Below are 57,671 nucleotides of genomic sequence, written 5' to 3'. Positions count from 1 at the left end.
GGATTTCTTTAACCAGAAATATGGGGAAATAGTGTACTAGTTTTAGTAAAATACCTTTCAACGGGAAGGGGCTGCCTCAAACATAGGAGACAGCTCCTTTTTGTTTGGGTACCTTTTTCGTTTGAGCAATTCTCAGGGCCTTCATTTTTGTTATGAGATCTTCCTTTTTTCCTTTTTGTAAATCCCGGTGTTAATCCCGCGCACCCATCTGCGAGATGATCTTATTCACTTCCACCTCTGTGGCGCGCAGCTTTCCCTGGCAGAAGGCGATCAGTTCCGACGCACGTTTTACTTTCTCCGCCAGTACGTCTACTGACACGGTTTCGTCTTCAATTTCTGCGGCGATGGCTTGCAGTTCTGCGTAGGCGGCTTCGTATGTTAAGGATGGTTCCATGTTTACGCTTCTTTTTTTGTTACGGTTGTTTTGTTCATGATAGTAGCATCCAGGCGGGCGCTGGCCAGTACTACCTGGATGGTGTCTCCCGGTTGCAGCTGATCCGCAGTCGCTACTACGCGGCCGTTATATTGCAGCATGGCAAAGCCCCTGCGCAGGATGGCTTCCGGCGATACCAGTTGTACTACGGATTCAAAATGCGCCAGTTCCGACTTGCGGTGCCGGAGGTAGCCCGTACTCCAGTAGGATAAATTATTGCGGATACTATTTAATGCCAGTGACCGTTGGGCCAGCACCAGGGCCGGCCGGGCCGCCAGGCGGGCGCCCATGCCCAGGATGGCGGACCGGCGGTGGAAGAGCAATTCACGTATATTCGTTACCGTTAGGTCGCGGTATTGCTGCAGGGCACTTTGCTGCTGGTGCAGGAAGTTCTTGCTATCACGCAGCAGCTTGTGCTGCAGGGTAAAAAGCGACTGCTGCTGTGCGGCAAACAGTTGTTGCGTTTTGATGAGGATATTTTGTTGCAGGGAAAGTAGCTGCGTTTCAAAGGCGCGGTTGTGCGCGATCATAAAAGCGGCGGCTTCCGTGGGTGTTTTGGTTTGCGTGTGGGCCATCAGGTCTGCAATGCTGGTATTGTGCTGGTGCCCGATGCCCGTGATGATGGGGATGGGAAAGCGGGCAATGGCCTGTCCTACCAGGTAGTTGTCAAACAACAGGAAATCTGTTTGTGCGCCCCCGCCACGAATGATGGCAATGGCATCGTAAGCAATGCCGGACCGGTAAATGTGGATCAGCGTATTGCGCAGGGCAAGTGCGTTGGCCTCACCCTGTACCTCCGTGTAATATTCATCCAGGGCAAAGCGGTAGCCCCAGGGATTATTGTCCAGTGTATGTTTAAAATCATTAAGACCGGCAGATGCCTTGGAAGAGATCACCGCCAGCTTTTGCAGCACGGGCGGCAGGGGCCGGCTTTTGTTGGGCGTGTGGTAGGTGTCGCCCACTTTACGGATGTCTTCATTTTCTGCCAGCAGCCTGGCCAGGGTTTGCTGGCGCTGCTTTTCAAGGAGGCCCAGGGTGTAGGAGGCTTCAATGTCATTGACCTGCAGCTGCAGGCCAAATTGCGGATGGTATTCTACAGACACATTTACCAGCACGTGGATATTGTTGGTAAACCGCTGCCCTGTGGCCGCCTCAAACGTTTCAATGGCGCGGCTGCCGGCGCCCCAGGCCCGGGCGGCAAACTTGGTAACAACGTGGTGGGAACCGTCTTCTTTTTCTACCAGCTCAAAATAATGATAGTTGGAAGCGGCCTTAAAAGTATGGCTGGTCACATCTGCGATCACCCAGAAGGAGGCGGCACCAAAAGCGCCCCGTATCACAGATTCCACGGCCTGCGCCAGTGCAGAGAGTCGGATAAAATTGTTGTTGGCCACCCCACAAAAGTACGGCATTCGCCCCGGAAATCCTTCCCGCATGCAGGAGCACCACAGCAGGTAAAATCAGGCAAAGACCGGTTAAAATCCAGATAGCAAAATTGCTGCTTCCTGGATAACTTCATGTTGTTCTGTTGGCTCCGTGCTGTATACGCAACCATTTCCATTTTAATCGCTACATATTTACCTCAACCAAACCCGTCACCTGCGCAAACGCAGCGTGGGTGAGCATTTCATGTCATCATTAAAACCAGCAACGTATGAAAAAAATACTACTAAGCTGCATCCTGCTGCTTACCGGTATGGCGGCACAGGCGGCCAAGACCGTCTTTATCCCCACGGAGTTCAGCACAGACCCGTACCTGTCCACCTGGTCGTATGCCCGCTCTTACCAGTCGGCCAATTTCGTAGTATTCTGGGGCAACGTGGTAGGCACTAATCCCGCCACGTATGCAGACCCTAACCTGGCCTTCAATCCCCAGGCCATTTGCGACACCCTGGAAAAGATCTATACCAGGTACATTGCAGACATCAAATTCTGCTCCGATGCCCCCACCAAGAACCTGGGCAAGTACAAGATCATCATTATCATGAACGACACCTGGGGCACGGGAGGGCCCTCTGGCTGGGCCTTTGGCGGCGCGTACGATAATACCATCGGCGCCATGTGGGTGCACCCTAACGCTACCCGCGATGGCGGCGTGATCAGCCATGAGCTTACCCACAGCCTGCAAGGCATGATCAGCATACAGGAAAATACCACGGGCGGCGGCTTCAACACCGACGCTACAGGCTTCTTCTGGGAATGCCACGCCAACTACATGCGCACACAGATGTACCCCCGCTTTGCCAGTGACGACCTGCCCCGCTGGCTGGGCACCAGCGCCTTTCACTGGAGCAGCACCCGTCATCACTACGACACGTTTAAGTTGCTGTTCTTAATACAGCAGCAGGACAGCATCGGGATGATCAATAATCTCTGGAAACTTTCTACCGCGGGTGAGCATCCCCTGGAAACCTACCGGCGCCTCAAAGGCTGGAACCAAAGCCAGCTCAATGATTTTGTGTACACCTACGCCGCGCACGAGGTTACGGAAGATTATACGGTCAATAACGTTGGCGCCATCATCCGCGCGGAGCGCGACCGCCTGAAGGCGCAGGAGCCGCATTATCTCTGGCGCCAGTATACATTACTGAGCCGCATTGATTCTGCCACAGGCCACTACGCGGTGCCCGATTATTCCGCACCCCAGGATTATGGTTACAACGTGATCCCTCTCTACCCCACCTGCAGCAGCAAAACGGTGACCATCAAGTTCCGGGGCCACACGGAGGTGAATAGCTATGCCGGCTGGCGCTATGGCTTTGTTACAGAGAAAGCCGATGGCACCATCAGCCGCTACAGCCCCACTTACTCCGCCAGCACGGGTGAAGTAAGCTTTACGATGAACAGTACGGAAAGCAGGATCTACTTCGTGGTGGCCGGTGCGCCCACCACACACACCAGCTATCCCTGGGAGCCGGGTTATCCCAAGGTGCGCCGCTTCCCGTATGAAGTGCGTATTGCCAATGCCCTCCCGGAAGGCTTTCAATCCACCTACCGCAGTGAGTACCGGGTAAACGGGCACGCGCATTCCAACGGTGGTGGATGGGTGGCCAATACCGCCACCGTGGCCGCTACCGCCTATGTAGGCCCTAAAGCCCTGGTGCTGGGCACTTCCAACATATCCGGCACGGCCCGCATTGATGGCAATGCCTGGGTAGAAAATGCCACCGTACAAAACACCGTGGTGATAAAGGACAATGCCAATGTGTGGGGCGGCACTTACAGCGGCAGTGAAACGATCGCTGAAAATGCCATCCTTAATCTTTGCACCATCACCGGCAATGGCAATTACAAAGGCAACTGCATGGAATGGGGCGTTACTTTTGGCAATAACCTCACCGTGGGCGGCGATGCGGAAATAGTAAGCTGCAGCACCGTGGGCACTTATCTCCAGGTGCCCCACCCCAACAATGGCCGCACCGACTGTGATGGTAAAGGCGCTTCCGATGCCTCTAACACGGACATCAATAGCAGTTACTCCAACTTCACTGCTTCCCAGATGGCCTGGATCACCACCCCCACGTGTACCACTTCACTCTTCGCGGAAGATGTAGTGACAGAAAAGGCCGTTGAAGGCCTGCAGGTCTATCCCAACCCCGCCAGCGGCACCTTTACCATTGCCCTCAAGGGCCTGGATGAAAACGCCCCCGGCGGCATTACCATCCGTATCTACGACATGAGCGGGAAAGGCATTTACCGCCAGCCGTGGAAAGGCGGCGCCAGCAAGAGCTTCAGCATCAGCAACCTTAAACTGAAGCCTGGTATTTACCTCATTAACGGCAGCGATAACAAGCACGCCTATACGCAAAAACTGGTAGTAACCCAGTAAATGCATGGACCTGGTTACTGATTACTCAAACCGCTTAGCGATCAGCCCCCGCGTTCACACGGGGGCTCTTTTGTTGCAGCAGATCATACGCATGGGCAGCCCGCTCCCCCCTGGCGCAGGCAACCAAATGCCCACGCATCCCTAAAACAGAAAGAGGCCGCATCACGATAGATGCAGCCTCTTTTTGCACTTGTTCTCTTTTAGCTAAAATTCCACGTTCATGAAATCATTTTGGTGATACCCGGCCAGGCACGTTGTACAATTTTATTGCCCATCCCACCACAGCCGGTCCGTCAGCTTCGCCGTTTGCTGCGGCTGTTTATTGTTGATGATCTCAGATTCGGGATACAACAGGCGGCGGGGTATTTCAGACAAAGCACCATCCACCTTGGTCAGTGCCGGGAAGCCGGTGCGGCGCCAGTCTGTCCAGGTTTCAGGGCTCAGGAAATTACCCACCGCTTTTTCTTCCATGATGCGTTGCAGTCCATTGGCAGCGGTAAGCGTACCACGCGTGCCCAGGTAAGCATTAATATTAGCCTGTGACACTCCCAGCTTCAGCATGTGCTGTGTAATGGCCTGCTGATACACCGGCTGAGCCGCGGCCGCGCCACTCTTGCGGAAAGTAGCTTCTGCCTTCAGGAAAATGGATTCAATATACGGTACGATGTAGTTATTGGCACCTACGCCTGCGTAGAAATCAGACGGATAAGAATACGCATTCAGGTCGCCAAGCGGGGTGCCAATTTTGCGGCCGGTATAAAGCCCGGTGGAAACGGCCTTCTTGGCCATGAACGGCAAGCGGGGGTCGTTCCTGGCTTTCAGGGAATCCACGAGGGTGGAGTTGAGCACAAACGTGCTTACCGCACCAAAGTTGAGGTACCAGCAGTTCTCAGAACCAGCCGCCCCCGCGTAGGGAAACTTCATGTCATCATCATCGCTGCTCATGCCTTTATCCAGCACGGCCAGCGCGGCATCTGCCTGGGTGGCGGCATTGTAGCCAGGTGCTTTTACCAGGTGCAGGTAGTAACGGGCTTTCAGCGTGTAAGCCAGGCGGGTCCACTTACCCATATCACCTCCATAAAAATAATCATCGCCGGCAGGTTTTTGTGCGTAGCCTTTGCCAATATCCGCAATACCCTCATCCAGCAGGGATTGCATGGTCTTGTAAATATCTTCCTGCGCATCGTAAGCCGGTGTCAGGTTGCTGATGCCGGCCAGGCCTTTGGAGTAGGGAATATCGCCCCACTGGTCGGTGGCCAGGCCCAGGGTGTAAGCGGTGAGGATCTTGGCAATGCCGGAATAATTGGTATTGCCATCCGTGGCGGCTTTGTCCGTCAGCTTCTTCAGGTTATTCAGGCACACGACGTAGGTGTAGTAAAAGTCGCCATCCATATCCACGTTGTACAACTGGTAGTTCCATACACCGGGGTTCAGCTGGTTAGGCGCAATGGTTTGCACGTATTCCTGGATAGCCCAGGCGCCGTTGCCTCCCATGCCACCGTACAGGTTATCAGAGATCGATTGCTCTACCGGTGCCAGGATGAGCGCCTCGTTCACATCGATCGGGTTGTTCGGATCCTTATTAACATCCAGGAACTTTTTGCAACCGCCACAAAGCAGTGCAGTAGCCAGGAATGTGAACATATATCTTTTCATGTCTTTCATTTTTAGAAGCCAAGTTTCACAGAGAAATTAACGGAACGGGTAGTGGGCGTGCCGAAGGAGTATATGCCCACGTTCCCATTGGCAGCGCCATAAGAAGATGCCTCCGGATCAGCCCCGGTAAAGTGTGGGCTGTAGATCCACAGGTTACGGCCGGTTACAGATACCACGGCAGATTTGAAGAAGGTATGCGGCAGCACTTTGGTCTTCAGGTCGTAGGAGAGCGTTACCGTACGCAGTTTCAGGTAGGTGCCATCCTGGATGGACGATTCATACTGGCGGCTCTGGTAGTAGGCCTGTGCATTCACGGCAACCTTGTTCACTTCGCCGGTGGTGGCATTCACGCCTTTCACTACCAGGGGATCACGGTTCTCCGTTACTTTGGCCGTGCCATAGAACATGCCCAGCGACTCTACATCGTTCTGTACATCGCCGCCTTTTTTGTAGTCAAAGAAGAAACCCAGGCTCAGTTGCTTGTAACGGAAGTTGTTGTTCAGGCCCGCCAGCCAGTCAGGGTTAGCGTTGCCCACAATACCCTGGTCAGGGTCTACTACCGGCATACCGTTATCATCTATCAGCAGCTGGCCTTTCGCATTGCGGGAGTAGCGGGCGCCGTAGAAGATGTTATAAGGCTGCCCTACGATCACGCGGCCCAGTTGCTTGGTATCGCCATACAGCTCCAGCACTTTGTTGCGGATGTGGGAAAAATTAAACGTAAAATCCCAGGAGAAATCTTTTGTACGCACTGGGTTCACATCCAGCAGCAGCTCTATGCCTTTGTTCTCAATACGCGCACTGTTCACGGTAGTGCCGCTGTAGCCGGTGGCATTGGAGATGGAAACACCGGGTATGAGACCATTCTTTGATTTACGGTCAAAGTAAGATCCCTCGAAGCCAATGCGGCCGTTGAAAAATTTCATTTCCAGGCCCGCTTCTGCTTCGTTCATGCGTTCGTTTTGCAGGTGCTCATTGCCCAGGGTGCTGCTGATAAGGAAGCCGCCCTGGCCCTGGTAGGGGTAAGCATAACCGTTGCGGTAAGCCAGTGTATAAGGTGTGAGCAGGGAGTAGGCGCCCACACCATCGTTACCCACAGATGCGTAAGAGAAACGCACCTTGCCAAAGTTCATCACCCGGCTTACTTCCTGTGAGAAGAATTTGGAGAAGATAAAGCCCGCGGCGGCAGAGCCGTAAGGATAGAAGGCCTTATCCGAGGCCAGCACGGAGCTGCCGTCATAACGGCCCGTGAGCGACAGTACCAGGAACTTATCATAGTCAAGGTTTGCCTGCGCATAGAAGCCCACCTTACGGGTCTGGTAATGCGCTTCCGTAGCGGTGATGGTGCCGGTGGCAGAAACGTTCTCAAAATCCTTCACATTCACGCCCACGCCGGTGATGTTGTGGTACTGCGTGTAGTTGGTCAGTACGTTGTTACCCAGCAGCAGGTCCACATCCAGCTTACCAAATTGTTTGTGGCCATCCACGATCAGGTCATGGTTAAACTGGCGGTAAACGTTTACCTGGTCTATGATCTTACCCGGCAGGCTGATGGCAGCACTGGGTGCTTCCAGGTATTTATCCTGCTCGGTGTACATATCCGCGCCCGCTCTTTCCGTTACCGTGAGCCAGGGCGTTGCCATATAATTTGCGGTGAACACCGGGATAAAGCGGTTCACCACGGAATTATTATTCTCATTCTCTACAGCCCACAGCGGCGCGTTGCGCGAGTTGCGGTACAGGCGCTGGCTGCCATCGGGGTTCAGGTAAGGATAAGGGTTCCAGGACACCGGCTGCACCAGCACTACGAACAGGGGGCCATTGCTCTGACCTTCCGGCAGGCGGTTCTGGTTAGTATTGCTATAAGCCACCTGCAAAGTGGTATTGATCTTACTGCCTATTTTGTTGCTGAACTTTGCGAACAGGGAGTTGCGCTTCAGTTCATTCTTTGGTACAATGCCGGTTTGATCCAGGTAAGAGTAGGAAAAGAAATAACTGGAGCTGCCCGTGCCTCCGCCTACGCTCACCGCGTTGTTATTGGTATGGCCGGTACGGAAAAAGTCGTACGGGTTATAGCGCGGGGCAGGCTTCCCGTTAATGGTAAGCGTGTCCATGCGCGGGCCCCAGGAAGTACTGGTCTTCTGGTCTGCCGCTTCCCCGTTCAGGAACTTGCCCTGGCTGCCCTGTGCCCAGCTGGTCTGGCGCTCAGGGAACAATCCTTTATCAATAGAATAATCAGATGAGACCGTGACCGTGGGACGCTTTTCAAGACTGCCGGCCTTCGTGGTGATCATCACCACGCCTTTGGCGCCGGAAGATCCATACAAGGCCGTGGCAGCGGCACCTTTCAGTACGTTGATGCTTTCAATGGTGTTAGGGTCGATGTCCACTACGCGGCTGCTACCGGCACCGGCGGCACCACCACTTACGGTGCTGGTCTCAGAGTTATCGATAGGTACACCATCCACTACGAAAAGCGCCTGGTTATCGCCTGTCACCGACATGTTGCCGCGTATCACGATGCGGGAAGATGCACCCGGCGTTCCGGAAGAACTGGTGATCTGCACACCGGATACTTTACCGGCCAATGCATTGATCACATTCGGTTCCTTCGCTTTCAACAGCTCCTCCCCTTTCACTTCCTGTGAGCTGAAGGTAAGATTGCGTTTCTCACGTTTAACGCCCAGGGCCGTTACCACCACTTCATTCAAACCGGTGGATGCCGTGGAAAGCTGCACTACCAGCGTATCTCCAGGCTTTGTAGCATTTACCAGCCGGGATTCAAAACCCATAGCCATTACCCGCAGGGGTGTACCTGCACCCACTTTAATATTGAAGATGCCTGCGCCATTACTCATGGCGGAATGTTCTCCACGGGCCGTGCTGATCACTGCGCCATCCACGGTGTTGCCGTTGTTATCAACGACCTTACCCACCACCGTAGTGGCAGGTTGTTGCGCATAGGCTGTTCCCAGTCCTGCTGAAAAGCAGCCGAGCAATACGGCACGCTGCAGCAGCCTGCGCACAGGCCCCTGGTAAAGGGTGTACTTGTTTGGTGCGACCATTTTCATAATATTTTTTACCGCTAATTAATTACAGGACAATACCTGGACCGGAGAACCGGTTATACGTATTTTAACGTTGTGAGACTACACAACTTCTTCCCCGCGTAAGCAGGAACATATCTTGTATTGGTGTACTGATTGGCATACCTTAAAATGATAACGTGGACATGCGACCGGTGAGCGTTGCCCGCGCCAGGAATACCACTACACGGGCATTTCCGGCGCAACGCTTATTCATTGGTTGATTACTGATCCCTGATTATAACCGCGATGCATGAGTGCGCCCGCAGTTACCGCTTGTTGAATTAAAAGTAGCACAATCCCTATCCGCCGGCTTCGCAGATTTTACGCATTTATTAACGGATTTTATCCCTTCATCTTAAAATAAGTGTCAAATAGACCTTTTTAAGTGTCAATTAAACCTTTATGCATAGACATACATCCAGGGATGACATAGAAAAAACACTTATTTGCCAGCTGCGCGGTGCAGGCGCAGCACGTTTATAGAATAAGGCGCCAGCTCCAGGTTGAAGTCTGCTGATGCATGCTGGATCTGGGAATGTTGTGGTGTATATGCAGTGGGATGTGCAAAGGAATTCTCCACCGTATCTGATGGTGTATGCAAACTGATCAAAGTGGCCGTGGGCAACACTTCCACGCCGGGTGTCTTAAAGTTGGTCCTACAGGGTGCAGCACCTGCATTTACCGCCTTGATAATGATATCACCGCTTTGTGCATCGGCTCCGGAGATCACGAAAACTTTAGGCGGCTCCCGGTAGGTCATGAGCAATTGATCATCCAGGTAGCAATCCACCTCATCCGCTTTTACTTCCAGGCGTATGTTATACCAGCGCCCTTTTTCAACAGGCGCCGGTAAAGGTTTGTGATCTGTTACACTGCTTACATCATACCCATGTGTTACGCTTTCAAACACACTGGTGGCATTTACATATGCACCGATGTGCGCGCGTAAATACGTATTGCTGTCCTGCACGGCAAAGGGAATAATAAATGCATTGGTACCCTCCTTTTTGCGCGCTTTCAGTGTAAGCGTGTAGGTATCAAAACTGCGCCCCTTCAACCAGGCAAATTGCTGGGCACCCTGGGCGGTTTGCGAAAATGCGCTGTCTTCCAGCTTCCAGGTGCCGCGCACAGGCTCCCAGGGACCGGCGCCTTGCGCAAAATTGCTTTGATACACCACCTGCCCGTTTTGCGTTACCGTGATGTCCTTGTATTCACTTTCGGTGTCCCAGGTGCCCAGGCCTATGCCGCCGGAGAAGGCCGGCAGTGGCTGCTCCGGTGCCAGGCGCTGTACCTGGGTGGCCAGGTTTACAGTGGGTTTATTTTCATTGAACAGCTGGATAGCATAATAAGAAATACGCGCAAAACTGTGGGCGGCGTCAAAATTAATAAGGTTCACCGGCCAGTCCACGTCATGCACATTCACCAGCAGGGGCGCGTAGCTGCACATCTTCACCAGGTCACTGTTCTTTTCCATGCTCATCATGTATACCGCATCACTCAGCGTAGCAGCCATGTTGCCGGCACCTACACCGGCATTGGTGGCGTATTCCCCCACATACATATCCCAGTTGCCCCGCTTGTATTTATCAAAATGATCATAGTGGTTCAGGCTCCAGAAAGCGCCTTTGTAAGCATGTTCATCCACGATATCAGTATGCTGCATGCTGTCCAGTGTATGCCGGTTCACATCGCCTATGCCCATGCTGGCAATGAGGTGAAGCTGCGGATAGTGCGCGTGGATGGCGTGGTAAAACACGTTGTAGCGTTTTGCATAGCGCGGCCCATGCTGTTCATTGCCGATCTCCACATATTTAAGTGGGAAAGGCGCCGGATGCCCGGCAGCGGCGCGTTTGGCGCCCCACTTACTGGTTACGGGCCCTATGGCATATTCAATGGCATCCAGGGCGTTTTGTATGGTAGCCTGCAAGCTATCGTCCGGCAGGTAGGTGCCGCTGCGGTATTCGCAGGATACACCTACATTCAACACATATAACGCCGCCGCGCCAATGTCTTCACAGTACTGCAGGTATTCATGATACCCAAACCCGTCGGACGACCAATAACCCCAGGGGCTATACGTACCGGGGCGCTGCTCCACGGGGCCCAGGGTGCGTTTCCAGTCTGGCGCACTCTGGATGTTGATACCTTCCACATAGCAACCGCCCGGCCAGCGGATGAAGGCAGGCTTCAGGTCTGCCAGGTATTGGGCCAGGTCTGCGCGCAACCCGTTGGGCCGGTGTTTGAAGGTGTTTTCCGGGAACAGGCTTACAAAATCCAGCCAAAGAGTGCCCTTGCCCCCAAAACTGATCACAAACTTTGCCGCCGGATCATTCCGTACGGGCGTAAGCGTAGTGGTATATTTTTGCCAGGTGTGCTTACCGGCAATGTTCATTTCCCGGCTGGCCAGCACCGTGCCATCCGCACTTTGCAGGGATACCGTGAAAGGGCCCTTGTAACTGCCATTGCGCACATAAAACTTCAGGTTGTACGCATGGCCCGCTACAGCGTTGATGCCCCAGAATCCTTCATTGGCAAGGCTTCCAGCGCCCGTGGCTTTTATTTCCAGGGAATGCGGGGTAGCGCTGTTAAGTGGCTGTTGCGTGGTGAGCGCCAGGGAGATGTTACCCTCACTGCTCCACGCGGGCCACTGGCTGTGCAGGGGCCATTCCATTTTCCAGTCGCTTGCTTCGCCTGGCTTCAGCATAAAATGCGGCGTGCGCTCCGGTACAATGAACCCATCTTCCAGGTGGGTACCCTGGGGCAGGTTCGCTTCTTCAAAACCCCGGTTCTGGATCAGCTCCGCATAGAGCCCGCCCTCACCGGCATGGCTGATCTCTTCAAAGAAGATCCCATGCAGCACCGGCGATACGGGAGCGCCTTTTTGCTGTGCATGGATCGTGACAACGGCTTTTTCCTGGGCCAGCATGGCCCTGGGGGCCAATGCGGCCCCCAGTAGCAGGATGGATAAAAACTTTTGCATGTGTTATTCAACTATCCATTCATGAATACCGGATGAATTATCCGCCGGCAGCTGCACTTCCATTCTCAGCGCCGTAGTGGTCACAGGCTCAAACCGTACTACATCGTACTTATCCTTGTCTGTAGGGTAAGGCGTAGTGTTCTTCACCGGCACCCATTGCCCGTCTTTCTGGTAGAACAGTTGCCACCTGGCAGGCACGCGGCAGCCGCCAAAGGGGCCATCGTCAAACCAGTATACTTTGGACGAGGATACGGTGTAGCTGCTGTCAAAATCATATTGCACCCATTCCTTGCTGTTCTTCTTGGGCCACCAATGAAAATACAGCGCGCTGTTGTCCTGGGAATCCTGGGGATCGTACTGGTCATTCAGGGCCATGAACATGCGCTTATTGTTCAGTGATGCACTCACCTTTGACCTGGAAGCGATAGTTGCAGCGGGTTTGGGGCGGGCAGCAGATGCTTCGTAAGGGATCCACACTTCCATTTCGGTAGCGCCCCGGTTGTTCCAGGCGTAATAGGGAATGGCCTTCACCGTTTCTTTAGTCATTACCAGTTCATCACTCTTAGGCTGGCGGGCGGAAGCTACGCCTTCTGTAGCCAGCACCGTTACGCCTTTCAGCAGGCCTGGCTCATAAGAACTTTCCACTGCGGCATTTTTATCCACCAGGATGTTCTGCACCGTAGAATCTTTATAGTCCGGGCCTTCCAGGCAATACACGATGGGGCCTTTCTGGAAGGCGAAACGGCCCTGGTCTGCCTTTACATTTTCATTGGCCAGTACTTTCTGTACCGGCATGGGCAGGTCCACTTCCACCTTATCTCCTTTCTTCCAGCTGCGTTTGATCACGGCATAGCCTTTTTCCATGGTGTAATCCAGGGATTGTCCATTCACGGTGATGGGTATCAGCACTTCTTTCTTGTCTGCAAACTGGTACAGGTCACTGGGCACAGCTTCTCCCCTGGCCCATCCCGGGATGCGCACATGCAGGCTGAAACCCGCGTCCTTGCCGGGGTCTACGCGGATGCTCACTTTACCATTCCAGGGATAATCTGTTTCCTCGCTCAGTTTTACGGTGCCACCTTTCAGTGTAATGCTGGCGTTGTTGCTCATGAAAAGATTCACAAAAAGATCATCGCCATCCTGTGCATACACGTATCCCGGCACAGATGGCAGGAAGCGTGTCATATTGGTAATGCAGCATGCACAGCTAAACCATGCGCTGCGGCTGTGCTGCCCCATGGAGGCCAGCGGGTTGGGATAGAAAAAGCGGTCGCCGCTGAGTGACATACCACTCAGCAGACCATTGTACAGCGTGCGCTCCAGCACATCAATGTATTTCGCATCCCCATGCAGGAGGAACATACGGTTATTCCAGTACACATTGCCAATGGCCGCGCAGGTTTCCGCATAGGCCGACATATTGGGCAGGTCATACGCGGGGCCAAACGCTTCCCCGTTGCCGGTAGCACCTATGCCGCCGGTAACGTAGAGTTTCTTGCTCACCACATCATTCCAGATCGCGTCAATAGCGCCGAGGTATGCACGGTCACCTTTCAGCGCCGCTACATCGGCAATGCCGGTGTACATGTAAGCCGCGCGCACTGCGTGGCCTTCTGCCTCGTGCTGGTCCACGATCTTTTTATCTGCCTGGTTGTACGCATCGCCTTTGGGGCCGCGGATGTCCAGGAAGAACTTGGCCAGCTCCAGGTATTGCTGGCGGCCGGTTACACGGTATAGTTTTACCAATCCTATTTCCACGATCTGGTGACCAGGGTATTCCGTCTCTTTGCCAGGGCCAAAATCTTTAACCAGCAGGTCTGCGTTTTTCAAGGCAATATTGAGCAGGCTTTTCTTACCGGTGGCCTGGTAATGGGCCACTGCGGCCTCGTACAGGTGACCGGAGTTATACAGCTCGTGGCTTAGTTCTTCTTCCTTTACCCAGCGCTTGTCGCCTATCCAGGGATGTGGGTGGCTGGAATGCACGGTGCGGAAAGTGTACAGGTATCCGTCCGGCTCCTGTGCCGCCGCAATGATACTGATCAGCGTATCCAGCTGTTTTTCCAGCTTGGGATCAGGCTTGGTTTGCAGGCTGTAGGAAGCGCCTTCGATCAGTTTGTACAGGTCTGTATCGTCAAACGGGTACTCCGTCATTTTATCACCGGGGATCTTGTGCGCTGCGCGCAGGAAGTTGTCAATGCGGCCCTGCTCCCGGCACTTCTGCAGGATGTAGGGAATGGTCACATTGGCATTCACTTCCAGTTTCGGTTCCCAGAAATGATCTGTTAAATGCACGTGGGTAAAGGCCACCGGCTGGATGGCATAGTCTTTTATCTGCTGTGCCTGCGCACCTGCCGCACATAGTGTGGCGGCCAGCGCCAGGTGAGTGGAAAATATCTTCATACGCATGTTTTTGCAATTTTAAATCCGTTAAGCAGTCACCAGTACCTGGCGGGCCTTCTTTCCCCAGGTGAGGTAGTACACCGGCACGCCGGCCAGTACCAGGCCCAGTCCTGGCCAGGTGAACATGGGCCGGTAGATGAGCAGCAACACACAGATGCAGGTGGCCGCGATAATATAAATGGCCGGCAGTACCGGGTAACCAAAGGCTTTGTAAGGCCGTTCCAGCTGGGGCTGTGTGCGGCGCAGGCGGAAAATGCCGATGATGGTAAGGATGTAAAACAGCAATACCACGAAGATCACGTACTCCAGCAACTCGCCGTAATGCCCGCTGGTACAGAGTATGCAGGCCCATACACCTTGCAGCCACAAGGCACGTCCGGGTACGCCATTCTTATTCAGCCGGCCTATCCCTTTAAAGAACAATCCATCCTTTGCCATCGTATAGCACACCCGGGCGCCGGAAAGGATGAGGCCATTGTTGCAGCCAAACGTAGAGATCATCAGCATCACCGCGATAATGTCTGTACCACTGCTGCCAAAAATATGCTGGCTCGCGGCCACGCCTACCCGGTCATTATCTGCAAAGGCAATCTCCTGCAGGGGCAGCACGGCCAGGTACATAAAATTGGCCAGGAGGTAAATGGTGGTAACGATGAGGGTACCATAAAAAAGGCTGAGGCCAATATTGCGTTCCGGGCGCTTGATCTCGCCGGCAATAAAGGTTACGTTATTCCAGGAATCGCTGCTGAAAAGGCTTCCCACCATGCTGGCGGCAATGGCGCCTGCAAAGGCCAGCCCGCTGTAGGAAGCCACTTTGCCCGGTGCAGTGAGCTGCTGGAAATGGAAAGCGTTTTGCCAGTTATCGCTCCAGTGGCTGTTGCCCATGGCCTTGACCAGGCCACACACGATGAGGCCAAACAGGGCGGCCAGCTTTACCAGTGTAAAAACGGTCTGTATCACTTTCCCTTCTTTTACGCCACGGGAATTAATATAGGTGAGCAACACCACCAGCAAAATACTGGTAAGCTGGGCTACGGAAAAATGAACGAAACCCAGGTCAAGCAACATATTCTTATCACTCAGTGCGGGGAAGAGGTAAGCGGCAAACTTGGAGAAAGCTACGCCCACCGCGGCGATGGAGCCGGTCTGGATCACCATGAAAAAACTCCATCCATACAGGAAGCCCGTGAGCGGGCCAAATGCTTCTTTGAGGTAAACATACTGCCCCCCGGCTTTGGGAAACATGCTGCTCAGTTCTCCATAACTCAGTGCAGCCGTAAGTGTTAGTAAGCCGGTGAGCACCCACACCAGGGTAAGCCAGCCGGCACCGCCCACGTTGCGCGTGATATCCGCGCTCACAATAAAAATACCGCTGCCTATCATGGAGCCCGCCACGATCATGGTGGCATCCAGCAGGCCCAGTGACCGTTTGAAAGATGTTGTTGTTTCCATTGAATTACACGGGTTAAAAAAGATAACGATCAGCGGCTGCAATGCAACAGCAATACGCCATGCGGCGGTATCACGCTGTGAGCCGGTCTTGGGATGTTGGTCTGTGTCCAGGCGTTGCGGGTGTGGGCCCAGGCTTCCAGTCCCAGGGCCTTCCAGTCTATTGTAATATCACGGTACGTAGTGTCCATGTTAAAAATGCCTACGGCACGGCTGCCATCTGCCAGTTTTTTTACCCATACCTGTTCCTGAGCGGTGGCCAGCACGCGTTCTGCAGGAGCGCCCAGCGGGTCCTGGTCCAGTGCCAGCACCTCATCATTGGTAAGCAGGTTAAGGGTAAAGGCATCCAGTTTGGAGAGGTCGCAGCCAATGAGCAGGGGGGCGGATTGCAGGCACCAGAGGCTCACGTGGGTATATTGCTCATCCGGTGTAAGCCGGGATGGATGCAGGTGTTCTCCCCAGCCCACCTGGCCTACGATCATCATATCCGGGTCGTTCCAGTGGCCGGGGCCTGCATAGGTGTGCAGTTTGTATTGGCTGAAACCTATGCGCAGCAGGCTTTCCCAGGTATCTTCAATATCTTCCGTGGTGCGCCACGACTGCGCGTCCACCTGCTGGCCCCATTTCCAGACCTCCTTCATACCGTACTGGCAAAGGCTGTAAATGATGTCGCGGTGATGGTGGCGTAAAGCCTGCTGCATTACGCGGTAAGGCTTTATAAAGGTTTCCAGGGTGGTATCATTGCCGGCTATGCCATCGTAGCTGCACCAGTCGTATTTCAGATAATCCACGCCCCAGGCAGCGTAACTGTCTGCATCCTTTTGCTCATTTTTATAAGAGCCCAGGAAGCCGCCACAGGTAAGGGGACCGGGGCTGGAGTAAATGCCGAATTTCAACCCCCGTTCGTGCAGCCACTGTCCCAGGCCTTGCATATCCGGGAATTTACTGTTGGGCACTATGCTGCTATCCGCCGCACGTTGGGGCGCTTCCCAGCCATCGTCTATATTGATGTAGGTCCACCCGTGGGCTGCCAGTCCTTTGTCCAGCATGGCCTGGGCAGAGCTTTTCACTTTTTCGTCACTTACACTCAGGCCCCAGCAGTTCCAGCTGTTCCAGCCCATGGTGGGGGTGTAAGCAAGGGTATCGCCTATATGGAGCGTAAGCGGGGCGCTGGTTTTGCCCAGCCTGTTTTGCACCGTGGCCACCAATTTGTAGGTACCACGGCGTATAGCCGTTCCCGTTATTATACCAGTGATGGCATCCACCTGCAGGCCTTCCGGCAGGCCGGCCACCTGGTAGTGCAATGGTGCAGCGCCGGTTGCTGCCACCCGCCAGAGTAGCGGCGCACCCGGCCTGGCACCAAAGATCTTTGCCCCGTTGATCCGCGGCTGCTGCGGTGCCGCCGGCGTAAGGATGTAGGGGAATGCCTGTGTATGTTGCAGTTGCAGGCCGCTGCCATCCGCGGTGAACCGGTAGCTGCATACAATGCCCTGGCGGTTTGGCACCTCCATGTGGATGCTACGTTGTCCGAAAGGCGGCAGTTGTACCATAGCTGTTTTACTGCGCACGGTAATATGTTGTACCTCGTCTGTAATGGTGTATGCAAGGGTACCGCTTACGGGCGTATTGAAGGTGTTCACCAGCGTAAGCGCGGCACCCGCGCCACCGCTGATCTGCAACCCGTCTGTTTTTTCCAGCAGGTCTATATAAGGCTGGCCCATGAAGATGCCGCCGGTGCCGCCACCATCGTAGTCGCGCACGGCAATCACGTTATCCGCATCCCAGTGGATAGCGGGATCATTCAGCGCCAGGTGGTATTCCCGTACCGCGGGCCACTTGCTTTGATAACCGCCCGCATCTTCCGGGAAGCCGCCGGTCTGCCCTATCTTCTTTCCATTGAGATAAGTGGCATCCACGTCATTTACATGTGCCAGGAAAATACGCAGGCTGTCTTTCCAGAAGCCCTGCTGGCGCAGGCTGGAAGGAATGATAATATGAATGCGGTACCATGCAAAACCATGGTAGCCCTCAAAGCCCTGCTCCTGCCAGGTCTTACCCACTTGCTGTTGTTTCCAGGCGGCATCATCAAAGTCTGGTTGTGCCCAGCGGGGATCGTCGCCGGTGGTGAATGTTGCGGTTTGCAGGAAAACAGCGTGCGGGTGCTGGGCCCGCGTGGAAAGGTGCAGCAAAAACAGGCATATGAGCAACGGGCACCACTTCATCTGGTTGATAATGTTTTGGCTTTAGAATGGCTACAATACAAAAAGGCAGCAAGGTCAGATCACCTGGAACCCGTATGCATACGGATCATCTTCGGGATCTATGCTGATGGTGTTATACCCGTATACCCGTGCCCATCCTTCAATTGAGGGGCGGATAGCCGGGTGGCCGCCTACCGTCAGCGTTTCGGCAATGCGGCCTATGAACTTGGAACCGATAATACTTTCATGGATGAACGCATCCCCCGGCTGCAGCTGGCCCTTGGCATACCACTGCGCCATGCGCGCGGAGGTGCCGGTACCGCAGGGGGAACGGTCTATGGCTTTATCGCCGTAGAACACGGCATTGCGCGCGGTAGACGTGGGGTCCAGCACGGCGCCGGTCCACAGGATATGGGAGCAGCCATTGATCTGCGGATGATCCGGGTGTACAAAAGTGTAAGCCGCATTAATGCGCTTGCGCAATTCCCGGCTCCAGGCAATCAACTGGTCTGCTGCATAATGTTCTATGCCTTTGAAATTAGGCTGCACATCCACGATGGCGTAGAAGTTGCCACCATAGCTTACATCCACATGCAGCGGGCCCAGGTCCGGGCATTCCACCGGCAGGTTTTCCGAGTGCAGGAAAGAAGCTACATTGGTCAGTTGCACGGATTTCACCTTTTTGCCTTCCTGCCTGTACGTGATGTGCACCAGGCCCGCGGGCGCTTCCATACGCACCACACCGGGTGTTTTAGGTACAATGAGGCCTTCTTCAATGGCAATAGTGATGGTGCCAATGGTACCATGCCCGCACATGGGCAGGCAGCCGCTGGTTTCAATGAAGAGCACTGCCACATCATTCGCCGGGTCATGCGGCGGGTAAAGGATGCTGCCGCTCATCATATCATGCCCCCGCGGTTCAAACATCAGGCCCTTGCGGATCCAGTCGTATTCCTGCAGGAAATGCGCGCGTTTTTCCAGCATGCTGTTGCCCTGCAACACCGGCCCTCCGCCGGCCACCAGCCTCACGGGATTACCGCAGGTGTGGGCATCTACACAAAAAAAAGTTTTCTTCATGGATCACGTTTATACGATGGCATCGCGGGTGTACACATTGTCCACGAGGCGAAGAATATTTTCAGGATTAGCATTTTGCAAAGCGGGCGGCAGCAGTTCATCCGGCAATCCCTGGAAGCAGAAGGGCCGCACCCAGCGCCTGATGGCAGTGCTGCCCACGGAAGTGAACCGGCTGTCGCTGGTGGCCGGGAAAGGGCCACCATGCACCATGGCAGCGCATACCTCCACACCGGTAGGCACACTATTGAGCACCAGGCGGCCGGCCAGGGACGTTTGTAACGCCAGCACATCTGCATGTGCGTCCAGGTCTTTACGTGTAGCCATTACCGTGGTAGTGAGCTGCCCTTCCAGCGCGCGGAGGGTCTCCAGCAGTTGTGCCTTGTCTTTACAAACCACCAGCATGGAGAAGGGGCCAAACAGTTCTTCGTGCAGGGACGGTTGCTGCAGGAACGTATCCGCCTGCACGCTTACCACCGCAGGTTGGGCATCCAGCTTGCCTTTACGGTCCGCCGGGGCATGCAGCAGGTTGATGCCGGGCTGCAATAATTTTTCCTGCAGGCCTTTGGCATAAGCAGCGCAGATGCCCTCGTGCAGCATGGGCTGGGGCGCCACCTGCGCAATGGCCTCGCCCAGTGTGCGGGAAAACCGCTGCAGGCCTTCGCTTTCAATACCCAGCAGGATACCGGGATTGGTACAGAACTGGCCCATGCCCAGGGTGATGGAACCGGCATAGGTTTGCGCCAGTTGTTCCGCGTTTTCCTGCAGTGCATCCGGCAGGAGCACTACCGGGTTCACGCTGCTCATTTCTGCAAACACGGGTATGTTGCGTTTTCTTTCCGATGCATATTGCAGCAGCGCCTTGCCCCCTTGCAGGGAGCCGGTGAAGCCCACGGCAGCGGTAAGCGGGTGCTTTACCAGCGCCTCGCCTGCTGCATTGCCACCTTCCACATGCTGCACTACGTGCGCCGGCATGCCGGTAGCAACGGCGGCGTGCTCCATGATGGCAAACACGCGCCGGGAAGTTTGCGGATGGGCGGGATGGCCTTTGATCACTACCGGGCAGCCTGCCGCCAGTGCACTGGCGGTATCACCGCCGGCAGTGGAAAAGGCAAAGGGAAAATTGCTGGCGCCAAACACCACCACCGGCCCCATGGGAATGAGCAGTTTGCGGATGTCCGGGCGTGCAGGCACACGGTCTGGCAAAGCCGTGTCTATGGCGGCTTCTACCCAACTACCCTCGCGGATAAGGGCGGCAAACAGGCGCAGCTGGCCACTGGTGCGGCCCACTTCCCCGTTCAGCCGGGCTTCCGGCAGGTGCGATTCTTCCATGGCCACCGGCACCAGTGCGGGCTTAGCGGCATCCAGCCCCGCAGCAATGGCTTCCAGGAAGGAAGCCCGCTGCACGGCCGGGATATTTTTGTACGTAAGAAATGCTGCATTAGCTTGTTGCAGCACGTGGTCTATCTGCTCTTGTTGCATGCGTGTTATTTTTACTTACAGGGCCACTGCCAGTGTTTTGTACTCCGGCAGTGCGGGACGGGTACGCAGCGCTTCGCGGATCACGTCCAGCACCTGCGTTCTTTCTTCGCCTTCCAGCACCAGGCGGGGCGCGCGCACGTGCTCACTACCCAGGCCGGCTTCCGCTTCTGCCAGTTTAATGTACTGCACCAGCTTGGGATGGATATCCAGCTCCAGCAGGGGCAGGAACCAGCGGTAGATCTTCAGCGCTTCTTCAATTTTACCCGCTTTCACCAGTTTGTATACGGCTACCGTTTCTGCGGGGAAAGCACACACCAGGCCACCTACCCAGCCCACGGCGCCCATCAGCATTTCTTCCATGGCCAGGGTGTCTACGCCGCACAGGATCTTAAAGCGGTCGCCAAAGGTGTTGATCATGCGCGTTACGTTAGACACGTCGCGGGTAGATTCTTTCACCGCCTGGATGTTTTCTACTTCCGCCAGTTCTTCAAACATCTGCAGGGTCACTTCGATCTTGTAGTCCACCGGGTTGTTGTAGATCATAATGGGCAGGTCTGTGGAGGCGGCAATGGTCTTAAAGTAGGCCACGGTTTCGCGGTGGTCGCTCTTGTAGCGCATGGGCGGCAGCAGCATGAGGCCTTTGGCGCCCCACTGCTTGGCCAGTGCGGCCTGGCGGAGCGCTTCCCTGGTAGATCCCTCTGCAATATTGAGCACCACGGGCACCTTGCCGGCAGCCACGTTCACAGCGGATTTCACGAGCACTTCTTTTTCCGCGGTTTCCAGCACGCTGGCTTCCCCGAGGGAGCCACCCAGGATAATACCTTCCACCCCGGCATCCAGCTGCGCGCGGAGGTTGCTTTCAAAAAGCGCCTGGTCCAGTTGGTCACCGGCGGTGAATTTCGTCGTCAGCGCGGGAAATACGCCTTTCCATACAATTGCCATATTCAGTTTTTTCTCCAAAAATAAGCGGGCGCACAGGGAGCATCGTCGCGGTTTTTAATCAATTATAGCCGGATATTAACCTACTTGAAAATTTTCTTCCGCCACCTGCCTGTCAAAACTTAGCGTATACCCTACGCCTCCAGTTTTTTTTACTTATTTTCCGGAAATCTACAGAAAAATAACAATTGTCAATTAAACAATTATTATTTTTAGTGCATCAACCATTTTCACTCACACCTGTAACTTGCGATGTATGAGAGTCCTGCAGTTCACGATTCCTGTTGCCCACGAGAAGAATATTATCGTGCAGCGCGATGTATTGCCGCATTTTTACCCGCACCTGCACCGGCACAACGAGATCCAGCTCACCTGGGTGCAGCAGGGTGAAGGAACCCTGGTGGCCGATAACAACATGCATACCTTCCGGGGCAATGAAATTTTCTGGATCTCGGACAACCAGCCTCATGTGTTCAAGAGCGATCCTTCTTATTTTTTACCCCGGAGTAAAAAGAAGATCCACGCCATGATGCTCTTCTTTAACCCCGTGGGCCCGCTGGCCCCCCTCTTTGAACTGCAGGATACTAAAGGCATTAAGGCTTTTATGCACCAGCACAAAGGAGGCTTTAAACTGCCCCAATCGCAGGTGGCGGACATCTCGCAAAAAATGTTAAGAATCCGTGATACCAGCGGGGCCGTGAAGATGATCTGTTTCCTGGAGCTGTTGCAATCCCTGTATAATATCAAGGACCTGGTGTCACTGGGCGCCGGGGTGCAGAGCAATATCCCGAATGAACATGAGGGCGTGCGCATTGGCAGCATTTATAACTACATCATGCAGCACTATGAAGAACCGCTTACGCTGGAAGATGTGGCCAAACGCGCGCACATGACGCCCCAGGCCTTTTGCCGGTATTTCAAAAAGCACACGCGGCATACGTTTATTTCGTTCTTAAATGAAGTGCGGATCAATGAGGCATGCAAGCAGCTTACCGCGGGGAGTTATGAGAGCATTGCCAATATTGCGTATTCCTGTGGGTTCAATAGTGTGACGAATTTTAACCGGGTGTTTAAGACCGTGACGGGGAAAGCACCGGGAGAATATGTGGATCATTATTTCCACCACGTGGAAACGTCCTTTGCACCGGAGCCATAAAAAAACGGCCACACCTGGAAAGGCGCGGCCGTTGCAATTTATAATCTATCTCGCAAGTTATTGAAAACGGTTAGGGTCAAAAGGCTTTAGATCGATGGCCGTGGGCCTGTTATCAATCACTTCCGACACCAGTTTCCCGGTAGCCGCGCCCAGGCTGAGGCCCAGCATGGAATGGCCCGTAGCAATCACCAGGTTTCCATATTTTCCACCACGGCCTATGTACGGAATGCCATCTGCAGAGCAGGGCCGGTAGCCATACCACATCTTATCTTCCGAGGGCAGGGCAATGTTAAAATCCGGGAAGAAATCGTTCACCGTGTTTACAATGCCCTGCACCCGCTTATAGTTAGGCGGTGTATGCGTGGGCACTACTTCCATGGTGCCGCCCAAACGCAGGCTGCCGGCACCCAGTGGCGTAATGGCTGCGCGGCCTTCTACCAGCACGGCCGGGTGGTTTACTTTCACCGGGAAATCATCCAGGGTCACGGAATAACCACGGCCCGGCATGAGCGGAATACCGGCCCCGCAAACCTGCGCCAGTTCCCGGCTCCAGGCACCTGCTGCCAGCACTACTTCATCTGCGCTATACTCACTGTCTTGTGTGATCACTTTTGTAATACGCCCGTTTTGCGCGGCAATATTTTTCACTTCCTGGTATGCACGCAGCGTAACGCCTTGCGCCTGCAGGTAGGCCTTCAGCTGTTCCATCAGCTTATTGGGCCACAGGTGCCCGTCGCACTTGAAGTAAATAGCACCCAGGGCATTCACTTTCGCATGGGGCTCCAGTGCCTGTAATTCTTCTTTGTTCACCAGCTCCGTATCCAGCCCCAGTGCTTTTGCCTGCGCCACCGTATGGTGGGCATGTTCCGCATTTCCTTCCGTTTGAAAGATCTCCAGCATGCCTTTGCGCTCGTAGTCGAAACTAAAGCCGGGCAGCTGCTCCCATTGGGTGTATTCCCGGGCGCTGAGCAGTGCAATATCGCGCAGGGGCACCCCTGCCTGCTCCACATTTTTCCGGTTGGCACTGCGCATAAAGCGCAGGCCCCATCCCAGCAAAGCGTTGCTCAGGGAGGGTTTCACGTAAAATGGGCTCAGGGGGTTGAACATCCATTTGAGCCCCTGGGCCACAATGCCAGGCGCTGCCAATGGAATGAAATGGCTGGGACACACATACCCCGCGTTGCCATAGGAACAGTTGTCCGTGAAATCGTTTTTATCCAGCACCGTCACTTCATGGCCGGCCTGCCGCAGGTACAGCGCGCTGCTCAAGCCTATCACGCCACCGCCAATGATCACAATATTTTTCATGCGTGTATTTTATCAGAGATTGTAAAAACGCCAGTTGGTCTTATAGTCTTTCGGTATATCCTTATGTTCCAGGATGGCCCGCAGCATTTCCACGGGCATCATGTTTTCATGCAGTACGGCATCATGGTATTGCCTGGCCGTCATCTTGCCACTATCCACCAGTTCCTTTTTCAGTGCTGTAAATTCCAGCCCCCCTATCATGTAGGCCACCTGGTACAGCGGGGAATAGCCGCCCACAAAGGATCTCCTCACCTCTCCCACGGCATTGGCGCGCTCATGGCCCACACGGTCTACCAGGAAGTCAATACATTGCTGGGGCGTCCAGCGGCCCAGGTGGTAGTTGAGGGAAAAAATAATGCGTGCGCAGCGGTGCATGCGCCAGAACAGCATCCCCACCCGGTCTTCCGGGGAGGCCGGGAACTTCAGGTCCCACAATTGCATTTCCCAATATAAGGACCAGCCTTCAATCCAGAAAGGGGTTTCAAAGTGGCGGTAGGTCTTATAACGGTTGGTGCTGAATTCCTGCAGGGCATGGCCCGCCAGCAATTCATGGTGCACCGTGGCCCTGGAGAAATGCGGGTTGTTACCACGCATGCTCATCAGCTTATCCGCTTCACTCATACCACTTACGGGATAGGAGATGCTGAATTCTTCCCCGCCGGTAAAGAAAGGGTTCACCAGCTGGCGTTCCGGCGTCATCATGATCATGCGCCAGGTTTCTTCCGCCAGTGGAGGAATGGTTACCAGGTCGTGTGATTTGAGAAAGTCCACCGATTCGTTGTACAGCTTCATCATGGCCTCCGGTTGCTCACCGGCGGGCACATAACTGTTCTTCACCTTTTCCAGCGCGGCTTTCCAGTTATCGCCAAAACCCATTTCACGGGAAGCTTTCAGCATCTCCGCATCGCACCATTTAAATTCCTTGTTGGCAATATCCACCAGTTCTTCCGGTGTGTAATCTATCATTTCCACCTGTAACTGGCGGATCAGTTCTTCCCGGCCAATGGGGTGACCAACGATACCACTGCCATCATCCTGCTGTCCCGGCATGGCAGCCCGCTTTTCCTTAAACGCTTTGCCATAGGCCTCCAGGGAAGCTGTCAGTTTTTTATAAGGCTCGGGGATCCACCAGCTGAACAGCGGATCGTACCCGTTGTAAAATTCATACACACTTTTCAGTGCATCCTGCAGCCCGCCCGTAATGGCCTGGCTACGGCGCAATTGTGCCGGCGTGAAAGTTTGCCTGCTGCTGTCCAGCCGCGCTTTCAACGTATCGATGCTGCGGGTGATACGGCTGAAATCCAGCGCCATGGCCTGCGCATCAGGCCGGGTACCGCGGCGCCGGCTGCGCTCCGCCTGGTAGATGGTATCTGCAAACGGAAACCATGCTGCCACGGAATGGATCTCCTGCTGCTCCTTTTGCAGGTTGAACTGCATGGATTGCAGCTGGCGCAGGAACAACTGGTAATCCACTTTGGTGCCGGTATTATACTGCGCATAAGGCAGTTCCTGCACCTTCCCCAGGTAGCTCTTCACGATGTCCTGCAGGCGGGTCATCCGGTCTGGTGAAGCCTCTATCATGTAAAAGCGGTCCAGGTTACCATAGTCCGCACGAAACTGCACCATCAGGTTATTGACTTCACTGGTTTGTTCATACAGGTCACTGCTTTGTGCATGGGCGGCAAGGCCCAGGCCACAACTCAGTATCAGCATCCACAGGCTGCGTTGCATAAGGTAGATTTTAGGTTGATTTACAGCTCGCCGGCATTACGGTCCGGCGGCAGGATCTTAAACAGGTGTTGTACAAAGAAATCACGCTTGCGTTGCCGTCCAAAAGGCCCGCCGTCACTGTGCCCCATACCGGGTACGGTGAGCAGGTCAAAGGCTTTGTTGGCCTTGATGAGCGCATCTGCAAAACGGTAGGTAGATTCCGGCGGCACGTTCTCATCATGCTCTCCCACGATCAGTAACAGGCTGCCCTGCAATTTAGCGGCATTGGTAATGTTGGATTGTTCCCCGTAATGTTTATCCACGGGATAGCCCATCCATTGCTCATTCCACCATTGCTTGTCGATCCGGTTATCATGACAGCCACAGGCCGCCACGGCCGCTTTGTAAAACTCAGGGTGCCAGAGCACAGCGCCGGCTGCATTCTGCCCACCGGCAGAAGTACCATACACGCCTATGCGGGTGCTGTCTGCAAACTTATACTTGCGTGCCAGTGCTTTCATCCACAGGATACGGTCCGGGAAGCCGGCATCTGCCAGGTTTTTCCAGCACACATCGTGAAATGCCTTGGAACGGTTGGCCGTGCCCATACCATCCACCTGTACCACGATGAAGCCCAGCTCCGCCAGGCTTTGCATCTCCGACCAGGGCAGGTAGCTCTTGGGTACAAAAGCATCCTGCGGGCCGGCATAAATGTTTTCAATGATGGGATATTGTTGGGTGCTGTCAAACCGGGAAGGCACGCACATGATGCCATAGATATCGGTCACCCCATCGCGCCCCTTGGCCACAAAAGGTGTGGGCAGGGGAATGTGCAGGGCCGCAAACGCAGTGGTATCAGCCCGCTCCACCTGCAGCAATAACTTACCATCGCTGATGCGGCGCAGCTCCGTTACCGGTGCTACATTCACCTGTGAATACGTATCCAGGTAATACTTCTTATCCGGTGAATACTGGATGCGGTGGTTGCCTGCTGCCGGTGTCAGCGCCACGAGATGCTGCCCGTCAAACCCAATGCGGTAGGCATGTCCAAAGTAAGGATCTTCCCCGGGGCTCATGCCGCTGGCGGCGAACCAGATCTCCCTTTTCTTCTGGTCTATGCTGTCAATACCCTTCACCACGTAGTGGCCTTTCGTAACCTGCTGCTTTACCCGGCCGGTAATACCGTCTACCAGGTAAATGTGGTTCCAGCCATCTTTTTCCGAAATCCAGATAATCTCGTTGGTATTGGGCAGGTATGCTGTGTACAGGCGGTTCTCGTAAATGAAAGTTTTGGTCTGTTCATCCAGGATGGTGCGGGTACCGGCGGTAGCCGCATTCACTTCTATGATACGGAAACGCTGGTGCCCGCGGTCTACTTTCTCATACAGGAAAATATTGGGATCGCCTTTGCGCCAATGCAGTACCGGCGCATCAAAGAAATCAATGATCTCCGTATTCACCTTGCGGTCTTTCCCATCGGCCAGGGTAAAGAGATGCATCTCGTAGGTGGTGAAAGGGTCACCGGGTTGTTTGTATGGCTGTGACTTCAGCACACCACGGGTGGTATTGGGCACGGACGACAGCACGTAGTAAATGCTGGAATCCCGCACGGGATGGATGTGGTAGCCCACCAGGTATTTGCCGTCCGGCGACCATGCCAGTGCGCCGTAAGGCACGTCATCACTCCCGTCCCTGGTGAATTGCTGCACTTGTTCTTCCCCATGCAGGGCGCGCACATACACATTGCCATCCTTAATGTAAGCCACATGCTCCCGGTCTGGCGATACGCTGTCTGTTTCAAACCAGCGCCAGCGGTCTGCATGCTCCGTCAGGTGCGGATGTTGCGCGGTGTCCGGCGCCAGGCCGGCAGTATCCCGGAGGAGCACATTGGTGCGCTTCACTACATCTACCAGGCGGAAGGACCTTGATTTGTTGGCGCCTTCCTTCACATACCAGAACTGCTGCCCGCCGGCCAGCCAGTGGGGGTGCACGCTGGTGTTGAACACTTTGTCCTTAGCCAGGCTATCCAGTTTTGCAGCATCTTTATAACGCTGCACTTCTTCTGCATGCGTGGGATTGTAAGGCTGCTGGGCGGCGGCGTGCAAGCCGGCACATCCCAGCAGTAAGCATAGTAATCGCTTCATAGTTGATCTTTATTTGCGAATAATGCGGCAACCAAACACACGGCCCGCGGTTTTACCGGGCAGTCCCTGGAACTTCACTACCACTTTAGTTTTGCCGGCAATCAGGCTGGCAGGGATGGGGTATTCAACGTCATAAAATTTACCGGTGGCACCGCCGGTCAGTTCCTGGCTGCCTATTTTCACATCGTCCACGAAGATCTCGAAACTGCCGCGCTTATCATCCCCGATGTAAGTGGCCAGTACCGCATTGGGCACGGACGGATCTACTTTCATGTCAAAGGAGAAGAAGCCACCATCGCGGGCCTCGCGGCTGGTGCGGCCCAGTGCATCGCCGGTGTAGGACTTTTCAGAAGCGTGCAGGTTGTGATCACGTTCCGGCTGCATTTCACCCAGGCGCATCACGTCTATGGTAGCCCGTTCTATTTCCTGTGCGCGTTTCTTTTCTGCTTCGTATTCTTTTTCGCGGCTGGTCCATTCCTCATTGGTGAAGTAATCCCAGTACACGTTGTAATAACGGTTGTACGTAGCATAGAACGGTTGCAGGGTTACGTCAAAAGGCTTACCCACATTTTTCAGGTTAAACACCAGCGGGTTGCTGCCGTTTTGTTTGGCCCAGCTGTTCACATCATGGTTATCGGTGAGCAATACCGGCGTGCCGTACACAGGGTCCGGCATGGTATCGCCCAGCTGGCCGGCCAGTACCACGGGGCCATACAGCAATGCAATGCGGTTAGGATTGTCCGGCATGGGCTCAGAATACAGCGCCATCGGGAAGTTCACATCTATTTTGTCCAGGTTGTTCCACTTACGGTTGATCACGAGGTAACCGTTTTCTTCTTTTGCATCTTTCACCTCTTTGCCGTTCACCTTCACCGTCATGCCCTGCTTTGCCCACCAGGGATGGCGGATGCGCAGTGCAAACGCAGTGGGTTTGCTGGTTTTAATGGCAAGATGGGTTTCCGGCCTGGCGGGATATTCCGTGTTTTGGATCACTTGTATGCCCTTGTCCTTCCAGTTCAGCGCAGAACCGATGAACAGGTTTACATACAGGCTACCATCCCTGCCCTGGAAGTAAATGGCCTCGCTGTACTTGGAGTGGTTTTCCATACCGCTGCCTACGCAGCAGGTAAAGGTATTGAACGGATCACTGAATTCTTTACGGGTACCCATGCGCAGCGGTACAAAGTAGCACATCATGCCGGTTTCAGGGTTTTGCGAAGCGAGGATGTGATTGTACAGCGCACGCTCGTAAAAGTCTGCCAGCTTACCGGAGGGCTGCCAGCAAAAGAGGTGGCGGGTCAGCTTGAGCATGTTGTAGGTATTGCACGTTTCGCAGGTATTATCGCTCAGCGCGTCATTGAGCTTGCCCGGTGCGCCGCAGTATTCATAGTTGCTGTTACCACCTATCACGTAGGTGCGCTGGTGCACCATGATATCCCAGAAAAAATCTGCAATGGTGCTGTCACCTTTATTGCCGGTCAGTTCGTACTGGCGGGCGCTCCCAATGGCCTTGGGCACATTGGTGTTAGAGTGCTTGCCGGTCATGGGATCTATTTTTTCAGACAGCGGTTTCATTACAAAATCATCATAGAATTTGTAAGAAAGGTCCAGGTATTTTTTGTTGCCGGTAATGCTGTAAATGTTTGCCAGCACATCATTCATGCCACCATACTCACATTTTAACATGCGTTGTAACTGTGCCGTGTCCAGGTTTTTCAGGGTAGCGGCGGTCCAGTCGGCCAGGCCAATGTCCACTTTCAGCGCCTGCTGGTTATCCGTATACAGGTAGGCGTCCAGCAGGCCTGCCATGATCTTGTGCACCGTGTACCAGGGCGACCAGCCCCCGTTCAGGTCAAAGCCGCCGGTCCTGATCTGGCCACGCGCTACTTTACCAAAGATGGAATCTTCTTCCGGGATGCCGCCTACATAGCCCGTTTTGCGGGCTTCCTGGCAGCGGGCCAGCTGGGCCACGAGGTAATCCACCTTGTCCTTAAACGCTTTATTGCCGGTAGAAACATACATCATGGAGCAAGCGGAAAGATAATGCCCCAGTGTGTGCCCACTTAAGCCGGAGCTTTCCCAGCCTCCATACGCCTCCCCCTTTGTGGGCAGGCCTGCATGTTCATAAAAGCGGGCCAGCAAACGGTCCGGGTCAATGCGGAGCAGGTACGCAGAATCCTTGTCCATCGCATTCCGGAAAGGACCGCTGCCCAGCAGCTTTACATCATGCAGGTCAAAAGCATAAGCCTGCATGCCTACCACGGGCTTCACTTTAAATTTGGCATCCGTTTTCTGTGGTGCGTAAGATTGTGCGGTGCTGTTTACGGCCCATAAGCAGGCCAGGGAAAGTATGATTGCTAAACGTTTCATTACAAGTAGTTCATTTCAATTGTAATATTGAAAAAATATGCGGGCAATTCGTTAGCGGATTTTAGCCACCTGTATACGGATTTTACCCCTTCCCGAGGTGCGCATTGTGTCCCCGATACGCAAGTTTAAACCTGCGTGATTTCAAAAAAAATCCAATGCCACCTTTTACCCGCCATCCCCGCCACTGATCCGCATTTCCTGCCGCCGGTACCTGCCGGATGGGGCCGCACAAATGTCGAACAGACATTAAAAATTCTTTTAGAATTCAAAATAAGTGTTACTTTGACAAGTATTAATTCCCGGTATGAACACACAAGATTATGTAATTGGCCTTGATTACGGTACGGATTCCGTGCGGGCCGTGCTTGCAGATGCAGGCAATGGAGCGATCATCACCACTTCCGTTTTTAATTACCCGCGCTGGCGCGATCAGTTATACTGCGATGCGGCGGAGAGCCGCTACCGCCAGCACCCGCTGGATTACGTGGAAGGATTGGAATACACCATCAGGGACTGCCTGGCACAGGCAGGGCCTGGTGCTGCACAAAAAGTGAAGGCCATCTCCGTAGATACCACCGGTTCCACCCCCGTAGCGGTGAATGCAGCAGGAAAGCCCCTGGCATTGCTGCCAGAGTTTGCCCACAATCCTAACGCCATGTTTGTGCTGTGGAAGGATCACACTTCCGTGAAAGAAGCAGCACAGATCAATGCGCATGCAAAAAAGTTCGACACCGACTACCTGCAGTTCGTGGGCGGCATCTATTCTTCTGAATGGTTCTGGGCTAAATTGCTGCACATCCTGCGCGCGGACGAAGCCGTGCGCAAAGCTACAGTGTCATGGGTAGAACATTGCGACTGGATCCCATTCCTTTTATCCGGCGGTAATGATATAAAGCAGTTGAAACGCGGCGTATGCTCCGCCGGCCACAAAGGCTTATGGGCAGCGGCTTTTGGCGGCTACCCGCCCAACGGGTTCTTCGCTTCCCTGGACCCGCTGCTGGATGGATTTGCCCCTGCTATGCCGGCCGTCACTTACGCCGCCAACGAAGCAGCCGGTACGCTCTCTGCAGAATGGGCTGCACGCCTGGGACTGGGCTCGGAGGTGATCATAGGCATCGGTGCCTTTGATGCACACATGGGCGCCGTGGGTGGACAAATAGCACCTTACTATTTAAGCAAAGTAATGGGCACCTCTACCTGTGACATGCTGGTAGCGCCTGTGGAAGAAGTAAAAGACAAACTGGTGCGCGGCATCTGCGGCCAGGTACACGGCTCTGTGATACCCGGCATGATCGGCATGGAAGCCGGCCAGAGCGCCTTTGGCGATGCCTATGCCTGGTTTAAAAAAATAGTGAGCTGGCCTTTGCAGCAAGCCATTGCGCAATGCAGCGATGAAAACATGAAAGCCACCTTGCAAAAGACGTCAGACGATATTATTCCCGCCCTCACCAAAGCCGCTGCGGCACTGCCATTGGATGTGCAGGCAGAACTGGCATTGGACTGGATCAATGGGCGCCGTACACCGGACGCCAACCAGTTATTAAAAGGTAGCATCACCGGGATGAATATGGCCAGCGATGCGCCCCGCCTCTTCCGCGCGGTAGTGGAAGCCACCTGCTTTGGCGCCAGGGCTATTGTAGACCGCTTCGTGGACCAGGGCATTCCTGTGAAGGGATTGATAGGCCTGGGCGGGGTGGCCAAGAAGTCGCCTTACATTATGCAGATGATGGCCGATGTGATCAACATGCCCATCCGCATTCACCGCACGGAGCAAACCTGTGCCATTGGTGCGGCCATGTTTGCCGCTACGGCCGCCGGGATCTATCCAAACGTGGAAGCCGCAATGCAGGCCATGGGCCAGGGTTTTGAAGCAGAATACCTGCCGGATGCCGGCCGTGCTGCCATCTATGCACAACGTTATGAACGCTATAAAGAACTGGGCGCTTTCATAGAAGCCCATACGCACTAAGTAACACGCTTTAATCTTTTTATATGCCATACCAGGATATTCAACAAGCGGCTTATGAAGCCAATATGCAATTGCCTAAATTAGGCCTGGTGCTTTTTACCTTTGGCAATGTAAGTGCTGCAGACCGCCAGCAGGGCGTGTTTGCCATAAAGCCCAGCGGTGTGCCTTATGATGAGCTAACACCGGAAAAAATGGTGATCGTGGACTTTGAGGGCAAGACCGTGCAAGGCAACCTGCGCCCTTCTTCAGATACACTCACCCATGCTGTGCTTTATAAACACTGGGAAAACATTGGTGGCATTGTGCACACGCACTCCACCTACGCCACCGCATGGTCACAGACCCTGCGCGACATTCCCGTGTACGGCACCACGCATGCAGACCATCTTACCGCGGACATCCCTTGTGCACCGCCCATGGACGACGCCATGATCAAGGGCAATTATGAATATGAAACAGGCTTCCAGATCATGAACGCCCTGCGCGATAAAGGCCTCCGCTACGAAGAAGTGGAAATGATCCTGGTAGGCAATCATGCGCCTTTTACCTGGGGCAAAACCGCCTCCAAGGCTGTGTACAACAGTGCCGTGCTGGAAGCGGTGGCACAGATGGCCTACCTCACGGAACAGATCTATAGCGATTGCTCCCGCCTCAAAGCCTCCCTCATTCAAAAGCACTACCAGCGCAAACACGGTGATGGTGCTTACTACGGCCAGGATTAAACGAAAACAAGGAATAAAAATTCAGTTATGACAGACTTAAAAAAATTGGAAGTTTGGTTCGTTACCGGCAGCCAGCACCTCTATGGAGAAGACACCCTGAAGCAGGTGGCTGCACACGCTGAAACCATTGCCCGTGGCCTGGATGCAGGCAATATACCGGTACACGTGGTGTTTAAGCCCACGGTAAAAACACCGGAAGAGATCTACCAGGTATGCCAGCAGGCAAATGCCGCGGCAAATTGCATCGGCATTATTGCCTGGATGCATACCTTCTCCCCTGCCAAGATGTGGATCAATGGCCTTAAGATCTTACAAAAACCCCTCTGCCACCTGCATACCCAGTTTAACCGCGACATTCCCTGGAGCGAGATAGACATGGACTTCATGAACCTGAACCAGAGCGCCCACGGCGACCGTGAGTTTGGCTTCATTGTGAGCCGCCTGCGCCTGAACCGCAAAGTGGTGGTAGGCCACTGGCAGGACCCGGAAACCATTGCACAACTGGAAGCCTGGGCCCGGGCGGCCGCCGGCTGGCACGACTGGCAGGGCGCGCGCTTTGTGCGCTTTGGCGACAATATGCGCTACGTAGCGGTAACCGATGGTGATAAAGTAGAAGCAGAATACCGCTTCGGCTACTCCGTAAACACCCACGGCATTGGCGACCTGGTGGCCGTGATCAACCAGGTGGGCGATGCAGCGGTGGACAAGCTGGTGCAGGAATATGCAGACACTTACCAACTGGTGGAAAGCCTGCGCAAAGGAGGGGCAGCCCATGCATCCCTGCAGGATGCCGCCCGCATAGAACTGGGCCTGAAGGCATTCCTGGAAGATGGCAACTACAAAGGCTTTACCGATACGTTTGAAGACCTGCACGGTATGAAACAGCTGCCGGGCATCGCCTCCCAGCGCCTTATGCAGCAAGGCTACGGCTTTGCAGGTGAGGGCGACTGGAAAACAGCAGCCCTGGTGCGTGCCATGAAAGTGATGGGCAGCGGCCTGCAGGGCGGCAATTCTTTTATGGAAGATTACACCTATCACTTTGAACCGGGCAATGCACTGGTACTGGGCTCACATATGCTGGAGATCTGCCCGTCTATCGCAGATGGCAAGCCCTCCTGCGAGATCCATCCGCTGGGCATAGGCGGCAAGGCAGATCCCGTACGCCTGGTGTTCAACTCCGCCGCAGGCCCCGCGCTGAATGCATCTATCATTGATATGGGCAACCGTTTCCGCCTGCTGGTAAATACCGTGGAAGCCGTGCCACCACAAGCCGCGCTGCCCAAGCTGCCCGTAGCCCGCGTGCTGTGGAAACCTTACCCGGACATGAAAACAGGCTGCGCGGCATGGATCCTCGCAGGCGGTGCACACCACACCTGCTACAGCCAGAACCTCACCGCGGAACACCTGGAAAATTTTGCAGACATGGCTGACATTGAGTTTACCCTCATTAACCAACATACAGAATTGCACCGCTTTAAAAATGAACTGCGCTGGAGTGAAGTATACTACCAGCTGCATCAAAAATAAATACCAGTTCCTTCGTTTTCATGGAACGTGCGTGGTAGTTCCGCGCACGTTCTTTCCCTTTCCTTCCACGTGTATATGCCATGGCGCCAAGCCACCGTAAACCCTTTACTGCCACAGGTTTTGCATAGGATAATTTCCTGCTTGCATTGGGCACAGGTATCAATACGGTGAGCACCGTGCAGTACAACATCACGCATGGCACGTATACGATCACGTATTATTTGTTTAACGTAACGCATAAATAAACAGGACCTTGCACAAAAACAAAAGAGGCTGCCTCGATAAGCAGCCTCTTTCCTGTTTGTAGCGATATAGAAAATTTAATAATTGACGTAAGCTTCTGTGAAAGTGCCATCGGCATACAGGTCTATCAAACCATAGCCAGGGGCGGTTTCCCGCTTGTTACCTTCCCACCAGGCACCACTTACCGCGCCGTTGCAAAGGTAAGTCACGTTGTTATACACCACTTTGTCGCGCAGGTGAATATGGCCGCTCAGGCAGAGCTTCACATTGGGATGCTGGTAAAAGAGCCGGATGATCTTTGCGTTATCCGTCATCATGTCTCCACCCAGCAAGGTCCAGCGGTTCACGGTATCGTCTTCAATAAGATTGGTGGCAGAGAGGATGGGTATGTGGGTCATCACCAGCACCGGTGTGGTAGCGGGTGTGTTTTCCAGTTCAGTTTTCAGCCAGTTCATTTGTTCGTCCCCCAGCTTACCAATGTACCAGGTATTGTCTATGTCCAGGTGCACACTGTCAAGGATAATGAATTTCCAGCCACCTTTGTTGAAACTGTAATAAGGGGAAGAGAGGCCCAGTTTATCCATGGAATATTTTTTACCATAGATGGCCTGGCCTTTATCGTCTTCATTCCACCAGATATCATGGTTACCCAGCGTATAGTGCACAGGCAGGCTGCAATCTGCGGCCAGCGTGTCTTTCATGAGTTTCCACTGTGCATTGATGGTGTCCATGTTTTCTTTGTTCATGTCAAACACCACGTCACCGCCGTTGAGGACCAGGTCTACTTTGGGAGATTGCGCTTGCACATGATGAAGGCATTTTATAAAACGCCGGGGAGCATCCCATTTATCTTTCAGGTGGATATCTGTAAGGTGGGCTATACGTAATGCAGGTTTAGATCCGGTGATGATGCTGCGCCCCGCCAGCGGCGCGGTAAGCAACAGCCCGCCCATATTGCGGAGCAAAGTTCTTCTCTTCATGCTGGCAAAGATAAAGGCGCCCTTTCCGAAAGAAAAAGGGAGAAAGGAGGGTTAACGAAAAGGTAATATTAATCGTACAATGTACAGCGTACAACGTACAACGTACCGCCTGCGGCGGGCTACATACGGCGTCCGGTATACGATATGCCGCTTTTTTGCTCGCCGGGTTAAGTACGTTGTACGCTGTACGTTGTACGTCGTACGTGGTACGTTGTACGCTGTACGCTGTACGTTGTACGCTGTACGTTGTACGCTGTACGCTGTACGTTGTACGCTGTACATTTCCTCAACCATACACTTCCGGGTTCACTACTGCCGGCAGGCGCTCGCCTTTGAGGCCCGCGATGATGTTCTGCGCGGCCAGGACGGCCATAGCGTCGCGGGTTTCCTGCGTAGCGGAACCAATGTGGGGCAGCACACATACGTTGGGCATCTGCAGCAGCACATTGTCCGGGTGCATGGGCTCAGGATTGGTTACATCCAGGCCCGCGCCCCAGATCTGGCCACCTTCCAGGGCGGCAATGAGATCGGATTCGTTGTGAAGGCTGCCGCGGGCGGTGTTCACGAAAATAGCGGAGGGCTTCATCTGCGCAAAGGCAGCAGCATTAAACTTACCCTGGGTTTCCGGTGTAAGCGGTGCATGTACGGAAAGCACATCACTTTGCTGGAGCAGGGTATTAAAGTCTACGTAGGTGGCACCCAGCTCCTTTTCCGCGGTATCATCGCGGCGGCGGTTGTGGTAGATGACCTGCATGCCGTAAGCGGCCTTGCAGCGCCGGGCCATGTTCTGGCCTATGCTACCCATACCAAAGATACCAAGCGTCTTTCCATCCAGGGAAATGCCCAGGTTTGCCGTGGGCTCAAAGAAATTCCATTCTCCGCGGATAATGCGCTTGTGGAGATAAAAAGCTTTGCGGGAAGTAGCCAGCATGAGCAGGAAAGCGGTGTCCGCCGTGGCATTGGTGAGCACACCGGGCGTATTGCCAATGGGTATCCCATGCCGGGTAGCGGCAGCTACATCTACATTGTCATAACCTACAGCGTGTAAGGCGATCACCTTCAGGTGGGGCGCTGCATCGAGGAAAGCGGCGTCTATTTTATTGGAACCTGCGCTGAGCAGGGCATCTGCATCACTGCAATGCGCTACCAGTTCAGCAGGCGTAAGATTTCTTTTTTCGGTCCATTCTTCAATGGTGTGACCGGCGGCTAGCAGCAGGTCCTTGCCGGCCTGCGGAATTACACGGGTGATAAAGACTTTCATTGCCTGATAAAGATTGGTGGTCCTCTTTCGCAATTATTACGCCATGGATAGATCGCGTTTTTAACTTGCGCTTAAAGATACACCAAATCAGTGGCTCTACTCTTGCTCCAGGTTTTTTAATACTTTGGCAATATCCACCCCTTTGCCCAGCACCGGCTTAAAGATATCCCCTTCCGACTGGATGCGCTCCAGTGCATTGTGAATAGTAAAATCTTTCATCTTCAGCCCTTTCTTCACCTCGTCCCAGTGCAGGGGCATGCTCACCGTAGCGCCAGGCTTGGGCCGCAGGGAGTAAGGCGCCGCCAGTGTAGCCTGGTTGCGGTTTTGCAGGAAATCCACGTACAGCTTGCCCTTGCGCTTATCCACCATGCGCTCTATGCTGGTAAAGCCCGGCAGCTGCTGCTGCACCTGCGATGCAATGAACCGGGCAAACAACTGGCATTCATCATAAGTATATTTGGCACCCAGCGGAATGTAGATATGCATCCCGGTGGAGCCGGATGTTTTGGGATAACCCGGTACTTTCAGCTCATCCAATACCTGTTTGGTCATCTGCGCCGTTTCAATCACCTGCTCAAAGGTGCTCTTGTCTGATGGATCCAGGTCAATGATGCACCAGGTGGGGTATTCCGGTTTTTTAATGGTACTGTTCCATGGGTTCATTTCAATGGCGCCCAGGTTGGCCATATACAACAGGCTGGCCTCATCTTCCACTACCATGAAGTTCTTATCCTCTCCCTCACCGGTGTGATAAGGGTATTGGATGATCCAGTCCGGGGCCTTGCCGGTTACATCTTTCTGGTAAAAGCTGTGGCCTTTAATGCCGTTCGGGAAGCGGTTGAGCGACTGGGGCCGGTCTTTCAGGTAAGGTACAATGAAAGGCGCCACCTGGTAGTAATAATTGAGCATATCACGCTTGGTCACTCCTTCACCCGGCCAGTATTCTTTACTGAGGTGGGTGAAAGTAAGTTCATTGCCATTCACCTTACGCACCTGTTGCTCTTCCGATGGATTCAATAACGTTTTACGCATGTTGCCGGGGGATTTGTGTAAAAGACTGGCGGGTGTTTTCTCTGTTGTGGCAGAACGCTTGCCGGAAGCGGGTTTAGCGCCACGTTTGGGCTTTGCTGCCGCCACTACTTCTTCCGTGTGCGCAGCCACTTCACGGGTTACGTCCTTTGCTTTTTTATCCTCGCGCATCCCTTCAAAAGAAGGATGGCGCATAATGCCATCGCTGGTCATTTCTGCATAACTTACCTCACACACCAGTTCCGGTTTTAGCCAGAAGGCCTTCGCATGGGGCGGATGCGGGCGGAAACGGGATGGCTTATTCACGTCCGGCTCTGCTTTAAACGGGGGCTTATTCACGATGAGTGGTTTAAACAGCGCCATCATGGATTGCTGCGTTTTATCATTGAAGCCGGTGCCTATTTTGCCAATGTAGTGCAGCCTTGCGCCTTCATACACGCCCACCAGCAATGCGCTGAAAGCCTTGCTGGTGCCATCATTCACCGTAAAGCCACCTATCACTACCTCCTGTCTTTTATTCACCTTGATCTTTAACCAGGAGCGGCTCCTGTCGCCTGGTGTGTAAGTACTGTCCGCCTTTTTGGCGATGATTCCTTCCAGGCCCATTTTAGTGGCGGCCGCCAGGAATTCCGTGGCAGAAGTATCAAAATTTTCACTGAGGCGGATGGGGCCTTCTTTGGGTACTACCTGTTCCAGCAGTTCCCGCCGGCGCGTGAGGGGAAGGCCAGTGAGATCATGACCGTCCAGCCAAAGCAGGTCAAAGACATAGTAGACCAGGTCACCATCCGCTTCACTGCGCCAGTTTTGCAGCGCACCAAAGGTAGAAACACCTTTGTCATTGAGCACAGCTATTTCGCCATCCACCACGGCGTGGATGCCCCAGGCCTTCACGGCATCGTAGATGGGATAAAACTTATCATTGAAAGATTTATTATTGCGGGAGACAAGCTCCACGTTCTTTTTATTCAGGAGGGCTACCGCCCGATAACCATCCCACTTGATCTCGTAGCGCCAGCCCGGATCATCAAAAGGTGCATCCACCAGTGTGGCCAGCATGGGCGAGAAGGATGATGGGAAAGGCCGCTTTGGCGCATCACTCAGATCAAACTTTTTTTTTACGGCCTTTACCGGCTTATCTGCGCTGGTAGTGCTGGTGGCCTTTTTAATTTGGGTCGTGGCTGATCTTTTCACCGTTGTTGGAGCCCCGTTTTTGGCGGCGGCGGCTTTTGGGGTGGGTACTTTGGCCGCTGCTTTTTTTGCAGTCACTTTTTTTACAGGCGTTTTGGAGGCTGCTTTATCCGCTACCGTTTTCTTTGCAGAGGTTTCAGCAGCTGCTTTTTTTGCAGCAGTTTCTTTGGCACCACGCTTTGTGGTGGTCTTCTTCAGCAAACCTTTACGTTCAAGGGCAGCCAGCGCTGCTTCATTGTCCTTTGCCGTGTGCTTGTGCCCATAAATATTTTTAGTAGAAGCGGCCACTTGTGCTATTGTTTTTTTGGAAAGTACGGATTTATCCAATGCCGTTACATCGTCCGTTGTGGCATATTTATCCCGGTGCTTGATGAGCAACCATGCATTTTCTTCCCCGGTCCTGGTGTGTACAAGGGCAAATTCCCCGTTTAGTTTTCTGCCATGCAAGACCACTTTCAGGGAGCCCTGCTCCAGTTCCTGCAGCAGGCGCTTTTCCTGGGCAGCCTTGCCACCTTTCACTGGTTCCAGTGGCTCAAAGGTGCCCTGGTCCCACACGATCACGGTGCCACCGCCATAATTGCCTTGCGGAATAATGCCTTCAAAGTCTTTATAATCAAACGGATGGTCTTCTACCATCATGGCCAGTCTTTTCTGCGATGGGTCCAGGGACGGGCCTTTTGGTACGGCCCAGCTCTTCAGCACACCGCCCATTTCCAGGCGGAAATCATAGTGGAGACGGCTGGCGGCATGTTTTTGCACCACGAAGATAAGGGCATTGCCCTTGTTTTTGCCGCCGGTAGGCTCCGGTGTCTGGTCGAAACTACGTTTCTCCTTGTATTTAGCCAGGCTCATACGCTGCAGGTTTGGGAAAACCTGTACAAAAGTCTGACCAATTAGCGATCTTTGCGGCCGGAAAAACAATTTCTACCAGATGAATTTCTATACACGCAAGTGGGTGAAGCCGGAAGACCTGAACGCCCATGGTACTTTATTTGGCGGCAGCCTGCTGCGCTGGATCGATGAGGAAGCTGCTATTTATTCCATCATCCAGCTGGGCACCACCCGTTGTGTGACCAAGTACATGTCTGAGATCAATTTCATCAGCAGCGCCCTCCAGGGCGATATTATAGAGCTGGGCATCAAAGCCACGCACTTTGGCCGCACATCCCTCACACTCATGTGCGAGGTGCGCAACAAGATCACCCGCAAAAGCATTCTCACCATTGACAAAATGGTATTTGTAAGCGTGGACGAATCCGGGAAGCCCTGGCCCCATGGCAAAACTGAAATCACTTACACGGATGAGCGCCTGCGGGAACGGGAGTGACCGTATCGCCACGGTATACCGCCACCACACCAATAGCCATGGCACTGCAGGATGTTTTCAATACATGATTTCCAGTTCATCGCGGGTGAGGGCGTGATACCAGTTCTGCAACTGGTGCACATGCACAATGGGCAGTCCATAAGGTATCAGGCCTACCGGCGAATCTGTGTAGGGCTGGAAAACATCGCCGGTGACTTTAATATGCAGGCTGTTGAGCCGGTTATATTTCAGGGAAAACATGTCGGGGTCTTCTTTGTAATCCGGGTCGCCGGCAATGAAGCTGAAGCGGCGCAGCATGTAGGCGTCCAACAGGCAGGGATTCGCTTTCTCCAACGTGATCTTACTTTGCGGCAACCCGGAGTTGTAGATATATCCATTGTAAATCCCCTCTACCTGGAACGCCTGCTCCAGCATGTTATAATCATAATACCAGACATAATTCCCAATGCGGATATCTGCAGCGTCTATCATTTCAGGTGGTTAAATTGCCAGGTTATTAAATTGTAAAAAGTGATTTGCTGATCATTTACGGCGAATCATTCCCGGCCAGCCGGTTACAACTGCCATTATCCAAAGTTAAAGTGCAATTTACAATCCAGCAGATTTTGTAATCCAACAATTTAGGGTCCGAACCGTTCACCGATCAACGGGCTTAACCATCATCAGACCAGCCCGCACCTCGGGCATTCGCGCTTTTAGGCGTATATTGAGGACCTATGAAACCAACAGAACGTTTTTCCGAACGGGTGGACCATTATGTGAAATACAGGCCCACTTACCCGGCAGCCATGCTACAGTTCATGCAACAACAGTTTGATCTCCAGCCCAACAGTCCTGTTGCTGATGTGGGTGCCGGCACCGGCATTCTTACTGCTTTATTATTACAGGAAGGTTATGAAGTATTTGCGGTAGAACCGAATGAAAATATGCGCAGCGCCGCAGAAAAGCAGTTATCCCGCTTCGCTACTTTCAGGAGTGTGAATGGCACCGGGGAAGCCACGACCCTGCCGGATGGCAGCGTGGAGCTGATCACCGTAGCACAGGCATTTCACTGGCTGCAACCGGAAGCAGCGCGCAGGGAGTTTCTCCGCATCCTGCAGCCCGGTGGCCACATTGCCCTGATCTGGAATTACCGCACCATCCACAGCGATTTCGGGAAAGCATTTGAAGCCATCAAACAGCGGCACGGCCGCAACTACACCGGCATCCGCAAAAGCCACGAGCCAGACCTGACCAGCTTCTTCGGCGATCTGGGCATGGCAGAAAAATCCTTTATGCACAGCATGCACATGGACCTGCAGGGATTGAAAGGCCAGTTGCTTTCTTCATCGTACATGCCGCTGGAAAATGAGCCGGAATTTGATGCGGTGATGAAAGATCTGCAACAGGTGTTTGAGCAATACCAGCAAAATGGATTAGCGACGATCGAGTATGAAAGCAGGATTTATTATAATCCGTGACACCGTTTTAATGCTTGCCATACGACAAGGGTTGACCAGGTGCTTTCTAGGAATTTTCAATGTAGTTTTTGAAAGATGGGGGTCCCTGTTTTGATTGTCGCCCCTGCCCCCGCCGGGGGGACGGGTCCATGATCTGCGGAGGGCACGCGCAAAGGGCAGAAGTGGGCCATCCTGAAATACACAATCGCCCAATAGCGATAAACCCGCCCAATAGTAGGACTTCGTTTATCGCAGCGGCACGCAGTAAATTTTAGCCATTTTCTGACAGCCAGGCATTTTTTTGCTACTTTTTTGTGCCAGCAAAAAAGTAGGCCCCCGCGGCAGCGCCCCCCATCACGCGGAGCGTACCAAAAAAAGGGCTTCGACCACCGAAGCCCAAAAAACAACTTTATTGTGCATCCGCATTAAACTGGAACCACTCCCACCCCGCATCCGGCGCCTGCCGCACCGCGATCACATTCCGCGGCATGGTAAAAAGCGAATTGAGCGAAGCATCCCGCTCCACCATTGCGCCCAGGGTGGTCTGCATGGCCGGCCCTTCCACTTCCGTGGCGTGCAGGAAATTCCACCGCCCCTGCGCATCGCGGAACACCGCGATCACCGGGTGGCTGCCGTTCAACACCTCACCCGTTGCAAACACCGGCGTGTCTTCAGATTCCATGAATTTAAACGCAATGGGGGTATGCAGGAACAGTTGCCTCCACGCCAGCGCGCTATCAAACTCCCGCTCCCAGGGCCATTTGCCGGCTTTGTCTGCCCACACCATCTGCAGGGCGGGAAAAGTAAATCCATCGTATTGAATCGCGGCAGCGCCAAAAAAGTCGGGAATATTGGAAGCATCTACCGGCAGCAGGCGCACGGGCAGATCTTCTATTACGCCGGTAATGTCCGCATGTACCGGCAGTTGTTTACCTTCCTTTACCATCGAGGAAAGCCGGTGCAGCAGCGCCTGTGCGGCCTCTCCGGGCAATCCCATTACCAGAATTTCCGGGTGCCGGAAATTTCCCCACAGTCCGATCGTGTGTGCAAAATCCGGCAGCGCATCCTGCTCATTACCTAACATGGGCACCACCACCCATCCATGCTGCGTCACCGCTGCCTTCAACTCCTCGCGGAAGTTGGGATCATTCATCATATTCGTAGCCATACCGCAAATAAAATCATTTCCCGCATTTTCACAACCCTATCCGCAGGATGGCACAGGATAGTTGCCCGGAATATAGTTGGTAAATTGTTTATGGCATGATACTATGCCCGGAAATTTACAACAGCCTGGTCGTCCACGTGACCAGCCTAACAACACGGTCGATTTATTAGCGCTCACTTATCAAACACCTCTATTATGGGACATCGCATCAACACCCGCTCCAGCTAGGAGCTTCCTGCGGCCATAGATCGTATATCCATTCCCGTTATCCCGGTACAGCATAGCCGGGACCAGGACCTTTATGCGCCGCTGCCAACCGGCTTTCAGTACGATTTTCATCATATAATACTCCACGTTATGTATCAACGCTACCTTTGGCGAATGGCATGGTGCTTCGCCCTGCTACTGTCATGCCTGATGCCGGCTGCCCTTGCGCAGCAGAACACCACCATCACCGGTCATGTGACCGACTCTACCAACGGCCCCCTCGTGGGCGTTACGGTGCAGGTAGTGGGCAAATCCACCGGCACGCTCACCAATGCCTCCGGTGATTTTACCCTGCACGCCTCCCCTTCCGATGTGCTTTCCTTCCGCTACATCGGCTACCAGGAAAAACGCATTGCCGTAGGCACGCAAACCATCATCCGCGCGCAACTGAGCGCCAATGCCTCCGGGCTGAATGAGATCGTAGTGATCGGGTATGGCACCCAGCAAAAGAAAGACGCCACCGGCGCCGTGGCCACCGTGAGTGGCAAGCAATTCCAGGACCTGCCCGTAGCCGGCATGGACCAGAAACTGACCGGGCAGGTACCGGGCGTGCAGGTGAGCGCGGTGACCGGTACACCCGGCGGCGGCGCCTCCATCAAGATCCGCGGCTCCGGCTCGTTTGGCGCCGGCAGCGACCCATTGTTCGTGATAGACGGGTTTCCCATTGCTTCCAGTTTTGGACAGCAATACAGCCCGCTCAACCTCATCAACCCGGACGATATTGAATCGGTGACCATCCTCAAGGATGCATCTTCTACCGCCATTTACGGCTCCCGCGGGTCTAACGGCGTGGTGATCGTCACCACCAAACGCGGTACCACCGGCGTGCCCCGCATCCAGTTCAACAGCTATACCGGCTTCCAGGAAGTGCCGCAGAAGGGAAGGCCCCAAATGCTGAATGCACGCGAGTTTGCCGAGTTCCGCAAAGACATTATCATAGACGATTTTGCATCGCGCGGCCAAACGCCCACCGATGCGGACATTCCCGCGGAATACCTGCACCCGGAGCAATATGGGGAAGGCACCAACTGGTACAACACCATCCTGCATAAAGCCCCGCAAACCAACGCCACGCTGGCCGTGAACGGTGGTTCTGAGAATACGCACTACGATTTCTCCGCCGGCTATTTCAAACAGGAGGGGGTACTGCGCTATACCGGCTATAACCGCTATTCCGCCAGGGCTAATGTGGACAGCCGCATTGGCAAAAAATTTCACATCGGCTTTAACATTGCACCTACTTACAGCACCCAGCGCCTGAACGATTTTGAGAACGGTTTCACGGATGTGCTCACCCGTTCCCTCTGGCTTAGCCCCCTGGTGCCGGTGTACGACAGCACGGGCCAGCGCACACCTTTCATCTCCTCGCCCGGCATGTTCACCGCGGGCAACCCGCTGAATTCTTTGCAGTATGCGAACACCCAGCTGAAATACTTCAATGGCCTGGGTACCGCCTATGCGGAGTTTGAGATCATGACCGGCCTCAAAGCCAAGTACAGCTTCAATGTGAACTATGGCAACAGCACCTCCTTCGTGTTCAATCCATCCTTCATTGGCAGTGTAAACAACCCGCCACCCAGCATTCCCAACTCATCCCAAAGCAATGGCAATAGCCTCAACTGGCTGTCTGAAATACTGGTCACCTACGACAAGAAATTTGGGAAAGACCATTCCCTCAACGTGGTGGCCGGCTACACCACGCAAAAGGAAAGGGATGAGAACATGGTGATCAATGCCAACAACTACCCGGACGATATGATCAAAACCCTGGGCGCCGCAGCAAACATTCCCTCTTACAGCCAGGATGTACAGGAATGGTCCATCATCTCTTACCTGGGCAGGATCAATTACGGGTTCAAAAACAAATACCTCATCACCGGAACCGTGCGCTCCGATGGTTCATCACGCTTTGGGTACAATACCCGCTTTGGCACTTTTCCTTCCGGGGCCATTGCCTGGAGGGCCAGCGAAGAAGATTTCCTGAAACACGTGGACTGGCTCAGCGACCTGAAAGTGCGCGCCAGCTATGGGCTTTCCGGAAATTACAATATCGGGAACTACACCTATATGAGCTTTATCAACACCAATAACTATGTACTGGGTAACCAGCTGGCCAGCGGGCGCGCCAGCACTTCCCTGGCAAACCCGGACCTCACCTGGGAAGAATCGCACCAGCTGGATGCCGGGGTGGATGCAGGTTTCTTCAATAACCGCATTGCGGTGAACGTGGATTATTACAGGCGCATCACCAACGGTATGTTGTATAATTCCGAAGTGCCGTTATCATCGGGCTATACCAACGTGATCATCAATGCCGGTAAGATCGAGAACCACGGCCTGGAAGTAGGCATCACCACCACTAATATAGACAGCCGCAACTTCCACTGGACCACCAATGCCAACATTGCCTTTAACCGCAACAAAGTACTGGCGCTGAATGATCATAACGATCCCATTTACAGCGGGCGCAGTGGGGAAGGCTCTTTCACCCACATCACGGAAGTGGGTAAGCCGGTGGGCCTGTTCTATGGCTACGTAGTAGAAGGCATTTACAAAGACGCGGACGACCTGGCCAAAAGCCCGCACCACGTGACCTCCGTGGTAGGCTCCATCAAGTACAAAGATGTAGATGGCAACGGCGTAATAGAACCGGTGAATGACTTCGCCATCATTGGTGATCCCAATCCCAAGTTTGTGTGGGGCATGACCAATAACTGGAGCTATAAAAACCTCAACCTGGGCCTGGTGCTGGTAGGCTCACAGGGCGGGCAGGTAATGAAGACCGCCAATCAGTACCTGCAAAACATAGACGGTATTTTCAACGTAGACCGCAGTGTGCTGAACCGCTGGCGCTCCCCGCAAAATCCCGGCGACGGCAAAACGCCCACCACCAACGGCGCCCGCGTGATCTACCGCGATGTGAATTCCGGCTGGATAGAGAACGGTTCTTTCATGCGCATCCAGAACCTGAGCCTGGGCTACGATTTTTCCAAACGCCTGCTGCAAAAGACAAAATTCATCGGCAATGCGCGCCTGTATGCCTCCGTGCAAAACCTGGCCACCTTTACGCGCTACAGCGGGGCCAATCCTGAAGTAAGCCGTAAAACCGTGTCCGGCAATGCCACCAGTACAGCGCTCACCCCCGGGGAAGATTTTACCAACTACCCGCTGGCACGCGTGTACACCCTGGGCCTGAACCTTTCGTTCTAACCTGAAAATCCACTCACATGCATCGCAATCACACCATCCGGTATTTACTGGCCGCCACGCTCCTGCTGGGCGCCGGCTGCAAAAAGGATTTCCTGAACCTCGACCCGGAAACAGCCATCAATGGCAACTCCTTTTATAAAAATGAAACAGAGATCAAACAAGCCGTGAACGGAGCTTACAACATCCTTCAGCCACTGGGCAGTGAAAGCTACTGGATGTTCGGGGAAATGCGCTCCGACAATACCTGCTTCCAGTATGACAATGTAGACCGTGGCCATGAGCAATGGGAATTTGTAGATGAATTCCTGGTAGGCGCCACGGCAGAGTGTATCAGCAATCTCTGGAAGAACAGCTACATCGGCATTGGCCGCTGTAATGATGTACTGGACAACATTGGTAATGTAACACTGAGCGACAGCGCCCGTAATCAATACACTGGCGAAACCGAGTTCCTGCGCGCGTTTCATTACTTTAACCTGGTGCGCCAGTTTGGAGATGTGCCCCTGCGCCTCACCACGATCACATCTCCTTCGCAAACGCTTTCCAAAGGCCGCGCACCGGTTGCGGATGTGTACAAACAGATCATTGCAGACCTTACCGACGCCGCCGGCAAACTGCCGGCACACTACCCCAGTGGAGAGGCCGGGCGTGCCACTTCCGGCACGGCCAATGCATTGCTGGGCAAGGTGTACCTCACGCAAAAGGATTATCCCAATGCACTGGCAGCCCTGCGCAAAGTGCAGGCAGCCGGTTATAGCTTACTGACCAGTTATGCGGATAATTTTGACCCCAATAAGAAAAACGGGCCGGAATCTATTTTCGAGATCCAGTACCTGGGCTCACAAACCGGTTTATATAGTACCTTCATGTACACCTTTGCGCCCTGGACATCGGGTAGTGCAGTGACGGGCGATACCAAGACCGGCATCGCAGGCAGCGGCTCCGGGTGGAACATTCCCACGGCCGACCTGATCGCGGCCTATGAACCGGGCGACAAGCGCAGGGATGTATCCCTGGCACTGGGCTTTACAGACGCCAGCGGTGTATTCCAGCATATCCCCTATTGCAAAAAGTACAACCACGGCTTCACAGATGTGGGCCGCACTAATGATAATTTTCCGGTGCTGCGCTATGCAGACGTAGTACTGGAAATAGCGGAGATCCTGAATGAACAGAGCTATGTGGGCAATGGGGAAGCGTTTGACCTCCTCAACCAGGTAAGACAACGCGCCGGCCTTGCCAGGAAAACGGCGGCAGACCTGCCCGGCCAGTCCGCCTTCCGGGATGCCATTTTTCACGAACGCCAGGTAGAACTGGCTTTTGAAAACCACCGCTGGTACGACCTGCTGCGCACCGGCAAAGCGGTAGACATCATGAATGCACACGGCGCAAGGGAAAAAGCTGCGAAGAACTATATCCCTGCCAATGCTTACGCGGTGACCACGAACCGGCTGTTGCTGCCCATTCCGCAAACAGATGTGAACCTGGACAACCTGACTCAAAATCCACAATAACCACAGATGAAAAGAAACCTTGCCTTTTTTGTAACCGCCTGTATGGGACTGTATGCCTGTACTAACACCAACGCCCCTACGCTATCGCACCTGCGGGTAGAATATGCGGAGGAGCCGGTGGGCATAGACATTACCCAGCCCCGCTTTAGCTGGGAGCTGGAAAGCAACGCCCGTGGCGTGATGCAGACGGCCTACCAGGTAATGGTGGCCAGCTCGGAAGCGGCCCTCCGCGATGACAAGCCAGACCTCTGGGATTCCAAACAGGTAAGCTCAGACCAGTCGCTCAATGTGGCCTATGCCGGCAAAGCCCTGCAAAGCGGCCAGCACTGCTACTGGAAAGTACGCGTGTGGACCAAAGACGGTGACCCCGGCAAATGGAGCAAACCCGCCACCTGGAGCATGGGCCTGTTGCAACCGGGCGACTGGCACGGCCAGTGGATAGGGATGGACAGCGCCTTCTCCTGGGATAAACCCAAAGACACCGCCACCCGCCTTTCTGCGCGCTACCTGCGCAAAGAATTCAGCCTGGATAAAAAGGTGAAACAAGCCACGCTTTACATCAGCGGCCTTGGCTTGTATGAGCCTTACCTCAATGGAGAAAAAATAGGCGACCAGGTGATGGCCCCCGGCCCTACGGAATACAACAAGCGCGCCTTCTACAACACGTTTGACGTAACGAAACAGCTGAACAACGGTAAGAATGCGCTCGGCGTTATCCTGGGCAACGGCCGCTTCTTTACCATGCGCACGTTCAACGTAACAAACTATGGCTTTCCCAAAATGATCTGCCAGCTCAATGTTGAATTTGAAGACGGTACCAGCACCCAGGTAACCAGCGATCCAAGCTGGAAACTCACGGCAGCCGGACCTATCGTGGCAAACAATGAATACGATGGGGAAGAATATGATGCTACCAAAGAAATGCCGGGATGGAACAAGGCCGGCTTCAACGACAGCCAGTGGCTGCCCGTGCAGCTGGTAAAAGCCCCCGGCGACAAACTGGAAGCACAGTTGAACAAGAACATGAAAATAATGGACACCGTGCGTGCAGTAAAGGTGACGGAAATAAAACCCGGTGTATTTATCTACGACATGGGCCAGAACTTTGTAGGCTGGGTACACCTGCATGTAAAAGGCAAACGCGGAGACCGTGTGCAGCTGCGCTTTGCAGAACGCCTGCAGAAAGACAGCTCCCTGTACATGGATAACCTGCGTACCGCGAAAGTAACAGATGTATACACGCTGAAAGGCGGTGCCGATGAAAGCTGGGAGCCCCGTTTCACTTACCATGGCTTCCGCTTTGTGGAAGTGGCCGGCTATCCCGGCAAACCCGCGCTGGATGCACTGGAAGGCCGTGTGGTGTATGATGAGATGGAAAACATCGGCCACTTTGAAAGCTCCGATACCATGCTCAATAAAATATACCAGAATGCCTGGTGGGGCATCCGCAGCAACTACCGCGGCATGCCTACAGACTGCCCCCAGCGCGATGAGCGCATGGGCTGGACCGGCGACCGCATGACCGGCTCCCGCGGGGAAAGCTTCCTGTTTGACAACCACCTGCTCTACGCAAAATGGCTGCAGGACCTGGAGGACGCACAAACCCCGGAAGGCAGCATCCCCGATGTGGCCCCCACGTACTGGAAGATCTATTCAGACAACATGACCTGGCCCGGCGCTTTCCTGGAAATAGCCAACATGCTGTATGAGCAATATGGCGATCCCAAACCCATACAGCAGCACTACCCCGCCATGAAGAAATGGATGGCTTACATGCAAAACAAATACATGAGAGACCACATCCTCACAAAAGATACTTATGGCGACTGGTGTGTGCCGCCGGAATCGCCGGAAATGATCCTTTCCAAAGATCCAGCCCGCATTACGGCAGGCGCTTTCCTGGGCACTGCATTCTATTATCACATGCTGCAGCACATGCAGCGCTTTGCAAAGCTGACCGGTCATGAAGCCGACGCACCCGGCTATGCAACACTGGCAGACAGTGTGAAAAGTGCCTTCAACAAAAAATTCTTTAACAGCGCGGAAGGCTTTTATGCCAATAACACGCCTACAGCGAACATCTTCTCCCTGGCCTTTGGCCTGGCGCCTGAAAGTGAGCGGCAGCGCGTGTTCCAGCATGTAGCAGATAGAACGCTGAAAGATTACAACGGCCATGTGAGCACCGGCCTGGTAGGCGCGGAATACCTGATGCGCACCCTTACACAATATGACCGTGGCGACATAGCCCTGCAACTGGCCACTAACAAAACCTATCCCAGCTGGGGCTATATGGCGGAGAACGGCGCCACTACCATCTGGGAACTGTGGAACGGTGACACGGCCAATCCCGGCATGAACTCCGGCAATCACGTGATGCTCCTGGGCGACCTGCTGATCTGGTGTTACCAGCACCTGGGCGGCATTGCCCCGGATACCAGCAACGTGGGCTATAAAAAGATCATCATGAAGCCCGCGATGCTCAAAGGCCTGGATCATGTAACCGCCAGTTACCACAGCAGCTATGGCATGGTAAAAAGTGCCTGGAAAGGTAAAGACAAAGCATTTGACTGGAACATCAGCATCCCCGCCAATGCCAGCGCCGTGGTGTACGTGCCCGCCCAAAATGCAAACCAGGTGCAGGAAAACGGCAAAGCCATTGCCGCGGATGATGCCAATATCAAATTCATAAAACAGGAAGGCACCTACGCGGTGTACAATGTAGGTTCCGGCAATTATCACTTTACTACGCCGTGATGAAGCCACGTTAATAGTTAATTGTGATCGTGGGCGAATGTTGGCACACTAACAGTTACGCATATACGATCATACGATTAAATAAGAACAATTAATCCCCTCAGGGGCGTACCAGCCATGGTGCGCCCTTTTTTATTGCCCAGAAACCAAATGGTTTCATTAATTTCCGGTGTCCAGCCTGCAAAAACAAGCCGTATGAACCAGTTAAGAAGAGACGTATTCCAGGCCATAGCCGATCCCACCCGCCGCGATATTATTGACCTGCTGGCCGGGCGCTCCCTGAACCTCAATGCCATTGCCGAGAATTTCAATATCAGCCGCCCGGCCGTGTCCAAACACATCCGCATCCTGGTGGAATGTGGACTGGTAGTGATTGCCGAGCAGGGCCGGGAGCGGTTTTGCCGTGCCGATGTGCGCAAACTGCAGGAAGTAAACGCCTGGACGGAGCGGTACCGGGCCCTGTGGAACGAGAAACTGGACGCCCTTGGCGATTTCCTGGACCAGCAGTGACCGTTCTCTGCATCATGCCTCCGTCATCTTTTAAGTATCCAGGCGAGCCTACGGTATTTTCCAGTACCTTCGCTATCCGAAAGATACCCGTAGCCTTACGGGAAACTGGCTCACTAAAAAATGTATAACGTATGGTTTGCACTGACCAATTCACCATCCACAGCCGGGAAACCTGTAAAGCCGCCCTCAACGCGGTGAGCGATACTTTATATGTACTGAACGGCAAATGGAAACTGCCCATTATTATTTCCCTGGCGGAAGGCCCGCTGCGCTTTGCGGCACTGCAGCGCACCCTGGGCGATATTACGCCCAAGATCCTGTCTAAAGAATTGAAGGAGCTGGAACTGAATGAATTTGTAACCCGCGAGGTGTACCCCACCAAACCGGTAACGGTAGTATACTCCCTCACGCCCTACAGCCAGACGGTGCAGCCCATCATCACCGCTATGCGGGAATGGGGCCAGCAACACAAGAAACGCCTGCAGGAAAGCGCCCGGAAGCGCAATGCCGCCGCAGCGGCAGAACACGCGGAGGTACCCGCAGCAGCCACCCGGCAGGAGCTGGTACCGGTAGCGGTGTGATCACCGTTGTAAACAGGCAATGCTTTCCTTGACGGCGTTGCATGCGCTGAAAAGCGGTATAATCACCGGTTGTAAAAAATTGAAAGCCGGAAGCAGTGATGCTCCCGGCCTTTTTATGTCTAACGGTGAAGGGCGTACGTTAAGCGCGCCACGCCACCCGTACAGTATTTCCTGCTTTGAACCCATTGTCTGCAGCCCGCACGCTGAGCAGCATATTTTCTACCTGCACCTGCACATCATACCCATAGCCTACAAAGTGCACGGCCTTCACCACGCCTTTCACTCCACCTTTTTCCACCACTTGCAGTTGCTCGGGGCGCACAAACGTTTCCGCCGTTGCTTTACCACCCAGCGCCTTTACCAGCGCGGCCGGCAGGAGGTTGTATTTCCCAAAGATCCCGGCTACGTAGTCATTCACCGGCTCCCGGTAGATGACTTCCGGGGCGGCTTGCTGCATGATCTTCCCTCCTTTCATCACGATCACCTCATCCGCCCAGGGCAGGATGTCCAGCGGATCGTGGGAGACCAGCATGCAGGTGATCTTCAGTTGCTCAGACACATCGCGGATCACGTCCTTGAGGATGTTTTTGGTGATGAGGTCCAGGTTAGAGTAAGGCTCATCCAGGATGAGGAGGCGGGGCGTATTCACCAGCAGGCGGGCCAGGGCAATGCGCTGCTTTTCGCCACCGGACACCTGGTGGGTCTTGCGGCGCAGGAGGTGGCTGATGCGGCAAATGTCGAACAGTTCGCGGGAAGAAGCTTCCGTGAGCTGGTTGGAATAATTGAGGATGTCTTCCACCCAGTAATTTTCCTTCAGCTCAAAGTGCTGGGAAAGGTAGGCCATGCCCGGGGTGGCCATCATGAGCTTTTCTTCGGGGCCTTTTACACGTACACCTTCAAACAGCACCTGGCCGCCATCGGGTTGTGCAAGGCCGCCGATGATCTTCACCAGCGTGCTTTTGCCGGAGCCGGACTCGCCGGCTATGGCCAGCTTCCGGAATTGCTCCACACAGAAAGAAACCGGCAGCAATTCAAAATCGCTGCCGGTTTTCTTATGAATATCCTGGATCTCTAAAAAATGCATGGGTGCAAAGCTACGCTACCACCGCCGTATTATCTGCATGAACTTCGTGGGCGGCTGCCAGGCGCTGGTACTTTTCAGCCGGCAGGTCTACATTAAACACCGCGCGGAGCAGGGTAAGCTGGTGCCCGTCGGGGACGGTGGTCACCTGTTTTACCTGGCCATGGGTGCGCACCAGTTTATTGCCCACCATGCTTACGCGGCCACCATTCACAGGCAGGCTACAGATAAGGGTATTGCGGTATTTGGATTCCGGGGAACTCTGTTTCCAGCGGTTCATCGGCTCAAATTCAATGAGGGTACGCGGTGTAAGGGTGAATATAAAATCCGGGGAAAATTTTTGCTTGGCGTGGCTCCATTTAGCTACCTGGAAGTAAGACATCCCATCTACTTCAACACCATCCGTAATGCAATATTCCGTATGGCCATCGTGCTGCACCAGGCCGGGTGTAATGGCCAGGGGCTGCAGGGAAAAATCGCCATAACCGGCGTCTACCAGGTATTGCTGCCCACCCAGGGTCACGCAGATGGCCATGTGATCAAACTCAGGCCCGTAGCGGTGGCCAGACACCAGCCGGCCGGATATACGGCGCACGCTGAAGCCAATAGCACGCAGCAACTGGTAAAACAATTCGTTCACCTCGTAGCAATAGCCACCCCGTTGTTCAGTAACGATCTTCCGGAAAAATTGTTTAGGAGAAAGGACGATGGGGACTCCACAATAAATATCAATATCCTCAAATGGGACGTGCAACACGTGCAGCCGCTGCAACTCCCGGAGGGTTGACAACTCCGGCGTGATTGGACCGGAGTAATGGATGCGCGACAAATACTTTTCTAAATTCATAGCGTTACAATAACCAGGAACAGTTTTTCAACTGACCATTACCATTAAATCAAACTCTCTGTTCTGTAGGAAAAAACCAGTCGGTTTACAGGCTGACTTGCGCACCTTATTAGCGAATAAAATTAGAAAGCTTCCCCTGAAATATTATCACAAATTTCTCTTAAATCTTGTCAATAATCAAATAATTTTCAACCTGCCGCGTTGCACTTTCCCCTTAATTGTATATATCTGATTTTTCATCATACTTTTTAACCTGATATAAATTAAGAATATTCATATCTGTCTATTAGCACTCTCAAACCTTTACCTGTAGCGGCTTTGAAAGGATGGCCGCGTTCCAGTACAAGGAAAGTTTCCGGCACAGTGTTCCATTGTATACCCGGTGCCGTTTCTAAAATACAAGCGCGGGCTGCCGGGCGCTGCTACCATCCGGGATTAGAAGTCCATTAATATTCATGCTGCGGGGCACCAGCCACCTCACTATCCTTTTTGATACCGGTAAGCTAATGCCCCGGCCGCTACCGGACCGTCACGTATTGCTGCTTCACGTTCTCTCCATATACTTCCACCAGGGCTGCTGTATGCTTACCCACCTGCGCTCCGCTGATCGTAACCGTCTTGCTGTCGCCTGGCATCACGGTTATATAGTTATCACTGTAAAATACCGGCAGGATGCGTTGTTTATCACCCGCATTCACCAGTGAAAAACGGTTGAAGAATGCCACCGGCTGGCCGGCCGGATTGCTGATCGTTACAGCCACCTCTTGCCCACTGCGGCGGGCGCTCAGCTGCACGGATGCGGGTTTCAATTGCTGTAATCCGCTGTACTGGCCCTTTTCATCGGCCATCCAGTAAATGTTCTCATCCACCACCTGTTTGTCCAGGTTAAGCAGGCGCAGGGAAAGGAATACGCCTTCCCTGCTGCGCAGCGCGTCTACTGCGGCTTTGATGGGCAGGTATTTTTGCGTGCCGGCGGCGGCTGTTTCCACAAAGAGCTGGGTAAGCAGGGAATCATGGCCCTGCATGTCATATGTTTTCACTTCCAGCATCAGGTCGCGGGCGCGTTGGAAATGATTGTTTACGATCTCCACCATGCCTTCCACCGGGTCGTACATCACATGCAGGGGCTTGCTGCCGGTTCGCAGCCCGTACAGGCAGGCGTTGGGGTCCAGGTAGTAGTCATACATCTGGCCACGCAACGCGGTCCACGGGTTCTGGGTTTTCCAGATGATCACACCGGTGTACCAGTCCCACATATGCGCAGAAAAGCCTTCCATCAGCGCGCGGTACTGGTCGTAATTGATCAGCTGCGCAGTGTTGGTCCATTGCTCGATATTTTTTTGCTTACCGTAAGCCTCATGGTAATTTTCATAGGGAATGTATTTGTGATACTCCCATACAGCATCTGTTTTTTTATTGCGGTAGTCTGGCATTACCAGGTTCTCCTCCGGCATAAAACGTCGCAGGGATACCAGGTCTCCCACCCCTACGGAGCCCACTTCTGAATTGAACGGAAAAGTTTTGAAGCTCCAGAAATGTTCCACTGGCTGGATGCTGTAAGGCCCGTCCCCATTGCCCCCCAGCGTATTGTAAGACATGCTGTCACTGTTGGAATAATCAAAGAAGTAACGCGTCTGGTCCAGTGCAGGCAAAATGGAATCCCTGATGGCGTGGAAGATATCCGGCGGCGGGGTGATCTCGTTGCCTCCACACCAGAAAGCCAGCGACGGGTAGTTGCGGAGCAGCTTCACCTGGTCTGCAATGCTGTTGATGAACAGGCGGTGATCATCCGGGTACTGCCGCCTGGTCCACTGGTCTTCCTTCTTCATCGGGTCTACCCAGCGTCCATTGCAGTCGCCAGACATCCAGAAATCCTGGAACACCAGCAGGCCATATTTATCACAGGCTTCAAAAAATTCCGGCCGTTCCGTGAGGCTGCCGCCCCAGATGCGGATCAGGTTCAGGTTCATATCCCGGTGGAAACGCACTTCTGCATCATACCGTTCCTTGCTGAAGCGGAACAAGGCATCGGAAGTGATCCAGTCGCCACCCTTGATAAAGATCTTTTGCCCATTCACCGCTACTTCACGGCTGCCGGTGTGGGCATTCCAGGAAGTCTGGATCTCGCGCACGCCCACTTCCACACTTTCCGCATCACTGGGCTGGCCGTTGGCAATAAATTCAATCTTCACTTTATACAAAGCCTGCTCCCCGTAACCTGCCGGCCACCAGAGCCTGGGTTGTTTAAGCGTCAGCTCCGGCAGTTGTACCGTAGCGCTGCTATTGGGTTTCAGGCTTACAGCCTTGCTGAGGGTATTGCCCTCCATGGTGTAGCGCAGCATGCCGCTGATGGCTTTGCCGCTGGCATTTTCCACATCGGCAGCTACGTCAATGAACGCGGGCGCCTGGGCCTGTCCGGGCCAGCGCTGGCCGGGCACGCTGGTCACCACGTGCGGATCTTTGATGCGCACCGCGCCCGTTTTCTCTATGGTCACCTTATCCCATATGCCGGTGTTGCGGTCGCGCATGGGCTGTATCCAGTCCCACCCGGCAGTGTACTGCGGGCCTACATTACGGGCAATGGTGCCATCACCTCCCTGCCCGCCGTTAGGATCGCCTACTACCGGTGCCGGGTATACGATCACTGCCAGGCGGTTTTGACCGTTCTTTGCCAGGAAGGGCGTGATATTATACGACTGGCGTAGGTAGGCGCCAAAGTGGGTGCTGGCATTGAGCTTATGACCGTTCAGGAAAATATCACAGCCATCATTTACGCCCCGGAAGTGCAGCCATACCTGTCCATCAGGACCGGTGGCCGTTTCTTTAAAGTCCTTTACAAACCAGTACGTGTAGTGATCCCGCCCGGCGTAATAAATGTCCGGGATATGCTGGTTGTTCATGCCATAAAAAGGATCGGGCACCTGCTTGTTATCCAGCAGCGAGGTAAGCACGGTACCAGGCACGGTAGCCGGCATCCATCCCTGCAACGGGTACGATGGGCTGGAAATGGCTTCCCCATTGGCTTTTACACTGTTCACCTGCTGGCATTGCCAGCCGCTGTTCAGCTCATAATCGGGTTGTTGTGCGGATAATTTCAGGAACGTTGTTAGTAATAGAACACTGGTGATCTTCAATGTGCGGTGCATGCGTGAAGTTTGTTTTTGCAGGTAGAAGTTTCCGTCGACAATTGTCAGCGACAAATATAGTAAAAGAAAAAGCGGGTCGCATTCCCATCTCCGGAATACGACCCGCCAGGGGTCAGCGATTTAGATTTTGTGTTGATAGTAACCTTCGCCGGTGGCCGGCAGTTATATGATGTGGCAGTGATAATCCTGCTGCATTTATTTTAAAAATACTAAAACTTTTCTGCAAAAAATGTATTTTTAAAAAGAAATAAACAAAAAAAAGGATTATTTATCCCCATTTTTTGACCAAACCCGGTTCCCTGGCTGAAAATTCAACCATTTTAAGATGGACAAAAACAAATTGCCCGCAAAAAAGGATATGATAATGGACGAACTGGATTTTTCCATCCTCTCCTCCCTGCAGCAGGATGGCAGGACTTCCTTCACCGTGATCGCTGAAAAACTGAACGTGTCTGTAGGCACGGTGCGTACCCGGTTTAACCGCCTCCTGGAAGAAGGCGTGATCACCATTGTGGGCCGCGTGGACCCGGTGAAAGTAGGTTTCAATTGCTATGCGCACGTAGCCGTGTTTGTACGCCCTGCCACCCACAAGGAGGCCGTAGCCAAAAAAATAGCGAAGATGCCGGAAGTGAGTTTCCTGGCCGGCACCTCCGGTGATTACGACCTGGAGGTGGATGTGATGTGCCGG

Annotated in this window: 37 protein-coding genes (2 of these 37 only partly in view); 14 read left to right on the top strand and 23 right to left on the bottom strand. The window is 53.8% G+C overall.

What is annotated here, in order from left to right; all coding sequences use genetic code 11:
• On the top strand, positions 1-40 hold the 3' end of the coding sequence (locus DCC81_RS13915) for a pirin family protein (protein WP_205686331.1). Its footprint begins 836 nt before the window's first position; the window shows 40 of its 876 coding nt (coding positions 837-876); its start codon lies beyond the left edge, outside the window; its stop codon occupies positions 38-40.
• A gap of 150 nt (positions 41-190) precedes the next feature.
• Here DCC81_RS13915 and xseB read toward each other — a convergent pair whose 3' ends face one another.
• Together xseB and xseA are read right to left on the bottom strand one after the other, a co-directional pair.
• Positions 191-394 carry an exodeoxyribonuclease VII small subunit gene (gene xseB, locus DCC81_RS13910; protein WP_108687224.1) on the bottom strand — a complete coding sequence of 68 codons (204 nt, stop codon included), beginning with the start codon at positions 392-394 and terminating at the stop codon, positions 191-193.
• A gap of 2 nt (positions 395-396) precedes the next feature.
• On the bottom strand, positions 397-1,845 hold the full coding sequence (xseA, locus tag DCC81_RS13905) for an exodeoxyribonuclease VII large subunit (protein WP_108687223.1): 1,449 nt from the start codon (positions 1,843-1,845) through the stop codon (positions 397-399).
• Positions 1,846-2,087: 242 nt separating this feature from the next.
• Here xseA and DCC81_RS13900 point away from each other — a divergent pair, with 242 nt between their 5' ends.
• Positions 2,088-4,262 carry a DUF6055 domain-containing protein gene (locus tag DCC81_RS13900; RefSeq protein WP_108687222.1) on the top strand — a complete coding sequence of 725 codons (2,175 nt, stop codon included), beginning with the start codon at positions 2,088-2,090 and terminating at the stop codon, positions 4,260-4,262.
• A 264-nt stretch (positions 4,263-4,526) separates the two neighbouring features.
• Here DCC81_RS13900 and DCC81_RS13895 read toward each other — a convergent pair whose 3' ends face one another.
• The 9 genes from DCC81_RS13895 to DCC81_RS13855 form a co-directional block, all read right to left on the bottom strand.
• On the bottom strand, positions 4,527-5,918 hold the full coding sequence (locus DCC81_RS13895; protein ID WP_108688242.1) for a SusD/RagB family nutrient-binding outer membrane lipoprotein: 1,392 nt from the start codon (positions 5,916-5,918) through the stop codon (positions 4,527-4,529).
• An 11-nt stretch (positions 5,919-5,929) separates the two neighbouring features.
• Complete coding sequence (locus DCC81_RS13890) at positions 5,930-8,983, bottom strand: SusC/RagA family TonB-linked outer membrane protein (protein ID WP_165806576.1); 3,054 nt, start codon at positions 8,981-8,983, stop codon at positions 5,930-5,932.
• A gap of 466 nt (positions 8,984-9,449) precedes the next feature.
• Positions 9,450-11,987, bottom strand: coding sequence for an alpha-L-arabinofuranosidase C-terminal domain-containing protein (locus DCC81_RS13885; RefSeq protein ID WP_108687220.1), 2,538 nt, complete (start codon positions 11,985-11,987; stop codon positions 9,450-9,452).
• A gap of 3 nt (positions 11,988-11,990) precedes the next feature.
• Positions 11,991-14,387, bottom strand: coding sequence for a glycoside hydrolase family 127 protein (locus DCC81_RS13880; protein WP_240612986.1), 2,397 nt, complete (start codon positions 14,385-14,387; stop codon positions 11,991-11,993).
• A gap of 27 nt (positions 14,388-14,414) precedes the next feature.
• Entirely contained in the window at positions 14,415-15,839 is a 1,425-nt protein-coding gene (locus DCC81_RS13875; protein WP_108687218.1) for an APC family permease, read from the bottom strand.
• Positions 15,840-15,868: 29 nt separating this feature from the next.
• Positions 15,869-18,058, bottom strand: coding sequence for a glycoside hydrolase family 27 protein (locus DCC81_RS13870; protein WP_108687217.1), 2,190 nt, complete (start codon positions 18,056-18,058; stop codon positions 15,869-15,871).
• 54 nt (positions 18,059-18,112) lie between these two features.
• Entirely contained in the window at positions 18,113-19,114 is a 1,002-nt protein-coding gene (locus tag DCC81_RS13865; protein WP_108687216.1) for a 4-hydroxyproline epimerase, read from the bottom strand.
• A gap of 9 nt (positions 19,115-19,123) precedes the next feature.
• Positions 19,124-20,593 carry an aldehyde dehydrogenase (NADP(+)) gene (locus DCC81_RS13860; protein WP_108687215.1) on the bottom strand — a complete coding sequence of 490 codons (1,470 nt, stop codon included), beginning with the start codon at positions 20,591-20,593 and terminating at the stop codon, positions 19,124-19,126.
• Between the two features lie 15 nt (positions 20,594-20,608).
• Complete coding sequence (locus DCC81_RS13855; RefSeq protein ID WP_108687214.1) at positions 20,609-21,535, bottom strand: dihydrodipicolinate synthase family protein; 927 nt, start codon at positions 21,533-21,535, stop codon at positions 20,609-20,611.
• Positions 21,536-21,788: 253 nt separating this feature from the next.
• On the opposite strand from DCC81_RS13855, the gene DCC81_RS13850 reads away from it, so the two are divergent.
• Positions 21,789-22,688 (top strand): AraC family transcriptional regulator, encoded by a 900-nt coding sequence (locus tag DCC81_RS13850; protein ID WP_108687213.1) that lies wholly within the window; start codon positions 21,789-21,791, stop codon positions 22,686-22,688.
• 57 nt (positions 22,689-22,745) lie between these two features.
• Here DCC81_RS13850 and DCC81_RS13845 read toward each other — a convergent pair whose 3' ends face one another.
• The 4 genes from DCC81_RS13845 to DCC81_RS13830 are packed head-to-tail and all read right to left on the bottom strand — an operon-like array spanning position 22,746 to position 30,220.
• Entirely contained in the window at positions 22,746-23,996 is a 1,251-nt protein-coding gene (locus tag DCC81_RS13845; protein ID WP_108687212.1) for an NAD(P)/FAD-dependent oxidoreductase, read from the bottom strand.
• 12 nt (positions 23,997-24,008) lie between these two features.
• The gene (locus DCC81_RS13840) at positions 24,009-25,727 is read right to left on the bottom strand and encodes a DUF885 family protein (RefSeq protein WP_108687211.1); all 1,719 of its coding nucleotides are present in this window, start codon (positions 25,725-25,727) and stop codon (positions 24,009-24,011) included.
• A gap of 20 nt (positions 25,728-25,747) precedes the next feature.
• The gene (locus tag DCC81_RS13835) at positions 25,748-27,850 is read right to left on the bottom strand and encodes a S9 family peptidase (protein ID WP_108687210.1); all 2,103 of its coding nucleotides are present in this window, start codon (positions 27,848-27,850) and stop codon (positions 25,748-25,750) included.
• Positions 27,851-27,859: 9 nt separating this feature from the next.
• On the bottom strand, positions 27,860-30,220 hold the full coding sequence (locus DCC81_RS13830) for a glycoside hydrolase family 127 protein (RefSeq protein WP_108687209.1): 2,361 nt from the start codon (positions 30,218-30,220) through the stop codon (positions 27,860-27,862).
• A gap of 304 nt (positions 30,221-30,524) precedes the next feature.
• Between DCC81_RS13830 and DCC81_RS13825 the strand changes: the two genes are divergently transcribed.
• From DCC81_RS13825 to araA, 3 genes are read left to right on the top strand one after another with little or no spacing between them, the layout of a single operon-like run.
• Positions 30,525-32,189: a ribulokinase gene (locus tag DCC81_RS13825; RefSeq protein WP_108687208.1), complete on the top strand. Its 1,665-nt coding sequence runs from the start codon at positions 30,525-30,527 to the stop codon at positions 32,187-32,189.
• A gap of 23 nt (positions 32,190-32,212) precedes the next feature.
• Positions 32,213-32,911, top strand: coding sequence for an L-ribulose-5-phosphate 4-epimerase (locus DCC81_RS13820; RefSeq protein ID WP_108687207.1), 699 nt, complete (start codon positions 32,213-32,215; stop codon positions 32,909-32,911).
• A gap of 27 nt (positions 32,912-32,938) precedes the next feature.
• A complete protein-coding gene (gene araA, locus DCC81_RS13815; RefSeq protein ID WP_108687206.1) occupies positions 32,939-34,438 on the top strand; it encodes an L-arabinose isomerase in 1,500 nt (499 codons plus the stop codon).
• A 320-nt stretch (positions 34,439-34,758) separates the two neighbouring features.
• Here the strand turns inward: araA and DCC81_RS13810 are convergent, their stop codons facing one another.
• The 3 genes from DCC81_RS13810 to ligD form a co-directional block, all read right to left on the bottom strand.
• Positions 34,759-35,661, bottom strand: a complete 903-nt coding sequence (locus DCC81_RS13810; RefSeq protein ID WP_108687205.1) for a metallophosphoesterase family protein — start codon at positions 35,659-35,661, stop codon at positions 34,759-34,761.
• Positions 35,662-35,947: 286 nt separating this feature from the next.
• Complete coding sequence (locus DCC81_RS13805) at positions 35,948-36,922, bottom strand: 2-hydroxyacid dehydrogenase (protein WP_108687204.1); 975 nt, start codon at positions 36,920-36,922, stop codon at positions 35,948-35,950.
• Between the two features lie 96 nt (positions 36,923-37,018).
• Positions 37,019-39,991 carry a DNA ligase D gene (gene ligD, locus DCC81_RS13800; RefSeq protein WP_240612985.1) on the bottom strand — a complete coding sequence of 991 codons (2,973 nt, stop codon included), beginning with the start codon at positions 39,989-39,991 and terminating at the stop codon, positions 37,019-37,021.
• Between the two features lie 79 nt (positions 39,992-40,070).
• Here ligD and DCC81_RS13790 point away from each other — a divergent pair, with 79 nt between their 5' ends.
• The gene (locus tag DCC81_RS13790; protein ID WP_108687203.1) at positions 40,071-40,466 is read left to right on the top strand and encodes an acyl-CoA thioesterase; all 396 of its coding nucleotides are present in this window, start codon (positions 40,071-40,073) and stop codon (positions 40,464-40,466) included.
• A 57-nt stretch (positions 40,467-40,523) separates the two neighbouring features.
• Here DCC81_RS13790 and DCC81_RS13785 read toward each other — a convergent pair whose 3' ends face one another.
• Positions 40,524-40,937: a hypothetical protein gene (locus tag DCC81_RS13785; RefSeq protein ID WP_108687202.1), complete on the bottom strand. Its 414-nt coding sequence runs from the start codon at positions 40,935-40,937 to the stop codon at positions 40,524-40,526.
• Between the two features lie 245 nt (positions 40,938-41,182).
• Between DCC81_RS13785 and DCC81_RS13780 the strand changes: the two genes are divergently transcribed.
• Positions 41,183-41,926: a class I SAM-dependent methyltransferase gene (locus DCC81_RS13780; protein ID WP_108687201.1), complete on the top strand. Its 744-nt coding sequence runs from the start codon at positions 41,183-41,185 to the stop codon at positions 41,924-41,926.
• 388 nt (positions 41,927-42,314) lie between these two features.
• Here the strand turns inward: DCC81_RS13780 and DCC81_RS13775 are convergent, their stop codons facing one another.
• Positions 42,315-43,073, bottom strand: coding sequence for a DUF4262 domain-containing protein (locus DCC81_RS13775; RefSeq protein ID WP_108687200.1), 759 nt, complete (start codon positions 43,071-43,073; stop codon positions 42,315-42,317).
• Positions 43,074-43,454: 381 nt separating this feature from the next.
• Here DCC81_RS13775 and DCC81_RS13770 point away from each other — a divergent pair, with 381 nt between their 5' ends.
• The 5 genes from DCC81_RS13770 to DCC81_RS13750 all read left to right on the top strand — a co-directional run bounded on the left by DCC81_RS13770 (position 43,455) and on the right by DCC81_RS13750 (position 51,909).
• Positions 43,455-46,550, top strand: a complete 3,096-nt coding sequence (locus tag DCC81_RS13770; protein WP_165806575.1) for a SusC/RagA family TonB-linked outer membrane protein — start codon at positions 43,455-43,457, stop codon at positions 46,548-46,550.
• Between the two features lie 17 nt (positions 46,551-46,567).
• Positions 46,568-48,064, top strand: a complete 1,497-nt coding sequence (locus tag DCC81_RS13765; RefSeq protein WP_108687198.1) for a RagB/SusD family nutrient uptake outer membrane protein — start codon at positions 46,568-46,570, stop codon at positions 48,062-48,064.
• Between the two features lie 6 nt (positions 48,065-48,070).
• A complete protein-coding gene (locus tag DCC81_RS13760) occupies positions 48,071-50,818 on the top strand; it encodes an alpha-L-rhamnosidase (RefSeq protein ID WP_108687197.1) in 2,748 nt (915 codons plus the stop codon).
• Between the two features lie 195 nt (positions 50,819-51,013).
• Positions 51,014-51,328: an ArsR/SmtB family transcription factor gene (locus DCC81_RS13755; RefSeq protein WP_108687196.1), complete on the top strand. Its 315-nt coding sequence runs from the start codon at positions 51,014-51,016 to the stop codon at positions 51,326-51,328.
• A 131-nt stretch (positions 51,329-51,459) separates the two neighbouring features.
• Positions 51,460-51,909, top strand: a complete 450-nt coding sequence (locus DCC81_RS13750; RefSeq protein ID WP_108687195.1) for a winged helix-turn-helix transcriptional regulator — start codon at positions 51,460-51,462, stop codon at positions 51,907-51,909.
• Between the two features lie 139 nt (positions 51,910-52,048).
• On the opposite strand, the gene DCC81_RS13745 is transcribed toward DCC81_RS13750, so the two are convergent.
• The 3 genes from DCC81_RS13745 to DCC81_RS13735 form a co-directional block, all read right to left on the bottom strand.
• The gene (locus tag DCC81_RS13745) at positions 52,049-52,993 is read right to left on the bottom strand and encodes an ABC transporter ATP-binding protein (RefSeq protein WP_108687194.1); all 945 of its coding nucleotides are present in this window, start codon (positions 52,991-52,993) and stop codon (positions 52,049-52,051) included.
• A gap of 10 nt (positions 52,994-53,003) precedes the next feature.
• Positions 53,004-53,837: an arylamine N-acetyltransferase family protein gene (locus DCC81_RS13740; RefSeq protein ID WP_108687193.1), complete on the bottom strand. Its 834-nt coding sequence runs from the start codon at positions 53,835-53,837 to the stop codon at positions 53,004-53,006.
• Between the two features lie 518 nt (positions 53,838-54,355).
• Complete coding sequence (locus DCC81_RS13735; protein ID WP_108688240.1) at positions 54,356-56,983, bottom strand: glycoside hydrolase family 2 protein; 2,628 nt, start codon at positions 56,981-56,983, stop codon at positions 54,356-54,358.
• Between the two features lie 325 nt (positions 56,984-57,308).
• On the opposite strand from DCC81_RS13735, the gene DCC81_RS13730 reads away from it, so the two are divergent.
• Positions 57,309-57,671, top strand: the 5' portion of a protein-coding gene (locus DCC81_RS13730) for an Lrp/AsnC family transcriptional regulator (RefSeq protein ID WP_240612984.1). It continues 135 nt past the right edge of the window; the window shows 363 of its 498 coding nt (coding positions 1-363); the start codon lies at positions 57,309-57,311; its stop codon lies off the right edge, out of view.

Source organism: Chitinophaga parva, assembly GCF_003071345.1.
Taxonomy (GTDB): Bacteria; Bacteroidota; Bacteroidia; order Chitinophagales; family Chitinophagaceae; genus Chitinophaga; species Chitinophaga parva.
This window is presented reverse-complemented; position numbering and strand designations above follow the sequence as displayed.

Bases quoted from the DNA above. Each gene is read 5' to 3' on its own strand.
- xseB (WP_108687224.1), bottom strand. From the start codon at position 394: ATGGAACCATCCTTAACATACGAAGCCGCCTACGCAGAACTGCAAGCC.
- xseA (WP_108687223.1), bottom strand. From the start codon at position 1,845: ATGCCGTACTTTTGTGGGGTGGCCAACAACAATTTTATCCGACTCTCT.
- DCC81_RS13900 (WP_108687222.1), top strand. From the start codon at position 2,088: ATGAAAAAAATACTACTAAGCTGCATCCTGCTGCTTACCGGTATGGCG.
- DCC81_RS13895 (WP_108688242.1), bottom strand. From the start codon at position 5,918: ATGAAAAGATATATGTTCACATTCCTGGCTACTGCACTGCTTTGTGGC.
- DCC81_RS13890 (WP_165806576.1), bottom strand. From the start codon at position 8,983: ATGGTCGCACCAAACAAGTACACCCTTTACCAGGGGCCTGTGCGCAGG.
- DCC81_RS13885 (WP_108687220.1), bottom strand. From the start codon at position 11,987: ATGCAAAAGTTTTTATCCATCCTGCTACTGGGGGCCGCATTGGCCCCC.
- DCC81_RS13880 (WP_240612986.1), bottom strand. From the start codon at position 14,387: ATGAAGATATTTTCCACTCACCTGGCGCTGGCCGCCACACTATGTGCG.
- DCC81_RS13875 (WP_108687218.1), bottom strand. From the start codon at position 15,839: ATGGAAACAACAACATCTTTCAAACGGTCACTGGGCCTGCTGGATGCC.
- DCC81_RS13870 (WP_108687217.1), bottom strand. From the start codon at position 18,058: ATGAAGTGGTGCCCGTTGCTCATATGCCTGTTTTTGCTGCACCTTTCC.
- DCC81_RS13865 (WP_108687216.1), bottom strand. From the start codon at position 19,114: ATGAAGAAAACTTTTTTTTGTGTAGATGCCCACACCTGCGGTAATCCC.
- DCC81_RS13860 (WP_108687215.1), bottom strand. From the start codon at position 20,593: ATGCAACAAGAGCAGATAGACCACGTGCTGCAACAAGCTAATGCAGCA.
- DCC81_RS13855 (WP_108687214.1), bottom strand. From the start codon at position 21,535: ATGGCAATTGTATGGAAAGGCGTATTTCCCGCGCTGACGACGAAATTC.
- DCC81_RS13850 (WP_108687213.1), top strand. From the start codon at position 21,789: ATGAGAGTCCTGCAGTTCACGATTCCTGTTGCCCACGAGAAGAATATT.
- DCC81_RS13845 (WP_108687212.1), bottom strand. From the start codon at position 23,996: ATGAAAAATATTGTGATCATTGGCGGTGGCGTGATAGGCTTGAGCAGC.
- DCC81_RS13840 (WP_108687211.1), bottom strand. From the start codon at position 25,727: ATGCAACGCAGCCTGTGGATGCTGATACTGAGTTGTGGCCTGGGCCTT.
- DCC81_RS13835 (WP_108687210.1), bottom strand. From the start codon at position 27,850: ATGAAGCGATTACTATGCTTACTGCTGGGATGTGCCGGCTTGCACGCC.
- DCC81_RS13830 (WP_108687209.1), bottom strand. From the start codon at position 30,220: ATGAAACGTTTAGCAATCATACTTTCCCTGGCCTGCTTATGGGCCGTA.
- DCC81_RS13825 (WP_108687208.1), top strand. From the start codon at position 30,525: ATGAACACACAAGATTATGTAATTGGCCTTGATTACGGTACGGATTCC.
- DCC81_RS13820 (WP_108687207.1), top strand. From the start codon at position 32,213: ATGCCATACCAGGATATTCAACAAGCGGCTTATGAAGCCAATATGCAA.
- araA (WP_108687206.1), top strand. From the start codon at position 32,939: ATGACAGACTTAAAAAAATTGGAAGTTTGGTTCGTTACCGGCAGCCAG.
- DCC81_RS13810 (WP_108687205.1), bottom strand. From the start codon at position 35,661: ATGAAGAGAAGAACTTTGCTCCGCAATATGGGCGGGCTGTTGCTTACC.
- DCC81_RS13805 (WP_108687204.1), bottom strand. From the start codon at position 36,922: ATGAAAGTCTTTATCACCCGTGTAATTCCGCAGGCCGGCAAGGACCTG.
- ligD (WP_240612985.1), bottom strand. From the start codon at position 39,991: ATGAGCCTGGCTAAATACAAGGAGAAACGTAGTTTCGACCAGACACCG.
- DCC81_RS13790 (WP_108687203.1), top strand. From the start codon at position 40,071: ATGAATTTCTATACACGCAAGTGGGTGAAGCCGGAAGACCTGAACGCC.
- DCC81_RS13785 (WP_108687202.1), bottom strand. From the start codon at position 40,937: ATGATAGACGCTGCAGATATCCGCATTGGGAATTATGTCTGGTATTAT.
- DCC81_RS13780 (WP_108687201.1), top strand. From the start codon at position 41,183: ATGAAACCAACAGAACGTTTTTCCGAACGGGTGGACCATTATGTGAAA.
- DCC81_RS13775 (WP_108687200.1), bottom strand. From the start codon at position 43,073: ATGGCTACGAATATGATGAATGATCCCAACTTCCGCGAGGAGTTGAAG.
- DCC81_RS13770 (WP_165806575.1), top strand. From the start codon at position 43,455: ATGGCATGGTGCTTCGCCCTGCTACTGTCATGCCTGATGCCGGCTGCC.
- DCC81_RS13765 (WP_108687198.1), top strand. From the start codon at position 46,568: ATGCATCGCAATCACACCATCCGGTATTTACTGGCCGCCACGCTCCTG.
- DCC81_RS13760 (WP_108687197.1), top strand. From the start codon at position 48,071: ATGAAAAGAAACCTTGCCTTTTTTGTAACCGCCTGTATGGGACTGTAT.
- DCC81_RS13755 (WP_108687196.1), top strand. From the start codon at position 51,014: ATGAACCAGTTAAGAAGAGACGTATTCCAGGCCATAGCCGATCCCACC.
- DCC81_RS13750 (WP_108687195.1), top strand. From the start codon at position 51,460: ATGGTTTGCACTGACCAATTCACCATCCACAGCCGGGAAACCTGTAAA.
- DCC81_RS13745 (WP_108687194.1), bottom strand. From the start codon at position 52,993: ATGCATTTTTTAGAGATCCAGGATATTCATAAGAAAACCGGCAGCGAT.
- DCC81_RS13740 (WP_108687193.1), bottom strand. From the start codon at position 53,837: ATGAATTTAGAAAAGTATTTGTCGCGCATCCATTACTCCGGTCCAATC.
- DCC81_RS13735 (WP_108688240.1), bottom strand. From the start codon at position 56,983: ATGCACCGCACATTGAAGATCACCAGTGTTCTATTACTAACAACGTTC.